This window comes from Sphingomonas astragali, from assembly GCF_051400615.1.
GTDB lineage: Bacteria > Pseudomonadota > Alphaproteobacteria > Sphingomonadales > Sphingomonadaceae > Sphingomonas.
The window spans coordinates 1,034,520-1,092,190 of the sequence record NZ_JBLFFH010000002.1; the positions used below are offsets into that span (position 1 = coordinate 1,034,520).

The following is a 57,671-nucleotide window of genomic DNA, read 5'->3' on the forward strand; positions in this document are numbered from 1 at the left end:
TGCGAAAGGCTCACCCATGAAACGCTATGCCTATGCATGGATCACCCTCGCCTTCTTCCTCGGTTCGCTCGCGCTGCACTGGTTCTTCGGCTGGCAGGCTTTCGTCGACGAGGCGACCCAGCACAGCCAGTCTCCCGAGGTTTCGAGCTATCTCAGCGAGATGCTGCGCGACACCTTCGAGAACTGGCAGTCGGAGTTCCTCCAGCTCCTGTGGCAGGTCGTCGGCCTCGCCTATTTCCTCTACGTCGGCTCGCCGTCGTCCAAGGAGAATGACGACCGCGTCGAAGCCAAGATCGACGCGCTGATCCGCCTCCAGGCCGGCGAGCGCGCCGACAGCATCATCGACACGATCGACGAGCGCTACCTGCGCCACCGGGGCCATTCCAAGCCGCACGGACATGGTCTCGACCCGGTCCCCACAGCCTGAAGGACGATCCGATGCTCGACCGTTTCTTCACCGATTTTGCGAGCAGGATCGCCGGCATCGCCGGCAGGCCGGTGGCGTTCGTGCTGGCCGTACTCATCATCGCTATCTGGGGCATCACCGGGCCTTTGTTCGGCTTCTCGGACACCTGGCAGCTGGTCGTGAACACAGCCACCACGATCGTCACCTTCCTGATGGTGTTCCTGATCCAGAATTCCCAGAATCGCGACGCGGCGGCGATTCAGGCGAAGCTGGACGAGATCATCCGCACGCTCGACGGCGCCCGCAACCGTTTCATCGGCATCGAACACAAGACGGACCTCGAGATCGAGGAGATCCGCAAGGCGCTGGAAAAGGAATGCGAGGACGAGGACGACCGGGTGAGCACCGAAGCCTCGATCGTCAAGTTCCGCTGGCGACGGTGACTTGGACCGAAAGGTCCGCAGAGTTCGATTCCCGTCATTCCCGCGAAGGCGGGAATGACGGAAGGAATAGGAACTTCCTACCTCCTCAATCCCCCGTCAGGATACGGTCCACCAACTGCTTCACCGTCGGGACGAAGCCGTTGGAATAGAAGGGATCGCGCTTGAAGTTATAGGCTCCGTGACCGGCGAACATCAGATTGTTCTCCACCGGACCGCCGTGCGCGATGTCCTGCAGCGTCTTCTGGATACAGAAGCTGCGCGGATCGGCGAGGCGTCCGGTCGAATTGGTCTCGGTATCCGCCCACGACGAGAACTGGCACTGGCTGAGGCAGCCCATGCAGTCGGCCTGGTCCTTGCGGATCTCCGCCTTCTCCTCGGGTGTCACGAACACCAGCGTGTTGTCCGGTGTCTTCAGCGCGTCGGTGAAGCCCGCGCCGTACCAGGCGCGCGCGCGCAGCAGATCGTTACGCGTCACCCAGAAGTTCCTGCCCTTGACGCCGACGTCGAGCTGGAAGGTGTGGTCGCCCGCCTCCTGCATCGAGAATGGGATCTGCCGCTCCGACCGCGCCTCGAGCCTGCGCAGGAAGGTGTTGCGCACCGCCGAGGAATAGAAGCCGGTCGGGGAGAAGCGGTGCAGCAGCACCTCGCCTTCCTCGATCTCCATCAGCTTCGCCTTCCACTCCTCTGGAATCGGGCTTTCCCTGGTGAGCAGCGGGCGGGTGCCGAACTGGAAGGCGATCTTGCCGAGCTCGGGATTGTCGATCCAGTCGTTCCAGTCCCTGAGATACCAGACGCCGCCCGCCATCACGATCGGCACGTCGTCGGACAAGCCGCCCTCGCGCATCGTCTCGCGCAGCGCCTTGACGCGGGGATAGGGATCCTCGGGCTTGAGCGGATCCTCGGCATTCGACAGGCCATTGTGCCCACCGGCGAGCCACGGGTCTTCATAAACCACCGCCGCCAGCCACTCCGCCGCCTTCGAATAGGCACGTTTCCACAATGCGCGGAAGGCGCGGCCGGAACTCACGATCGGCAGGTAGTTGACACCGTAGGAGGCGGCGATCTCCGAGAGCTTGTAGGGCATTCCCGCGCCGCAGGTGACGCCCGCCACCAGCCCGCGCGTCCGCTCGAGCACGCCGTGCAGCACGCGCTGCGCGCCACCCATCTCCCACAGCACGTTGATGTTGATCGCACCCGCCCCGCCGGCGATGTCCCAGGCGCGCTTGACCTGCTGCACCGCGCCCTCGATCGCATAGACGATCAGCTCCTCGTGCCGGTCGCGCCGGGTGAGCGCGTTATATACCTGCGGGATGATGCGCCCCTCGGGATCATAGCTGTCGGCGTTCACCGCCGACACTGTGCCGATGCCTCCTGCCGCCGCCCAGGCGCCCGCCGATGCGTGATTCGTTGCGGACACGCCCTTACCGCCCTCGACAATCGGCCAGACTTCGCGGCCGTTGTAGATGATCGGCGTCAGCCCCTTGAACAATAGTACCTCCGAAAAGCAATCCCGCCGAAGTTAGACGGACATCGGCGCCAACGCGAGCGAAATTCGCTCACCCGAACGCGCCGGGCCGTCCCACTGCGGTGCCGTACAGCTCGGCGTAGGCCGCGATCATCGCACCCTCATCGAACAACGCACGTGCGCGCGCCTGGTTCGCCCGACCGATATGGCGGCGCGAACTTGGCTCGTCGATCAGGAACTGGATGGCATCGCGTAGGTGGACCTCGAACCAGTCGTCGGGAATGAGCGGGCGGTTCTCCTCGGCGACCATCTCGCGGATGTCGCCTGCCGGAGGCGACGCAACCGGCAATCCCGCCGCCATCGCCTCCATTACCGCGATCGGCTGCTGCTCGCTTTTCGACGAGAGCGCGAAGACGTCGAACAGGCCGATATAGCGCGCCGGATTCGGCAGGAATCCCGGCAGCACCACCCGGTCCTCGAAGAACATCGCCTCGGCGGTATCGAGGATCTTCTGCCGCTCCGGCCCCTCCCCCACGATCACCAGCCGGATATTGCCGGCAAGGCCGCCGCAGGCGCGGACCAGCATCGGCAGGTCCTTGACCTCGCGCAGCCCGGCGACGGTGCCGATCACTACCTCCCCGGCCCTCCTCACGAAGCCGGGAATCGCCTTGGGATCGGGCTTGCGGGCATAGCCGGCGGTATCGATGCCGTTGGAGATGCGCCGGAGCCGCGCCGCCGGCTGTTTCCAGACGGTACGGGCGACCTCCTCCAGCCCTGACGACGGCACCACCAGCGCGTGCGCGGCGGGCAGAGCCAGCCGACGGTACATGTTGCGCACCGGATTGAGCCGCTTCGCCTCGTCCGCGCCGAAGCCATCTTCGTGATGGACCAGCGGAGGCAGGCCTTTCCCGAACACGCGGCGCGCCATCACCGCGTCGATCGCGCCCCAATTATAGGTCAGCACCAGATCGAACCGGCGCATGAACCGTGCCAGCGCCTCATAGCGTCCAACCGAGGGTTTGCCGGTCAGCGGCGGCGGATTCTGCGCGATCTCGTACCTGATGCCCTTCGCGATCGCCTCGCGCGCGCCGAGCTGGTCGGGTACGCCGGACACGATCGTGTGCCGCGCCCGGTCGCCGAACGCGTTCATCAGCCGCACCGCTCGGGCTTCCTTGCCACCGAGCGCGAAGCTCGAATGCAGGTGGAGGATGTGGACGGGCGGCCCGCTCAAATCTCGACCTGGCTCCCGAGCTCGACCACGCGATTGGTGGGCAGGCGGAAGAACTCCATCGCGCTTTCGGCGTTGCGCAGCATCCATGCGAACAGCTGCTCCCGCCACAGCGCCATCCCCGGCCGCGACGACGGCAGCAGCGTCTGCCGCGCGAGGAAGAAGCTGGTCTCCATCATCCGGAACTCGCCGCCCTGCATCTTGATCGCCTTGAGCGCGGCGGGGACGTCTGCCTCCTGCATGAAGCCGAAGAGCAGGATGAGGCGATAGAAGCCTTCCCCGAGGTCCTCCTGCTTCACGCGCCGGCTGTCGGCGACATAGGGCTCGTCGATGATCTTGACCGTCAGCAGCACCACCCGCTCGTGCAGCACCTTGTTGTGCTTGAGGTTGTGGAGCAGCGCGTGCGGCACGCCTTCGGGCGTCGAGGTCATGAACACCGCGGTGCCCGGCACCCGCGAGGCCGAATGGGCCGCGGACTGGATGAACACCCTGATCGGCATCGCGCTCTCGCGCAGCTTGTCGATCATCAGATGCCGCCCTTTCGCCCAAGTGGTGAGCAGGGTGAAGATGACCAGGCCGACCAGCAACGGGAACCAGCCGCCGTCCGGAATCTTGGTGAGATTCGAGGCGAAATAGGTGCCGTCGATCAACAGGAAGGTCATGATGGTGACGGTCGCCAGCACCTTGTTGACACGCCAGACGCGGAACATCAGCACCGCGAGCATACAGCTGGTGATGAACATCGTGCCGGTCACCGCGATGCCATAGGCGGCGGCAAGGTTGGTCGAGCTCTGGAAGGAGAACACGAGCAGCAACACCATCACCAGCAGCGCCCAGTTGATCCCCGGGATGTAGATCTGGCCGGCGGCCACCGCGCTCGTATGGGTGATCCGCATCCGCGGGATGAAGCCGAGCTGGATCGCCTGTTGCGTGACGGAGAAGGCGCCGGAGATCACCGCCTGACTGGCGATGACGGTCGCCATCGTCGCCAGCACGACCAGCGGCAGCCGCCATTCCTCCGGCGCGAGATTGAAGAAGGGATTCTCGACCGCCGCGGGATTGTTCATCAGCAGCGCCGCCTGGCCGAGGTAGTTGAGGATCAGCGCGGCGAACACGAAATACCAGGCGAAGACGATCGGCTTGCGTCCGAAATGCCCCATGTCGGCATAGAGCGCCTCGGCTCCCGTGACCGCGAGCACAACCGACCCCAGCGCGAGGAACGCCAGCACCGGATCGTGCGCGAAGAAATTGAAGGCATGGTGCGGCGACAGCGCCTGAAGCACTTCGGGCCGGTCGATGATATGGTAGATGCCGAGGCCCGCGAGGGTTACGAAATAGACCGCCATGATCGGGCCGAACAGCTTGCCGACCAAATCGGTCCCCCGCGCTTGCAGGAAGAACAGGAACACCAGGATCATCGTCGCAATCGGCAGCACGAACGGCGCGAACGAGCTCTGCACCACCGTGAGGCCCTCGACCGCCGACAGCACCGAGATCGCCGGCGTGATGATGCTGTCGCCGTAAAAAAGCGCGGTCGCGAACACACCGAGCATCACCAGTCCCGCCGACCAGCGCTTCGCCCCCGTCCGCCGCGTGATCAGCGCCAGCAGCGCCAGGCTACCCCCTTCACCCTTGTTGTCGGCGCGCATGATCACGAAGACGTATTTGACGGTGACGATCAGCATCATCGTCCAGAAGATGAGGCTGATCACACCGAAGATATGGAGATGGTCGACCGCCAGCTTATGGTGGCCGATGAAGGATTCCTTGAGCGCGTAGAGCGGGCTGGTGCCGATGTCGCCGAACACGACGCCGATCGCGCCGAGTACGAGCTTGGCCAAGCTGTCGCTGCGCTGGTGGTGCGCCGACGCCAATTCGTCGAGCGACGCCTCCTCGGCCGACGCCAACGGGGCTTCCGTCGACGTTGATGCTGACTGGTTCACGGGCGGAGAGTCTGTGCCCGGGGGAAATGCACGTGGGTCATCGGGGACCGCATACCTGCTGTTCTACGAATAGGCGCGGCGCCTAGCACTCCCCTGCCGCGCCCGCAACACGGCATTGCCGGGACGTGTCCCTCAGCCGAACAGCGCGTCGGCCTCGCTGCGGGTCGGCACCTGGCGGAGAACGAAGCTGCTGGCGATGGTGTTGACGCCGGGCAGGCGCCCCAGATGCTCGCGGTGGAGCCGCTCGTAATCGTCGAGGTCGCGGCAGATGATCTGCAGGCGATAGTCCTGGTGCCCCGACACCAGCGCGCAGGAAACGATGCCGTCGATCTCCGATACCGCCCGCTCGAACTGGGCGAGATCCTCCTCGACCTGGGTCGAGAGGGTGATGTCGACCAGCGCGGTGACGTGAAAGCCGAGTCGCTTGTGCCCGAGCCGCGCGCCGTAGCCGAGGATATGGCCGGACGCCTCCAGCGCCTGGATGCGCCGCGAACAGGCGGATTGGGACAGCCCCACCTGCGCCGCGACCTGGCTGACGCTCGCCCGCGCATCCTCGGCGAGGATCTTGAGGATGGCCGAGTCGATCCGGTCGGTCTGCATGAAATCCTTTGCTACGGCGGTTCTTTCCAGAAATCCATGCGTCTGGATACCGGTCGGACGGGCGATTTTGCACGGATTCCGCCCCCACTTTCCCGCTATGGGCGCGCCACATAGAATCGAGGAGATCGCACGATGCGCGTCGGGGTGCCCAAGGAGATCAAGAACCACGAATATCGCGTCGGCCTGACGCCGCCGTCGGTGGCGGAGCTGACCGCCGCCGGTCATGAGGTGATCGTCGAGACCAAAGCGGGTCTCGGCATCGACTTCGAGGATCAGGACTATGTCGACGTCGGCGCCCGCATCGTCGGGAGCGCCGCGGAGGTGTTCGCCGCCTCCGACATGATCGTGAAGGTCAAGGAGCCGCAGCCGCAGGAGATCGCGCTGCTCGAGCCGCGCCACACCCTCTTCACCTACCTCCACCTCGCCGCCGACAAGCCGCAGGCCGAGGGGCTGATGAAGTCGGGCGCGACCTGCATCGCCTATGAGACGGTGACGTCGAAGACCGGTGCCCTCCCCCTGCTCAAGCCGATGAGCGAGGTCGCCGGCCGCATGTCGGTGCAGGTCGGCGCGCATTATCTCGAGAAGGAACAGGGCGGCCGCGGCGTGCTGCTGGGCGGCGTGCCGGGCGTGGCGCCGGCGCGGGTCGCGATCCTCGGCGGCGGCGTCGCCGGCGTCAACGCCGCGCAGATGGCGGTCGGGATGCGCGCCGACGTCACCATCTACGACATCAACAACGACCGCCTGGCCGAGCTCGACATGTTCTTCTCGAGCCAGATCAAGACCGCCTATGCCAGCAAGGCCGCGATCGCCGCGGCGGTCAGGAACGCGCATCTCGTGATCGGCGCGGTGCTGGTGCCGGGCGCGGCGGCGCCGAAGCTGGTGACGCGCGACATGCTGAGGACCATGAAGCGCGGCAGCGTGCTGGTCGACATCGCGATCGACCAGGGCGGCTGCTTCGAGACCAGCCACGCCACCACCCATGAGGACCCGGTGTTCGAGGTCGACGGCGTGATCCACTATTGCGTCGCCAACATGCCGGGCGCGGTCGCGCGCACCTCGACCTTCGCGCTCAACAACGCGACGCTGCCGTTCGCGCTGAAGCTCGCCAACATGGGCGCCGAGGCGGCGATGAAGGCCGATCCGCACCTCGCGGCTGGCCTCAACGTCTACAAGGGCAAGATCACCTTCAAGGCCGTCGCCGACGACCTCGACCTGCCGTACGAGGCGTGGGCGGGCTGACGATCAGGGAGCCGGCGCCGCCGGCTCCCTCCTCGGCCAGATAGCGATCGAGCAGCCGCAGGCGAGTCCCGATCTCCTCGCGGTAGCTGGTCCCCGGCGGGCTCAGCCGATAGGCCCGCGCCCACCATTTGCGGGTCTCCGCGAACTGCTCCGCATCGAGATAGGCCACGCCGAGGAAGAAGGGCGGCCCGGGATGCTCGGGCGCCAGCCGCATCGCCTGATTGAAAGCGAAGCGCGACGGCGCCGATACGGTGCCGTCGTGCAGAGCATAGGCCTGTCCCAGCGCCGTCCACAGCGCGGCATTCTGCTTGGCGCTCGAGATGCCGCCGATGAGCAGGCTGACCGCGCTCCCCTTCGCACCCGAGCGCTGCAATGCGTCGGCCGCGACGAAATAGGGTTCGGCAAAGGTGAATCTGCCGAACATCTTGAGCCGGAGCTCGCTCATCACCGGTTCGACCACGCCCGGCACCTTCGACGCTTCGGTCGGCCGGCCGGGCAGCATCGGCCTGCCCTGGAGCGCATAGCCGGTCGCCCCCAGCATCAGCGCCGCGCCCGCGAACGACCACAGCATCCGCGGCAATCCAAGCCGCCACAACAGCGCCGCGGCGCCGGCGCCGATCAGCGCGAGGAACAGCCAGCCCATCAGCCGCGCCTCCGCCGCCGGAAGCTCGCCCGCGCCACCAGCGCACCGAGCACGATCAGCACCACCGGCGCCAGCCACAGCGGCGCGGTGAGCGGGCTCATCGGCGGATCATAGGTCACATAATCCCCATAGCGCGCGATCAGCCACTCGCGGATCGCCTCGGGCTTCTCGCCCGCCGCGATCCGCTCGCGCACCAGCGAGCGCATGTCGGCCGCCATGTCGGCATCGCTGTCGGCGATCGACTGGCCCTGGCAGACGAGGCAGCGCAGCGTCTCCATCAGCGTCTTGGCCTTGGCCTCCTGCGCCGGGTCGGAAAGCTGGGTATTGGCGTATCGAGCGGCAGGAAGAGCGGTTTGCGCCAGCGCGGGAACGGCCATCGCCGTCAGCCACAATCCCATCGTCACCCCGGCCTTGTGGCGGGGTCCACGGCGCCGCGCACCCATCGGCTCCGGCCCTTGCCGCCCGGCGGATGCCGGAACAAGTCCGGCACCACGGATGCGTGGCCCCGTCACCGCACCTTCCTCACCGCATCGAGGATTTCGGGCACCTCTTCCGGCCGAATGTCGCCGATATGCTGGGAGACGACCACGCCATTGCCGTCGATCACGAAGGTCTCGGGCACCCCCGACGATCCGAGCGCCAGCTGCACCTGGCTCGTCCTGTCGTCGCCGATCCGCTCGTAGGGATCGCCATAGCGACCAAGGAACCGCGCCACGTTGGCCCGCGTATCGCGTACCGCCACCGCGTCGATCTTCACGCCGGCCTGCTTCAGCGCCATGAGCTGCGGCGCCTCGGCGATGCAGGGCACGCACCAGCTCGCGAACACGTTGAGCAGCCGCGGCTCGCCACGCTTGAAATCGCGGGTTGCAAGCCCCGGCTTGCCCGCCTGGTTGGCCGGCAGCGCGAACTCGGGGAGCGGCTTGCCGACCATCGCCGATTTGACGGTGCGATCGGCAGGCTTGAGCAGCTGGCCCGCCACCACCCACAGGATCACCGCGAACACTGCGAACGGCGCCCAGATCAGCCACCGCTTCACGCGTAGGCCTCCCTCAGCGCGCTCCGCCGTTCACGCCGCACGCGGCCGATCAGCGACAGCGCGCCGCCGAGCGCGATCATCCCGCCGCCGAGCCAGATCAGCGTGACGAGCGGCTTCCACCATAGTCGGACCTGCCAGCGCCCATCGCCGTTGTTTTGCCCCAGCACGGCATAGAGCTGTCCGTCGACCCGGGTCGCGATCGCCGCCTCGCTGGTCGTGGTCGGCGGGTTGGCGAAGAAACGCTGCTGCGGGCGCAGCACGAAGGGCGTGCCCTCCTGCCCCCGCGTCACCGTCAGGCGCCCCTCCAGCGCCGACCAATTGGGCCCGATCGCCGGCGCGATGCCGTCGAGCGTCACCCGGAACGGTCCGATCTCGATCGGCGCGCCGATCCGTGCCGCCACCAGCCGCTCCTGGGTGAAGGCGCTGTCGCTCGCCATGCCGGCCAGGCTCACCGCGACGCCGAGATGCGCGACCACCATACCCCAGGTGAACAGCGGCGTGCGGCGAAGGTCGCGCTTCCACAGCGGCGCCACGCTCGCCACCGCCAGCCCCGCCGCCAGCGCCAGGCCGGCGAACGGCAGCACGCCGATCGGATGCGCGGCATCGGCGGCGAACACCACCAATGCGACTCCGGTGAACAGAGTGACGGCGATCGGCGCCGTCATCCGCCCGAGCAACGCGTCCCAGTCGTCGCGCCGCCACCGGATCAACGGCCCGGCCGCCAACGCCACCACCAGCAGCAGCGCGACCGGCCCCACCGCCTTGTCGAAGAAGGGCTTGCCGACCGACAGCTGCACGCCGAACCCCGCCGCGACGATCGGATAGAGCGTCCCGATCAGCACCACGCCCAGGATCACGCTCAGCAGCAGGTTGTTGAGGACGAGCCCGCCCTCACGGCTCAGCAGCTCGAAGGTGTTGCCGGCCTTCACCGTGCCCACCCGCAGCGCGAACAGCAGCAGCGCCCCGCCGATGTAGATCGCCAGCAGCGCGAGGATGAAGCTGCCGCGCTCGGGATCGACCGCGAATGCATGGACGCTGGTGAGGATGCCCGAGCGTACCAGGAATGTCCCGATCATCGACATCGAGAAGGCGACCACCGCCAGCATCACCGTCCAGGCCCTGAGGCCGTCGCGCGTCGCCAGCACCGTCACCGAATGGAGCAGCGCGGTCGCCGCCAGCCACGGCATCAGCGAGGCGTTCTCGACCGGGTCCCAGAACCACCAGCCGCCCCAGCCGAGCTCGTAATAGGCCCAATAGCTGCCGGCGGTGATGCCGATCGTCAGGAAGATCCACGCTCCCAGCACCCACGGCCGCATCGCCCGCGCGAATGCCGGACCGACGTCGCCGGTCAGCAGCGCCCCCACCGCGAAGGAGAAGGCGACGGACAGCCCGACATAGCCGAAGTAGAGCGTCGGCGGATGGAAGGCGAGGCCGGGGTCCTGCAGCAGCGGATTGAGCCCCGCGCCGTCGAGCGGCGCCGGATCGATCCGCGCGAAGGGATTGGATGCGATCAGCAGGAACCCGAAGAAACCGAGCGCGATCGCCGCCTGCGCCCCCAGCGTCGCTACCAACGTCCGCTCCGGCAGCCGGTGCTCGAGCACCGCGATCGCCGCCCCGGCGATGCCGAGCACGGTCACCCATAGCAGCATCGACCCTTCGTGGTTCCCCCACGCGCCGGCGAACTTGTAGAGCCAGGGCTTGGCCGAATGGCTGTTCTCGACGACCAGCAGCACCGACATGTCGGAGCGCAGGAATACCGCGATCAGGCAGGCGAAGGCGATGCAGGTCAGTATACCGCCGACGATGGCGACCGGGCGGACGGCCGCAAGAATTTGCAAATAGCCCTCTCCCCGAGAGGGAGAGGGGGAAAGGCGCAGCCCCATCCCCACCAGCAGAAGCTGCATCAGCGCCATCGCCGCGGCGAACCACAGCGCGGCGAGGCCCGCCTCCGCGATCACGGCTGGAGCGACTTCGACTTGTGCATCGCGCCTGCGACCTCTGGCGGCATGTAGCGTTCGTCATGCTTGGCGAGCAGGTTCGTCGCCCTGAACGATCCGTCGGCGAGGAAGCTGCCCTCGGCGACCACGCCTGACCCCTCGCGGAACAGGTCCGGCGCGATTCCCGCGAAGCGCACCGGAACCTTCGCCACCCCGTCCGTGACGACGAAGGTCTGGGTGACTCCGTCCGGTGCCCGCTTCAGCGAGCCCTTCTCGACCATTCCGCCGAGCCGCACCGCCTTGCCCACCGGCACGCCCTTGGCGACATCGCCCGGCGCATAGAAGAACGCCGCCTGATCCCTGAGCGCCGACAGCGCCAGCAATCCTGCCGCGATCACGGCGACGACGGCGAGCAGGACGAGCGTCAGGCGCTGGTGCTTGGCCTTCATGAGCGCCTGAGCTGCTCCGCCGCCTTCTCCGCCCGGCGCATCGCCCGCCAGCTCGCGAAGGCTGCCACGGCCGACGCGACCAGCGTCAGCGCATAGGCGGCGGTGATGAAGGCCCAATGGTTCACGCCGCCGCCATCCGCCGCATCCGCGCCTCGACGCGGGTCGTTGCGATCATCGCCCGCATCCGCATCAGCACCACGCCCACGAAGAACAGGGTGAAGCCCGACAGGGTGAAGCCGAGCGGCCACAGCATCGATCCGTCGATGCTCGAACCGGTGAGGCCGATGCTCTGCCCCTGGTGCAGCGTGTTCCACCACACCACCGAATAGCGGATGATCGGCAGCAGCACGCTGCCCGCGATCCCGAACAGCGCCGGGATGCGCCCGTCGCCGCCGCGCTCGGCATCGGCGCGGCTCAGCGCCATGTACGCGCAATAGACGAAGAACAGCAGCAGCATCGAGGTCAGCCGCCCGTCCCACTGCCACCACGTCCCCCAGGTCGGCCGCCCCCAGATCGACCCGGTGGCGAGGCACAGGAAGGCGAACAGCGCCCCCGGCAGCGCCGCGGCGCGCGCCGCGATGCTCGCCAGCGGATGCCGCCACACCAGATAGACGATGCTGGAAACCGCGATCGCGCTCCATCCGCCGAGGCCGAGCCACGCGGTCGGCACATGGACGTAGAGGATGCGCACGCTTTCGCCCTGGAGATAATCAGGCGGCGTCTGCGTGAGGCCGGCCCAGGCACCGAACGCGATCAGCACGACGCCCGCCCAGAACAGCGGCGCCGTCAGCGGCCGGGCAATGCGCAGGAAGCGCGCGGGGTTGGCAAGGGCGTGGATCGCAGGCACGGACGCGTGTCTAGGGGCTTTGCGGCACCATTTCCACTGTCGTCATCCGGAAGTGCGGCCTCATTCGATCCTCCCCCGCCAGCGGGAGGATTCTATCTTTCCTAATAGGATTTCGCGTGCTTCACCCTACTTGGCCGCCGCGACGCGCGGTCGGGGCAAAGTGAAGCAAAGTGAACGAATGCTACGCGACTCCCTACACTTTAGCGCCGGCGGCACGGCCCTTCGGAAGAGCGCGGGCTCCTGCCTGTCATCCCCGCCCGATCAGCCGCCGCGCGATCGAGTCGGCCACGTCGCTCGTCGGCTGACCGGTACGGTCGGCTTCGTCCCACACCTCGATCAGCCGGTCCGGAATGCGGGCGATGCGGGCCTCCACCTCGGCACGGTCGCCCTGCCCCAGATATTCGAGCCCGACGTTGATGATGCCGCCCGCGTTGATGACATAGTCCGGCGCATAGAGGATGCCGCGCGCCGCCAGCCGGGCGCCGTCTTCCGGCGTCGCGAGCTGGTTGTTGGCGCCGCCCGCCACCGCCTTGCAGTCGAGCGCCGCGATCGACGCTTCGGTCAGGATCGCGCCCAGCGCGTTGGGGCTGACGATGTCGCAGGGCACCGCCAGCACCTCGTCGGCCGGCACGGCCTCTGCACCGATCTCCGCCGCCAGCGCCCCGGCCCGCTCGACATTGACGTCGGCGATGGTGAGCCGCGCCCCATCCGCCGCCAGCAGCCGCGCGAGGCCGCCCCCGACGCTGCCGACGCCCTGGATCGCGACATGCACGTCCTTCATGCCTTCGGCGCCGAGCGCGCGCTTGGCGGCGGCGTTGATGCCGAGATAGATGCCCATCGCGGTGAACGGCCCCGGATCGCCGCCCGCGCTGCCCGCCGCGACCGGCAGGCCGGAGACATGCTTGGTCCGCGTCGCGATCACCTTCATCCGCGCCTCGGACATGCCGACATCCTCGGCGGTGACGTAGCGACCGCCGAGCGACTCGACCGCGTCGCCGAACGCCTCGAGCTGTGCCGTGGCGATCTCCGTCCCGGGCGCGCTCGCCAGCACCACGCCCTTGCCGCCGCCCATCGGCAGCCCGGCCATGGCATTCTTGTAGCTCATGCCCCTGGAGAGCCGCAGCGCGTCGGTCAGCGCCTGCTGACTGTCGGCATAATGCCAGAAGCGTACGCCGCCCGCCGCCGGGCCGAGCGCGGTCGAATGCACCGCGATGATCGCGTGCATTCCGGACTTGGGGTCCGCGAACAGATGGACGCCCTCGTGATCGTCGTAATCGGGAAGGTCCCAAGCCGAGCTCAATGCCGCCTCCGCGCTCAATCGAAAATTGCTCGCGCGGGCAATATTGTTTTAGCAGCCGGGGTGCCAGCCCAAAATGCGGTGATGTCGAAAATGGGGCGATCGACGGGACTTGAACCCGCGACCCTCGGTACCACAAACCGATGCTCTAACCAACTGAGCTACGATCGCCGTGAAGCCGCGCGCTTAGCCGGGGTTTGGCCGGCAATCAAGGCGGCGGGGGCTGGAATCCGCGAACGGGCTTTGGCAGGGTCCGTCGCATGGCCAGCCGCGCGTCCGATGCCCATGTCCAGCCCGCCCCCGGATCGGGCTTTCCCGCTGAGCCCGTGATCGAATCGATCATGGCACATCCCGGCGTGCAGCGCGTGCCGAGCCCCAAGCTGACGCTGTTCATGCTCCGCGACTTCCTGGAGCCCGCGCTCCGCGCGAACATCATCGCGCAGATCGACGCCAACCGGCAGCCGTCGACCGTCGCCGACGATAACGGCGACGCCGCCTATCGCACCAGCGAGACCTGCCATCTGTCCGACCATGATCCCGCCGTGGCCGAGATCGACCGGCGCATCGCCGCGCTGACCGGACTCGACCTCCGCCACGGCGAGTCGATGCAAGGCCAGCGCTATGCGGTCGGCCAGGAATTCAGGGCGCATACCGATTATTTCGATCCGCATGGGCTCGACTTCCAGACCCATTGCGCGGTGCCCGGCCAGCGCACCTGGACGGTGATGATCTATTTGAACGACGTCGAGGCCGGCGGCGCCACCCGCTTCAAGGCGATCGACAAGATCGTCCAGCCGGAAGCGGGCAAGCTGCTCGCCTGGAACAACCTGCGTCCCGACGGCCGCGTCAATCCCTCGACGCTCCACCACGGCATGAAGGTGCGGGCGGGCACCAAATATGTCATCACCAAATGGTTCCGCGAACGCCACTGGCCGCGCTGAGCCCTGGGTGAAAGGAAAACGGCGGCGGACTCCCGTCCGACCGCCGCCTTTCCATGATCCGCCGGGGCGGCGGGATCAGAACGTCGTACTCAGCCCGATCGAGAAGACGCGGCCGAGGTTGTAGGTGTTGACGTCGACGCGCTTGCCGTCCGCGAAGGTCTGATATTCCTGATAGCGCGTCTTGGTCAGGTTGCGTGCCTCGAACTTGAGCTCGAACTCGCCGCCCAGCACATGGAACCCCTGCCGCGCGACCACGTCCAGGCGGATGCCCGGCTTCTCGACCAGGTCGGGCAGGCGCGTGCCGCCGCCGGCGGCCACCGGACCACGGTTGGTGACGCGCTCGCTCGCATAGTTGAACAGCACGGTGAGCTGCGAAAGCGACGCGGTATCCTCGATGCCGAGCTGGACGTTGACGAGGTGATCCGACTGGCCGACCAGCGGCGCGCCGTCGTCGAACAGCAGGTTGGCCGGGATCATCACCGGGTTGCCGTTGAGCGGCTGGATCGGGCTCGGCACCAGCGTGTCGTCGGCGGTGATCTTCGAATGCGTATAGGTATAGTTGGCGATGAACAGCAGGCGCCGCGTCGCGAAGAAGGGATCGCTGAAGATATTATCGAGGCGGAAATATTTCTGGACCTCCACCTCGCCGCCATAGAGCTGGGCCTCCGGCGCATTCGAGAAGCCGGTCTGAAGATTGTCGGAGCCCGACGGGAAGAAGGCCACCGCCTCGATCGGGTTGTCGATCTTCTTGTAGAAGCCGGCCAGCGTGATCCGCTGATCGCGCGCGAAGAACCATTCGTACCGCGCCTCGGCGTTCCACAGCTGCGAATCGACCAGCAGCGGATTGCCGAAGAACTGACGATTGCTCTCGTAGTCCTGATAGATCTGCGGCGCCAGCTCGCGGAACTGCGGACGCGCGATCGTCTTGGAGCCGTGCAGGCGAAGCTGTTGGTCCGCGGCGAAATTCCAGGTCAGCGTGACCGCCGGCAGCCAATAGTCGTTGTCGAGCACGCGGTTGAACGTCCCCGTGCTCACCTCTTCCTTGCCGGTCTCGTAGCGGACGCCGGCCGTCGCGCGCAGGCCGTCGGTGATCTCGCCCTCGACCTGGGCATAGCCGGCGTGGATGCGCAGCTTGGCATCATATTCCGCCGCACCGAGCGAGGTCGACGTGTTCTGCAGGATGATGCCGTAGGTCTGGATGTTGTAATCCGAGAGCAGATAGTCGGGCCGCTCCTGCGCCACGGCCAGATTCAGCGCATTGCCGCCCGGCAGCCTGTACTCGAAGGTGTAGCGCGACGAGTCGCGACTCGTGTCCGAATAGTAATAGCCCGCGGACAGGGTGATCGGCCGATCGGTCGGCAATTTATAGGCGAAATCCGCCTGCCCCGACCACAGGGTCTCGTCGAGATCGCTGAAGTTGACCGTCGCACTCTGCAAACCGGAGAGCTGGTTGATATAGTCGTTCACCAGCGTGCTGTATTGATAGTCGAACTCGCGCTCATAGGGTGACTTGCGCTTGGTGTTGGCATAGCTCCCGCGCAGATCGACCGAAAGGTCGCTGAACTTGAATTCGCCGACCAGCTGGCTGTCGATGAGCTGGCGCTCGAACCAATTGGTGTTCTGCTGGATGAAGGGTTGGATATCCCCCGGCAACACACCGACGTTGCTCGTGCTGCCGGCTCCCAGGATCGCCTGCTTCAGCGTGTCGTGGATGTAGAGGTTGGTGAAGCGGATCTTCTGTTCGCCGAATTCCGCGCCGAAGCCGAGCAGGCCGTTGGCGATGATCCGGTTGTCCGTCGTCACCGTGCGGAAATCGCGGGTCAGGTTGCCGCTCGGCGCGTCGCTGACCTGCTGGATCGCGTCGCGGGTCCGCCAGCTATTGGAAAGGCCGCCCGCCCCGATCACGCCGAAACGCACGCTGCCGACGTCAAAGGACGTCCCGAAGCTCATCTCTCCCGTCCAGTTCGGCGGGATATGATAATTTTCCTCGACCAGCGTCGTCGGCGCGTTGGAAAGGCCGATGAGCTGCGCGGGATCGGTCACGGACGTGCCGGAGGCACCCGCCCGCTTGATGAAGCCCGGCACGGTGCGCTCGCCGTCGTCGTAGCCGAACACGTCGGCACCGCCGCCGTCATAGACATAGCCGAGCTCGCTGGTGGTCACGGTATCGAATGCCACCGAGCCGCCGAGCTTGAGGAAGCTGTTCTCCGGAACCGCCCGCGTCGTGAGGTTGATCACGCCGCCGCCGAACTCGCCGGGGTAGTTCACCGAATAGCTCTTCTGCACCAGCGACGAGGCGATGATGTTGGTCGGAAAGATGTCGAGCGGCACCACGCGGCGCAGCGGCTCGGGGCTCGGCAGCGGCGAGCCGTTGAGCATCGACGAGGAATAGCGGTCGCCGAGGCCGCGCACGAACACGAAGCCGTTGCCGACCACCGACAGACCGGTCACGCGCTGCAGCGCACCCGCGATGTCGCCCTCGCCGGTACGGGCGATGTCCGCGCTCGACAGCACCGACACCACTTGCGGCGTCGCTCGGACAGTATTCGGGATATTGCGGCCGACGACGACGATATCGGCCTCGGATTCAGCGCCCGGAGTAGAGGTTTCGACCTGCTCCTGCTGAGGCTGATCCTGGGTTTCCGCCGGGGTGGTCGGTTCGGTGACCTGGCCGGCCGGTGGATTGGCCTGGGGCGTGCCGGCCGATCCCGTGGTCTGGGCGAAGGCGGCGGGCGCTACGAGCATGGTGCTCGCGAGCAAGAGACTGCCGTAGGCGATGGTCTTCATGTGCGGTTCCGGTGCGAGAGGCAGAACGATGCGGTGGGGGGCGGCCCCAAGCTCATCGTGCCGCCCCCCTCACGCACATTTATGACGACGGCAGGCCGGTGCAGGCGCCGCTGGTCGAACCGAAGTTCGCGCGGTTCGAGTTGCAGGTCCACCCCTGGAACCAGGTGTCGTTGGGACCGCTGACCGCGCCGATGTACGACGTCTGGACCAGGAAACCGGTCTGCGACGGGTTGAGCGAAGCCGCATTGAACGGCGTTACTGCAGTCGCGCCGGTCCCCGGATAGAAGGTGTTGGTCAGCGCGTTCGCCGCGGTCCCGTCGGCGACATTGTTGCTGCCTGCGGTCACCAGCGCGGCCTGTTCGGCGTTGGTGACGGTGATGCCGTTCTGCGCCGATTCCGCCGACAGCGCGCTGCAGGCGAAATAGATCGAGTTGAACACCGGCGGTCCGAGATCCTGGAGCGAGGTATTGGCCGGCCGGATCGTCGACTTGTCGGAGCTGCTCGTCTCGCCGGCGACGACGTTGAGGCAGGCGCTCGGGCTGGTGATGATGCCGTTGACCCAGGTCACGTCGGCGCCGCCACGGATGCGCACCGCCGCGTTGGTCCCGCTCGTCGTCGAGATGAAGGTGAAGTTGGCGAGGCGATAGTTGGTGCGCGGGAGCGCATCCTCGCTGCCGTTCGAGTCGACTTCCGACGAATAATTGTCGGTCTGCGTATTGTTCGGCTTCTGGATCTGCAGGACGAACTGGACCAGGCCCTGCCAACCCACATCGACGTCGAGCCCGTCGTCGTCGGCGCCGGTGAACACCAGATAGCGCATGTTGGCGCGGCCGCCGAAGACCTCGATGCCGTCATCCGACGAATTGTGGATCTGGACGTGGTCGATCGTCGTGCCCGAACCGACGCCGGCCAGCGTCAGGCCCTGCAGCTCGACGTTTTGCGCGATCGGCGTACCCGAATAGCGGATCTGGACGTAACGCATGACGCCAGAGGTGTCGGTCGGCGTGGCGCCGCCGAACAGCACGTTGCCGGTGCCCTCGACGATGTTCTCGCAGTTCACCGCGCCGCCGGCGATGCCCAGCAGGTTACAGTTCGAGATCGGCGCCCGGCCGGCGAGAATGACGCCGCCCCACAGGCCCTGCGAATCATCGGTGGCGCTGCCGGCCAGATTCTGCTGCGCGGTGAAGACGATCGGCTGGGTCTCGGTGCCCTCCGCCGAGATGCGCGAGCCACGGTTGACCATCAGGAAGTCGTTGTCGGCGTTGGTCGTGTTCGCATAGACGAGCACGCCCGGCTCGATCGTCAGCAGGCCGGTCTGGCTGCTGAGGTTGCCCGCACCGCCGACATCGACACCGACGTCGACGCGACCGTTGATCTCATAGGCGACGCCCGCCAGCCTGGGCAGGTTGAGCGTGCCGGTGATCAGCGCCGGCAGACGGCACGAGCGATAATTGCCGACCACGCCGACATTGTTGGTGCCCGTCGGGCAATCCGCCGCCGGGCCGCCCGTCGGCGTGGGCGTCGGGGTCGGCGTGGGTGTCGGAGTCGGCGAAGGACTGGGCGTGACGATGCCGCCTTCGCCGGGCGAAGCGACGCTGGACGCGCCGTCGCAGGCCGAAAGGGCCGCACCGGCAACGCCGGTCAAAAGGATAAGGCCGAGGCGCTGGAAGCTTCGCATGAGGGTCTCCGTGTCCGATCCGACGGTTGTGCTGAAAGGGCCTGTTTTGCCCGGGATCGACTCGGTTCCCCCCGGCCGACCTTGCTGCCGTCGCTAGGCGGCATGTGTGACGGAGCGATGCCAGTTCGGCGACGCTTCGGAGACTCTACAATGACCGTTCAGTGCAATTTTAGCGTCATTTCAACGACGAATAGATGACGTTTCGATGACATTCTTGCATTAACGCAATGAGTCGAAAGGCTTTCCGCCCTTCGGCACCGACGACTCTTTCCCGTTGCTAGACCGGATCGCGTCCGCCGCGAACAGGCCTGCTCGTTGCCCGACGCGATCCGCTCGGACGACGACGATCAGGGGGAAGCGGAGAACGCTTCTTTCCAAACAGCACCGTATCTGGAACTGGCGAACCTTTCGGACGAAGAGGCAGGTCATGCTGGAAGTCTGTATTGACGAAGCGGCCGGTGTCGCGGCGGCGGTCGACGGCGGCGCCGATCGGATCGAGCTGTGCGCCGCGCTGGCGCTAGGCGGGCTCACCCCGCCTGCCTCGCTGATCCGTCATGCGGCCGGGGCGCCGATCCCGGTCCATCTGCTCGCCCGCCCGCGGGAGGGGGATTTCCGCTACCGGGCCGATGAGGCGGCACTGGTCGCCGCCGATATCGACGCCGCGGCGGAGGCGGGGCTGGCCGGCGTGGTGATCGGCGCCAGTGCGCCCGATGGCAGGCTCGACGCGCCGCTGCTCGCCCGATGGATGGCTCATGCCCGCGCCGCCGCTGCCAGGCGCGCCCGGTCGCTCTCGCTCACGCTGCACCGCGCCTTCGACCTCGCTCCCGATCTGCCCGCGGCGCTGGAAACGGCGATCGAGCTCGGCTTCGACCGGATTCTCACCTCCGGCGGCGCGCCGCGTGCCGCCGAGGCGCTGCCCATGCTGGCGTCGCTGGTCCGCCAGGCGGGAGAGCGGATCATCATCCTTGCGGGAAGCGGTATCGACGCGGCGACCCTTCCGTCGATCCTCGAGACCGGCGTCAGGGAAGTCCACGCCTCCTGTCGGAGCCCGACCGGCGCGGCCGGAGAGACGGAGCAGCGGTTCGGCTTCCAGGCCGGGCCACGTCTGCGCACCGATCGGAGCAAGGTCGAGGCGCTGCGTGGCCTGCTTGACCGGGCCGCGCCCCGCTGAGCCTCAGCGCGGGAGCACGTCCACCGGTCCGAGGAGGCCGGACTCGGTCCCAGCCGCCGCATCGACCATCAGCACGATCGATCGCGGCCCTGCCCCAGACGGCAGTTCGGCGTGCAGCGCGGCCGGTGCGGCATCGCCCTTGTCGGCGAGTTTGCGCCCGTCGACCCACAGCTCGGCACGGCCGCCGATGCTCGCGAACCGGATCACGCCGCCCTCCGCCGCCACGCGTTTCCAGGGCGTGAACCGGCTGCGATAGACGCGCCAGCCGGGCCGGGCGTCGGCGCGCGTCGGCGTGCCGTTGCGGACGAAGGCCCAGCTGTTGTTGTCGGCATCGGCGGGTGCGAGCGTGGGCTGGGGCCGCGCCGGCAGCAGCGGCGAGCGGCGCCAATCGCGGATCGCCATGACGGGCGGCGTCACCGGTACCTGCGGACGCGGCGCGATGTCGGCGCGGTCGAGCACCAGCGTCGCGGGCTTCAATCCCTCGGCCGTAGCGGTGATCCGGATCCGGCCCCGTCCCTTGCCGGCTCGGACGATGATCTGCGCGAGGCCGTTGAACAGCGAGCGGCTGCCCCCATGCTCGGGCTCATGGCTGTTGGGATCGCCGTTGCCGACCCCGATGATCGTGCCGCCGTCGACGGCGAAGCGCGTCATCAGGTTCGAGGTCGGCACGTGACGGCCTTGTCCGTCGACGGCGTCGATCGTGATCGGCTGTGCATCCTCGTCATCGCCCGCCATCACCGTGCGCGCAGGCGTCAGGCGCAGCGCGACCGGCGGTCCCGCCGTCTCGTACGCGATGCGCGCGACCGGCTTGCCGCCGCGCATCGCGACCGCCCCGATCCGGCCGGGCTCATAGGGTACCTGCCACTCGTTGCCCATGATCCGGTCCGCCGTCTGCACCCCGAGCTCGCGGCCGTTGAGGCTCAGCGCGATCGTGTCGGCGTTGGCGATGGCGAACACCCGGATCGCCTGCCCCTCGCGGCCCGGCCAGGTCCAGTGCGGCGCCAGGAACAGCACCGGCCGATCGTCGATCCAGTGCGCGCTATGGATGCCGAATGCGGTCTTGGGAAAGCCGCAGAGGTCGAGGATGCCGAAGAAGCTCGAAATCGTCGGCCACTCATAGGGCGTCGGCTCGCCATGATAGTCGAAGCCGGTCCAGACGAAACCGCCCGCGACGAACGGCCGCTCGGCGATCTTCCTCCAGCTGCCCCGGTGCGTGTCGCCCCACGACGCGGCCTCGTCGTCGTAAGAGGTGATCACATGCCGCGCCGGATCGCTGGCATAGGCGCCGCGCGTCTCGAACGCGCTCGTATCCTCCGAGCTGGTGACCGGCTTCGCCGGGTTCAGCCGGTGGAACTTGTCATAGTCGTTCTGATAATAGTTGAATCCCATCACGTCGACCACGGTCGAGACGTTGGCGGGATCATAGAACGATCCGTTCATCGCCGCGGTGATCGGGCGGCTGTCGTCGAGCCGGCGCACCGCGGCGGCCATGCGGCGGACCATCTCCACCCCCGCCTCGGTGCCCTGCATCGGCTCCTCGTTGAACACCGACCACAGGATCACGCTCGGATGGTTGCGGTCGCGCCGCACCAGCCATTCGAGCTGCGCGAGATAGTCGGGCGACGGGTTGAAGTTGCGGTTCTCGTCCATGACGAGGAAGCCCATCCGGTCGCACCAGTCGAGCAGCTCGGCATTGGGCGCGTTGTGCGACATGCGGATCGCGTTGCAGCCCATCGCCTTCAGCCGCTCGAGCCGCCACGCGAGCAGCGCATCCGGCACCGCCACGCCGACGCCGGCATGATCCTGATGGAGACAGACGCCTTTGAGCTTGACCGGCCGGTCGTTGACGAACAGGCCCTTGTCGGCATCGAAGCGGATCATGCGAAAGCCGATCGCGGTGCGGCGCTCGTCGACCGCCCTGCCCTCGCGCAGCACCCGCGCGCGGAGCGTGTAGAGCGTCGGCTCCTCGACCGACCAGAGCCGGGGCGTCCCGGCAGCGAGACGGAGCAGGGCGTCGGCACGGTCGAGCACCGGCACGCTCGCCTCGACCCGCTGCACGGCGACGGACCGGCCGTCGGGATCGATCAGCTCAGCCTCGACCTCGACCCGTACCGGCGCGCGCTCGATGTTGCCGAGCGTGACGGTGACCGGCACGTGCCAGCTGCCGTCCCCGTCCCGTCGCGGATCGCAATGCACCCCGTCCGACACGATCGCCACCGGCGCGCGCCGCACCAGCCAGACATGGCGATAGAGGCCGGCGCCCTCGTACCACCAGCCTTCCCTGGCATCGGCATCGACGCGGACGGCGATGACGTTCGTCTCGTCCCCGAAGCGTGCGAACGGAGTCAGGTCGACATAGACGCTGTTGTAGCCGGACCAGTTGTGCGCGACGACGCTGCCGTTGACCCAGATCGTCGCGTTCGTGGCGATCCCGCCGAAATGCAGCTCGATCGTCTTGCCGCGCTCGGCGGGATCGAGCCGGAGCGTGCGGCGATACCAGCCGATCCCGCGCGGGCGATAGCCCTGCGACACATTGGCGGTCTCAACGAACGGCTGGGATGCGGCCCAGTCGTGCGGCAGCCGCACCTCCCGCCAGTCGCTGTCGTCATAGGCGATCGCGGCCGCGCCCGGCGCATTACCCGCCTTGACGCTGAGATAGGTCGCGTTGTGGCCGACCGGCTCGGGCGTCGGGATGTCGCCCTCGTGAAAGCGCCAGCCGAGTTCGATCAGGGTGCGCGAGGGGTCCGTCTCCGGCAGGCGGGGGGGCAGAGAGCGGACCGGCGGCGGCATCGGGAAGCCATCGTCCACCCGCTGCCGCGGCGCGGCGAACGCCGGCCGGACCGCGAGCAGCGCGCCCGTTCCTGCGCTGCCGAGAAGGAGTTGGCGGCGATCCATCGGCTACTCCGTTCGAGCGGCAGCAAGCCGCGTCAGATGTCGCTCAGCTCCGCCACGAAATCATAGGCGTCGCCGCGGTAATAGGAGCGCGTGAACTCGGCGGCACGGCCGTCGCGCAGGAAGGCGCGGCGCTCGATCAGCAGCCCGGCGTGGCCCGGATCGACGCCCAGCATCTTGGCATGTTCGCCGCCGAACGGCACCGCGCGCAGCCGCTGGAGCGCGCGGACGGGTCGGTTGCCGGCCTGCTCGAGCGCGGCATAGAGCGAGTTGCCGACCACGTCGACCGACGAGAGGCAGTAGCCGGGTATGGTCGAGAATTCGAGCGCCATCGGCTCGTCGTCGGCATGGCGGATGCGGGCGAAGCGGAGCACCGGTGCTCCGGGCGACAGGCCCAGCGCCATTGCCTCCTCGGGATTGACCTGCCCCGGCGCGCGCGAGATCCAGCTGCTGCTCGCCCTGCGGCCGCGCGCGGCCATGTCCTCGGTGAAGGACGACAGCTTGGAAAAGCTCTTCTCGACGCGCTCGGCGACGAAGGTGCCGGCGCCGCGGCGGCGGGTCAGCAGCCCCTCCTCCACCAGCCCGCCGATCGCCTTGCGCACGGTGATGCGCGACACGTCGTATTCGAGCGCCAGATCGCGCTCCGGCGGGATAGCGTCGCCCTGCTTCAGCAGCTTGCCGCCGATCGCGTCGCGGATGAGCTGCTGGAGCTGGAGATACAGCGGCGAGGGATTGTCGTCCCGGAAGCGTCCGATCTGATCCGAAAATGCCATGCGTTCCCCCTGCCGAGACCTGTCGTCCCACGCCGTCGGCTGGTATCCCACGGCTCCACGCGGAGCAACCAGTCTGGGCTCAGGTCTAGATTGGTACGATCTTTCGGCCACCGGTCCGGATGCAGTCAAGATATTTCAAAGGATTTCTGCGCCCGACCGGATCGTTGCGCCGTCGCTATTGTCGGATAGGATATATATTGGTTACATCGATCGCGCGTCGCCGAGCCGGCACAGCAGGGAGAAACGATGATGCGGACGAACTCCAAGTGGCTTTGCTGGACGGGACTGATGCTCGCGGTGCCGGGATACGCGCAATCTCCCTCCCAGCTGCCGCTCACGCCGCTGCCGAGTTCGGTGCAGCCGGGCCAGGGCAGCTTCACCGTCGCGGACGGCGCGACCGTCGCCGTCCCCGCGGATGATACCGCAGCCGCGACCGCGGCGCGCATCCTCGAGGCCCATGTCAAGGTCGAGCGGGGCATCACGCTCGCCGACGGCGCCGGCACGGCTGCGATCAGCTTCACGCGCGACCCCAGCATCCAGGGCGACGAGGCCTACCGGCTCGAGATCGACACGAAGGGCATCCGCATCGCCGCTTCGGGCGACCGCGGCCTGCTCTACGGCGCGATGACGCTCGCCCAGCTGCTCAGCCCCGACCGCGACTTCGGCAAGCCGGTCGAGGTCCCCGCACTGACCGTCACCGACAAGCCGCGCTTCGGCTGGCGCGGGCTGATGATCGACCCGGCCCGCCATTTCCAGCCGATCGAGTTCCTCTATTCCGTCGTCGACCAGATGGTGTCGGTGAAGCTCAACACCTTGCACCTCCACCTGACCGACGACCAGGGCTGGCGCTTCGAGGTGAAGCGCTATCCCAAGCTGACCGAGATCGGCGCCTGGCGCACCAGCCCCTCGACGGGCGGCCCGGCACCGACCGGGAAGGTCGGCGGCTTCTACACCCAGGAACAGCTGAAGGCGCTGGTCGCCTATGCCGCCGAGCGCGGCATCACGATCGTGCCCGAGATCGACTTGCCCGGCCACGCCCAGGCACTGGTCGCCGCCTATCCCGAGCTCGGCGTGTTCGGCGACCGGCCGCCGGTGTCGCACGACTGGGGCGTCAACCCCTATCTGATCAACCCCGGCCCCAAGGGCGTTCAGTTCGTCAAGGACGTGCTCGACGAGCTGATGACGGTGTTCCCCGGCACCTATATCCACCTCGGCGGCGACGAGGCGGTCAAGGACCAGTGGCAACGCTCGCCCGAGGTGCAGGCGCAGATCAAGGCACTCGGCCTCAAGGACGAGAACCAGCTCCAGAGCTGGCTGATCGACGAGTTCGGCAAGTATCTCGCGAGCAAGGGCCGGCGGCTGATCGGCTGGGACGAGATCCTGGAAGGCGGGCTGCCGGCCTCCGCCTCGGTGATGTCGTGGCGCGGCGAGAAGGGCGCGGTCGAGGCCGCCAACCAGAACCACGACGTGGTGCTGAGCCCCGCGCCGACGCTCTATCTCGACAGCCTGCAGAGCCGCCGCGCCGACGAGCCGCCTGGCCGGATCGCGATCCAGACGCTCGAGGACGTCTACACATACGAGCCGATGCCGGCCGGCATCGATGCGGAGAAGGCCAAGCATGTGCTCGGCGCCCAGGCCAATGCCTGGAGCGAGTATCTGGTGACACCCTATCAGGTCCAGCACATGCTCTTCCCGCGTGCGGCGGCGCTCGCCGAGATCACTTGGTCGGACAAGGACAAGCGTGACTTTGCCGGCTTCATCGCCCGGCTCGATCCGCAGGTGCAGCGCTGGCGCCGCTCGGGCGTCGAGGTGGCGGACAGCGCCTTCGCCGTCGGTTTCGAGGTGCAGGGCAGCCGCGGCGACGCGTTGCGGGCGAACAAGGTCACCGTCGCTCTCTCGACCCAGGCGGCCTACGGCACGATCCGCTACACGCTCGACGGCAAGGCGCCGACCGCCAAGTCGCGCGCCTACAAGGCGCCGCTGACACTGAAGCCCGGCGCGACGATCCGTGCCGCCGCCTTCGACGCCAGCGGCAATCCCACCGCCACACCGCGCAGCTTCGATACCACTCGCGCCGCGCTGCTGACCCGCACCAGCTCCGACCTCATAGCCTGCCCGCGCGGCAGCCTCGGCCTCAGGGTACCGCTCACCTCCGAGGCGACCGACAACGCGCCCGCCTTCAACATCAACCTGTTCGACACCTGCAGCGCCTATCCGGCCGCGCCGCTCGACGTCGCCAAGGGCTTCACCGTCGAGGTCGCACGCCTGGCGCGCCACTATGGCCTCGCGCACGAGGCTTCGGCACTGCGCGAGCATTACAACGTCACGCCCCATGGCGAGCTGGTGATGCAGGCGCGCTGCTTCGCCGCAGCCAAGGACAAGGCCATCAAGCCGGTCGTGCTCGCCACCTTCCCGCTGCCCGATCCCGAGCGGTCGCCGACCCGATTCAGCTTCAGCGGCACGCTGCCGGCGATGGCAGGCGACGAGGATCTGTGCCTCCAGTTCACCTCGTCGCTGTTGGATCCCTATTACGCCGTGGAGCGCATGACGCTGACGGAGACCGCCAAGTGAAGGCACGGCTCGCGCTTCTGCCGCTGCTGTTCGCCGCACTGCCCGCCTGGGCTGCCCCCAAGGAGACGATCTCGCTCGACGGCGCCTGGGAAGCCCGGATCGATCCCGCCGACGCCGAGGCCGCCAAGGCGCATCCGCGCGAAACCACCTGGTTCCCGGCCAAGGTGCCGGGCAGCGTCCAGCAGGACCTGATCGCGGCCAGGCGCGTCCCCGATCCGTTCAAGGGAATCAACGAGGCACCGATCCAATGGGCTGGCCTCACCAGCTGGCAGTTCCGCCGCACGATCGAGGTGACGCCGGCCATGCTGGCGCGCGATCATGTCGAGCTCGTGTTCGACGGCCTCGACACCTTCGCGACGGTATCGGTGAACGGCCAGGTGCTGCTCAAGGCCGACAATGCTCACCGCCGCTGGCGCGTCGATGCCAAGGCGGCGCTGAAGCCGGGCCGCAACGAGCTGGTGGTGACGATCGCCTCGCCGATCAGGACGCTGCAGCCGATGGTGCTCGCCGAGCCCGATCCCCTGCCCGGCGAATATGATTCCGCGTTCGGCGACGAGCCCAAGGGCAAGCAGACCTCGCCCTATATCCGCAAGCCCAAGTATCATTACAGCTGGGACTGGGGCCCGCGGCTGGTGAACGTCGGCGTGTGGCGCGCGGTCAAGCTCGAAGCCTGGGACGAGGCGCGGATCGAGGCGCTGACGATCGAGCAGGAGGCGCTGAACGACGCCGAGGCACGGCTGGTGGCGCGCTATCGCATCGTCGCCGGGCGCGACGCGACGGTGACGCTCGATACCCGGGTCATCGCGCCCGACGGCACGTCCCAGAGCGTGACGCGCACAGTGAAAGTCGCCGCAGGCGACAATGAAGTCAGCGTCCCCCTCAGCGTCGCCGCGCCGCAGCGCTGGTGGCCGGTCGGCTATGGCGCGCAGCCGCTCTACAAGGTCGCCGGTGCGCTCGGCGAGGACGACCGCGTCGAGCACCGCATCGGCCTGCGAACCGTCGAGCTCATCCGCAAGGACGGCAGCTTCGGCTTCCGGATCAACGGCGTGCCGATCTTCGCCAAGGGCGCCAACCTGATCCCGTTCGACAATTTCCCGTCGCGCGTGACCACGGCGCAGATGCGCGACATCCTCCAGAGCGCGCGCGACGCCAACATGAACATGCTGCGCGTCTGGGGCGGCGGCTATTATCTCGACGACGCCTTCTACGCGATGGCGGACGAGCTGGGCGTGATGGTCTGGCAGGACTTCATGTTCGGCGGATCGATCACCCCGCCCGACGCCAAATTCCGCGACAATGTCCGCATCGAGGCGGAGCAGCAGGTCGAACGTCTCCAGGCGCATCCCTCGATCGTGCTGTGGGCGGGCAACAACGAGGTGCTGTCGGGCTGGGAGAACTGGTCGGACCGCAAGGCGTTCAAGCGCCGCGTCGGCGCGGACGAGCAGGAGCGGATCGGCGTCGGCATGGCGGTGCTGTTCGATCGCGTGCTGCGGGGTGCGGTGCTGACGCGCTCGCCGGGCACGCCCTATTGGCCGGGCTCGCCGTCGACCGACTATGAGGGGCCGACCGACACCGACAAGGACGGCGACCGCCATTTCTGGGACGTGTGGTCGGGATCGAAGCCGGTCGAGCGCTACCTCGACAGCTGCCCGCGCTTCATGTCCGAATATGGCTTCCAGGCGATGCCCGACCTATCGACCATCCGCGAGTTCGCCGGAAACGGGCCGCTCACGCTCGACAGCCCGGTGCTCAAGGCGCACCAGAAGTTCCTGGCCGGCGAAGGCAACGCCCGGCTCCAGCTCTACCTCGACCAGCGGCTGCGCCCGGCGAAGGACTTCGCCGACCTCGTCTACCTGACCCAGGTCAATCAGATGCAGGCGATCGACATGGCGGCGCGCCATCACCGCGGCTGCCGACCGGTGACAATGGGATCGCTCTACTGGCAGATCAACGACACATGGCCGGCGATCTCCTGGTCCAGCATCGATTACTACGGCCGGTGGAAGCTGCTCCACTACGCCGCCCGCCGCTTCTTCGCTCCGCAGGCGGTTGTCGCCGAGCATCGCGACGGGAAGACGCGGATCGCCCTCGTCTCCGACGCGACTGCGCCGGTCCGGGCGCGCTGGCAGGTGCGCGCGTTCGACATGGCCGGAAAACCGCTCGGCGAGCGAGGCGGCGACGTGACGCTCGACCCGCTCTCGGCGAAGGACGTAGCAAACCTTACCGATACGGAGCTGTTCGCCGGCGCCGATCCGAAGGCGAGCTATGCGGTCGCCGAGCTGCAGGTCGACGGCCGCAGCGTCTCGCGCACCATCGTCGAGCGCGCCGTGCCCAAGGACATGGCCTATCCCGCTCCAGGCCTCACCGCCCGCTGGGACGGCAAGCGCGTGACGATCACCGCCAAGGCGCTCGCCCGCGCGGTGATGCTCGACTTCGGCGCGCTCGCAGCCCAGCCGAGCGACGATGGCCTCGACCTGCTGCCGGGCGAGAGCGTGACGATCGACGTTCGCTCGAAGGCCCCCGCCGCGGCGCTCAAGCGCGCCCTCACCCTCCGCACGTTGGGACCCCAGGCATGATCCCGCTCCTGCTTCTCGCCGCCGCGGCCGCCGATGATCCGGTCGCCCAGTCGATCGCCACCATGACCGTCGAGGAAAAGGCCGCCCAGCTCCAGAGCACCGCGCCCGCCGACAGGGATGCCGGCCTCCCCGCGTACGACTGGTGGAACGAAGGGCTGCACGGCCTCGCGCGCAACGGCCATGCGACGGTATTTCCCCAGGCGATCGCCCTGGCGGCGACCTGGGACGTCGACCTCATGCGCAGGGTCGGCGACGTCGTCGCGACCGAGGCGCGCGCCAAGTTCAACGCCCGCCCGACCGGCGCCGACCGCCGCATCTATGAAGGGCTGACGATCTGGTCGCCCAACATCAACATCTTCCGCGATCCGCGCTGGGGCCGCGGCCAGGAAACCTATGGCGAGGACCCGTACCTCACCGGCCACCTGGGCGTCGCCTTCATCCAGGGACTGCAGGGGCCCGATCCGGATCACCCCAAGGTGATCGCCACGCCCAAGCATTTCGCGGTCCACAGCGGCCCCGAGGCGGGTCGCGACGGCTTCGACGTCGACCCGAGCCCGCAGGACCTGGAAGCGACCTATTTCCCCGCCTTCCGCCTCGCGATCACCGAGGGCAAGGCGCGCTCGCTGATGTGCGCCTACAACTCGATCCACGGCACCCCCGCCTGCGCCTCCTCACCGCTGCTCAACGACCGGCTGCGCAAGGATTGGGGGTTCACCGGCTTCACCGTCTCGGACTGCGACGCGGTCGCAAACATCCACATGTTCCACCATTACCGTCTCGACGCCGCGGGGGCGGCGGCAGCGGCGATCAAGGGCGGCAACGACCTCAACTGCGGGAGCGCCTATGCCGCGCTCCCGCAGGCGGTCGCCAAGGGTCTGGTGAGCGAGGCCGAGATCGACACCGCCCTCACCCGCGCGCTCGATGCCCGCCGCGCGCTCGGCATCGCCTTCGGCGGCGACAGTCCGTGGAGCCGGATCAAGCCGGCCGAAGTCGCCACGCCCACGCACCGCGCCTTGGCGCTCGACGCAGCGCGCAAGTCGATCGTCCTCCTCAAGAACGACGCCGGCCGCCTGCCCCTCGAACCCGGCAGCCGCATCGCGGTGATCGGCGCCGACGCCGACGACCTCGGCGTGCTCGAGGCCAATTACCACGGCACCGCGATCGATCCGGTGACGCCGCTGGAGGGCATCCGCCGCCAGTTCGGTGCCGACAAGGTACGCTATGCCCAGGGCTCCGTCCTCACCGACGGCGCACCAGTGGTGATGCCCGAGACCGCCTTCACCGCAGACGGCAAGCCCGGCCTCAAGGCCGAATATTTCGCGAGCCCGACCGTCACCGGCACGCCCGTCGCGGTGCGTCAGGACCGGCGGATCGATTTCAACTACACGCGCAGCGCTCCCCTGCCGCAGCTCGATCCCAAGGGCTTCGCGGTACGCTGGTCGGGCGAGCTCGTGCCGCCGGGGCCGGGCCGCTACACGCTCGCGATCGACATCCCCGCCTGCTGGAAGGATTGCACCACCCACGATGCCGTCCGGCTGTGGATCGACGGCAAGCCGCTGCACGCCGGCCCGCTCGGCAAGGCGCGGGTCGAGATCCCCTTCACCAGCGACGGCAACCGCCACGCCTTCCGCCTGGAGCTCGACCATCATGGCGAGGACGAGGGGCTGCGGCTGATGTGGCTTCCCCCCGCCGAGCCGCTGCTCCGGCAGGCATTGGCAGCCGCCCGGGATTCGGACGTGGTGGTGGCGGTGCTCGGCCTCTCGCCCGACCTCGAGGGCGAAGCGCTCCAGGTCAGCGTGCCCGGCTTCGTCGGCGGCGACCGTACCGACATCGCCCTCCCCCAGGCCCAGCAGCGGCTGCTGGCGGCGTTGCGCGAAACCGGCAAGCCGGCCGTCCTCGTCCTGACCAGCGGCAGCGCGGTTGCGGTCGATCCGGCGCTGGCCGACGCGATCCTCGCCGCCTGGTATCCGGGCGAATCGGGCGGCACAGCGATCGCCGAGACGCTGGCGGGGCTCAACAATCCCTCGGGCCGCCTGCCGGTGACCTTCTACAGGAGCGTCTCCGACCTGCCGGCCTTCATCGATTACGGCATGAAGGAGCGGACCTACCGCTACTTCACGGGGACGCCGCTCTGGGGCTTCGGCCATGGCCTCAGCTACACCAGCTTCGCCTATGACGCGGCGACGGCGAAGGCCGGCAGCACGGCGGCCCCGGTCGAAGCGAGCGTCCGCCTCCGCAACAGCGGCGGCCGCGTCGGCGAGGAAGTCATCCAAGCCTATCTGGCACCCCCCGCGGCAAAGGCCGGCAGCCTCACCGCGCCCGTGCTCCAGCGCCAGCTGGTCGGATTCCGCCGCGTCGCGCTGACACCCGGCAAGACCGCGACCGTCCGCTTCACGATCGACCCCCGCAGCCTCAGCACGGTCGATCGCGACGGCACCCGCCGCGTGCTGCCCGGCCGCTATCGGCTGTGGCTCGGCGGCGGCCAGCCGCAGGAAGGCGCGGGCCGATGGACCGAATTCACCCTCACCGGCCAGCCGGAGACGTTGCCCAAATGACCGAAATCTCGCGCCGTTCGCTGATCGCTACCGGCCTTGCTGCAAGCACGTTCGCCGTCGCACCGACGCTCGCGGCTCAGCGTGCCGCCGCACCAGAGCCTTACGGCGCGGTGCCGACCCCGCGCCAGTGGCGATGGCACGGGCGCGAGCAATACGCCTTCGTCCATTTCTCGATCAACACCTTCACCGACAAGGAATGGGGCTATGGCGACGAAAGCCCCACGCTGTTCGACCCGACCGACTTCGACGCCGACCAGATCGCCGCCGCCGCCAAGGCCGCGGAGCTGCGCGGGCTGATCCTCACCGCCAAGCATCACGACGGCTTCTGCCTGTGGCCGACGACGCTGACCGAGCATTGCATCCGCAACAGCCCCTACAGGGGCGGCAAGGGCGACATCGTGCGCGAGATGGCCGACGCCTGCCGCCGCGCCGGTCTGCCCTTCGGCCTCTATCTCTCCCCCTGGGACCGTAACCACGCCGAGTATGGCCGCCCCGCCTATGTCGAATATTATCGCGCGCAGCTGACCGAGCTCTGCACGCACTACGGCGAGCTGTTCGAGGTGTGGTTCGACGGCGCCAACGGCGGCGACGGCTATTACGGCGGCGCGCGCGAGACGCGGAAGATCGATGCGCCACGCTATTATGACTGGCCCTCGATCATCGCGCTGGTCCACCGGCTCCAGCCCAACGCCTGCACCTTCGACCCGCTCGGCGCCGACATCCGCTGGGTCGGCAACGAGGACGGCGTCGCCGGCGATCCGTGCTGGCCGACCATGCCCAACGCGCCCTACGACCAGAAGAACGGCAATGCCGGCGTGCGTGGCGGTGCGATCTGGTGGCCGGCCGAGACCGACGTCTCGATCCGCCCCGGCTGGTTCTACCACGCCGACGAGGATTCCAAGGTGAAGAGTCCCGAGCGGCTGATCCGCCTCTACGACGAGTCCGTTGGCCGCGGCACCAATCTCAACCTCAACATCCCGCCCGACCGGCGCGGCCGGATCCCCGACCAGGACGTGAAGATCCTGAAATCCTTCGGTGACGCGATCCGCGCCACCTTCGCGCGCGACCTCGCCAAGGGCGCCATCCCCCATGCCAGCCACAGCCGCGGCCCGGACTTCGAACCCGCCCGCGTGCTCGACGGCGATCGCGAGACCTATTGGTCGACGCCCGATGGCGTGACCACCTCGGAGCTGATGCTCGATCTCCGACCCGGCACGGAGTTCGATGTCGTGCGCCTGCGCGAGTATCTGCCGTTGGGCGTACGCGTCACACGCTTCGCGATCGACGCCGAGATCAACGGCGCCTGGCGCACGCTGGCCGAGCACGAGTGCATCTCCGCTCAGCGCATCGTCCGCCTGCCCGCTCCCATCGCGCCGCGCCGTGTCCGCCTGCGTATCATCGAGGCGCCGACCTGCCCGGCGATCAGCGAGTTCGCGCTGTTCCGCGCGGTCGCGCCGGTTCCGGTCCCGCCGATCGTCTCGTCCGATCCCAGCGTGCTCGACACGAGCGGCTGGGCGATCGTCGAGGCGAGCGCGCCCAACGCCGCGCGCCTGCTCGACAATGATGCGGCGACGATCTGGTTGCTTCCCGCGCCCACGCCGGGCAACCCGGACCGGGTGACGCTCGACCTGGGCAAGCCCGTCGAACTCGCCGGTTTCAGTCTCACCCCCTCGCGGCAGGTGATGATCGACGCGGCGCCGCCGAAAAATTATGTCGTTGAGACGAGCGAAGATGGGACCAATTGGAAGCCAGCGGCGGCCGGCGAATTCTCCAACATCGCCTATGCACTCTCTACGCAGCGGATCGCCTTCGCCGTCCCCCGGCAGGCGCGCTACCTTCGTCTGGCCTTCGCCGAGACCGCCGTTGCGGCGCAGAGATTGGCGATCGCGGGAATCGGCGGATTCACCGCCAGGCCATAGCGCGCGCAGTCAGAGAACGGCGGCGTTCAGACGATATCGAACCGCTCATATTGGCGAAGCCGGAATGGCGGCCGGGCGGATCCCTGGCGATTCGCCTTGGCGAGGCGACGGTCCGACTCGCCGCTGCAAAGCCCAGCCATTCCGGAACAATACAAGGGAGACTCAGTGAATGAGCACGATAAAACCAATTTGTTTTTTGGTATTGAATTGATTTTTCATCTATGACAATCTCATTGCACGGGCGCGACAGAATGATAACGCTCCCATTCATTGGGGAAGACATCGATGAGCACGTCGCGGCGCGGCGCTTTGGCGATGGGATTGGGGGGCGCCGCCTTGGCCGGCCTGTCCCGGGCCGCGGTGGCGCAGGCTCAAGCCCGTGCGCTCTTCGTATCGACTTGGGATTTCGGCGCGGCCGCCAACGCCGCGGCCCATGCGCGGTGGAAAGCGGGCGGGTCGCTGCTCGACGCGATCGAGGCCGGCGCACAGGTTCCCGAGGCTGATCCCACCAACCATTCCGTGGGTCTGGGCGGCTATCCCGACCGCGATGGCCAGGTGACGCTCGACGCGATCATCATGGACGACCGCGGCAATGTCGGCGCGGTCGCCGCGCTCGAGGATATCCTCCATCCGATCTCGGTCGCCCGGCGCGTGATGGAGAAGACGCCGCACACGATGCTGGTCGGCGAAGGCGCGCGCCTGTTCGCGATCGAGCAGGGCTTCACCGCCACCCGCCTGCTCACGCCCGAGGCCGAGGCGGCGTGGCGCGAATGGCTCAAGACCGCGAAATACAAGCCGATCGTCAACATCGAGAACCAGCGCGGCTCGGCGCTCGATCACGATACGCTCGGCATCCTCGCCTGCGCGCCCGACGGGCGGCTGGCAGGCGGTTGCACCACCTCGGGCATGGCGTTCAAGCTGCACGGCCGGGTCGGCGACTCGCCCCAGTCGGGTTGCGGCCTGCTGGTCGAGGCCGGCGTCGGCGCCGCGACCTCGACCGGCGTCGGCGAGGAAGTGACGCGGATCGCCGGCTCCGCGCGGGTGGTGGCGTCGATGCGCGCCGGGCTGTCGCCGACCGCGGCCTGCCGCGAGGCCATCCAGCACATCGCCCGGCTGCGCGGCAATGCGGTTCGGGATGCGCAGGTCGCCTTTCTGGCGATCGACCATCGCGGCGCGGTCGGCGCCTACGCGCTCCAGCCGGGCTTCACCTACGCCGTCACCGACGCGACCGGCGCCACCAAAGTCCATCCCGCCGACAGCCTCAACGGCGCGGCGGGGGCGAAATGACGATCGCCCACAACACAAGGGTCAAAGGGGACAAAGGATGAAACATCTCAACGCGCTGCTGCTGGCTTCGACCTGTATCGCCGGCATCTCGGCACTGCCCGCGCTGGCTCAGGATACCCTTGGCCAGACCGAGGTCGCCTCGAACGACACCGCGGCCGATCGCGAGATCGTCGTCACCGGCTCGCGCATCAACCGCCCCAACACCACCGCGGCCGCGCCGATCCAGTCGGTCACCGCCGATTCGATCCGCGCCCAGGCCGCGGTGAACATCGAGGAAGTGATGAACCGGCTGCCCCAGATCGCGCCGGACAGCCAGCAGAACTATCAGGATTCGGACGGCCGCCAGCGCCTCAAGCTGCGCAACCTCGGCTTCGAGCGCACGCTGGTGCTGGTCGACGGCAAGCGCCTGGGCACGATGAACGGCCAGGACGTCAACATGATCCCGACCTCGCTGATCGAGCGGGTCGACGTGCTGACCGGCGGCGCCTCCGCCGTCTACGGCTCGGACGCGGTCGCCGGCGTCGTCAACTTCATCACGAAGCCCGATTTCGAGGGCGTCCAGCTCAACGCCAACTACAATTTCTACGCGCACGAGAACAAGCCGGGCCTCGTCTCCGACGTCGCGAGCCAGTACGGCTTCATCCAGCCCGCCAGGGGGAACGCCTTCGACGGCGGCCGCGTCGACCTGTCGCTGACGGCCGGCAAGAAGCTGTTCGACGACCGCTTCCGCATCTCCGCCTACGTCAATTACCGTCAGGGGGACCTGGTCCCCTACATGTCGCGCGAGACCTCGGGCTGCCAGCTGACGCAGGCGGTCAAGGACGGCCCGCTCGGCTGCACCGTCTCCACCTATACCCAGTCGGGCTATGTCTCGCCGCGCACCGGCGCGAACAACGGCGCGCAATATATCAACAATCCCGACGGAACGCGGACCTTCGTGCCCTATTCGGACGCGGTCGCAGCCAATCCTTATGACGGCTATTCCTTCCAGCGGCGGAACAAGCGCTGGAACGCCGGCGGCTTCACCTCCTTCGAGATCTCGGACGCGGTCGAGCTCTACGCCAATGTGATGTGGTTCCGCGATCGTTCGGCAAACCCCTATCCGGCCCGGGTGCTGAGCTCGACCGCCTATGGCGACGGCAGCACCCCATATCAGGTGAACTGCGACAATCCGTTCCTCTCCGCGGCGCAGGCGTCCACGATCTGCGCCGCCGCCGCGGGCACCAGCACGATGGTACCGATCGAGGTCCGCTACCGCTTTACCGGCGCCCCCGCGCTGGACGATCTCTATCTGAACAAGGGCACGCGCATCTCGGCCGGCGTGCGCGGCGAGTTCGCGAAGGGCTGGAGCTACGACGTCGGCGGCGTCTATGCGCGCAACCGTCAGGACTGGTCCTGGGCGATGCCCGACTTCGAGCGCGTCAACAACGCGCTGAACGTCGTCAACGTCAACGGCACGCCCGCCTGCGCCTCGGGCGCCGCCGACGGCTGCCTGCCGTTCGATCCGTTCAGCGCCAATTCCCCGTACAACAACAGCGCACTGTTCGACTATCTCGTCGAGGGGAGCTACGCCAACCAGACCACCGTCAACACGCTCTACAACGTCGTCGCGACGGTTCAGGGCGATCTCGGCACCTACGGGATCAAGAGCCCCTGGGCCGAACAGGGTCTGGCGGTTGCGTTCGGCGCCGAGTTCCGCGAGGACCAGCTGAAGGGCTATGCCGACGACCTCTGGCGCGAACGCTACGGCGGCACCGATCAGAGCCTCAGCCAGCACGCCTGGGAAGGCAATGTCGAGCTCCAGGCACCGATCGTCGAGCATAAGCCGTTCGCCGATCTGCTGCAGTTCAACGGCGCGTTCCGCCTGTCGAAGTACAGCAGCAACCCCGACACCTTCTCGACCTGGAAGGCGGAGGCGATCTGGTCGCCGGTCCGGGACATCACCTTCCGCGGCTCGATCAACCGCGCCCAGCGCGCGCCGACCGTGGTCGAGGCTTTCCAAGGCAGCAACATCAGCTACGACCGGATCACCACGGCGTACAACGACATCTGCGCGCCGACGATCACCGGTTACACCACCGGTCCGAACGGTCAGCAGGTGCCGATCTACGGCGCCCCGCAAGCCTCGCAGGAGGTGTGCCGCGCCACCGGCCTTGCCGACAGCCTCTACGGCAGCCCGACCCTGCTCTGCCCGACCGACATCGGCTGCACCGTCCGCCGGGGCGGCTTCACCGTCAATCCGGAGACGGCCTATACCAAGACGTTCGGCGTGCTGCTGCGTCCACGCTTCCTGCCGGGCCTGACCTTCTCGGTCGACCGCTTCCTGATCGATCTTAACGACTCGATCGGCTACAACGATTACGACTATTTCTCGAACGGCTGCCTTGCCACCGGTCAGGAATTCTTCTGCAGCATGTTCGTGCGCAATGCGGACGGCACGCTGTCGAGCAATCCGGGCGGCAATCCGGCCACCGGCTTCATCCGGGGCGGCACGACCAACTACTATAAGAGCAAGTCGCACGGCTGGGATTTCCAGGCCCAGTACAACCTCGGCCTCGGCGCCGCCGGTCGGCTGGACTTCGACTTCTCGGGCTCGCTGACCACCCTCGCCGGCGGCCAGGATTCGCCGATCCTGCCGAAGTATAATTGCGCTGGCTATTACGGCGGCGGCTGCGGTCAGCTGATCCCGAAGTGGACGCACAACCTGCGCGCGACCTACACCACCGCGGACCAGTTCTTCAGCGCCTCGCTCAACTGGCGCCACCTGGGGCCGCTGACCAACGTCAGCAACTCGGGCGACCCGAATCTCGGCTGGACCCCGGAGGGCGAGCGGACGACCTTCTACCGGATCGGCGCCTACGACTATTTCGACCTGGCGCTGAACTTCCGCGTCCAGAAGAGCTTCTCGTTCCGGATCGCGGCCAACAACATCCTCGACAAGACGCCGCCGATCCTGCCGAACTCGTACAGCTACGGCCTGTCGCGCAACAACACGCTGTCGGCGCGGTACGACTCGCTCGGCCGTCAGATCGCGGTCGGCGCCACCATCAACTTCTGACCCTTCGCTTCCTCCCTGCTGGGCCCGCCTCTTCGGAGGCGGGCTTTTTTTGGGGCTATCCCTTCTCTCCCGCGGGAGAGGGCTGCGCAGCGGAGCGGATCGCCTGGCTGTGGCTAACCCCCTGTCTGTCCGCATTGAAGCAGTGTCAGTGCTCCTGCGAAAGCAGGAGCTTAGGCCGCAAGCGACACGGCGATGACCCAAGGCTCCTGCCTTCGCAGGAGCACAAATTCTATTTCATTCCGCGCGATTCTAGCGGCGCAAATTGTCCTGCAAGCGTCTGTGCGCTCGGCCCGACGATCAGGTGGAGCCGATCGCTCTTTGCGACCGCCCGTACTCCGGCAGCCCTGAGCGCCTCGACATCGACCGCATCGCTGTCGGCAACGTCCAGGATCAGCCGCGTACCCTTGGCCGACACCGAACGTATGCCTGCCAGTTGCAGCGCCTTGGCGATCGCCGCGGCGTCGGGTGCCGTTGCGCGTGCGGGCGCCGGAGCTGCGGCAAGGGCATCGCGTATCTCACCTGCGACCTGATCGGCGATCGGACCCAGGATCACCTGCAGCCCACCATCGCTCAGCCGCACGATGCCGCGCGCGCCGAGCGCCTTGAGCGCGGCATCGTCCGCCGCGGCCGGGTCCGCGACGACCAGCCGCAGGCGCGTGGTGCAGGCTCCGACCGAGCGGATGTTGGAGCCTCCTCCCAGCGCCGCCACCATGTCCGCGCCGCGCCCCTGCCCGGTCGAGGCGGATGAGAGCACGGCCGTCTCCGCCTCACGCCCCGGGGTCTTGAGGTCGAAGCGGCGGATGCACCAGCTGAAGGTGAAATAATAGACCGCGAAATAGGCCGCGCCGACCGGCAGCAGCAGCAGCGGCCGGGTCGAGAGCCCATAGTTCAGGACATAGTCGAACAAGCCCGCCGAGAAGCCGAAGCCGAGCTTCACCCCCAGCAGATTCATCACCGCCATCGACACGCCGGTGAGCACGGCATGGACGAGATAGAGCAGCGGTGCCAGGAAGATGAAGCTGAACTCGATCGGCTCGGTCACCCCCGTCAGGAACGAGGTGAGCGCCAGGCTGAGCAGCAGGCCGCCGACCGCCTTGCGCCGCTCCGGCAGCGCATTGCGGTACATGGCGAGGCAGGCGGCGGGGAGGCCGAACATCATCACCGGGAAAAACCCGGCCATGAACGCCCCGGCGCTGGGATCGCCCGCGAAGAAGCGCTTGAGATCGCCCGTCGCGCCGTGGAAGTCGCCGAGCAGGAACCAGGCGACGTTGTTGATGATGTGGTGAAGCCCGGTGATCAGCAGCAGCCGGTTGAGCACGCCGAACAGGAACAGCCCGACCGGCCCCGCGCCGAGCACCCAGCGGCTCAGACTGTCGACCCCGCTCTCGAACCAGGGAAAGCCGAGCCCGAACAGCAGCGCGCCGATGAGCCCTGCGAAGCCTGCCGCGATCGGCACGAAGCGGCGGCCGCCGAAGAAGGCGAGATAGTCGGGCAGCGTGATCGCATAGAAACGGTTGTAGAGCACGCCCGCCACGATCCCGGCGGAAAGGCCGGCCGGCACGCTCAGCTTGGCGATCTCCTTGGCGCGCCACGCGGCTTGCTCCACCGCGGCGGCGGAGACGAGGTCGGGCGGAAGCGTGAGCAGCGTCTTGGCGCCCTCGACCGCGACGAGATAGGCCACCACCCCTGCAAGCGCGGCCGCGCCGTGGTTCTCGCGCGCCAGCCCCACCGCGACGCCGGCGGCGAACAGCAGCCCCAGGTTCGAGAAGATCGCGTCGCCCGCCGCGGTGACGAAGGCGATGTCGAGCACGTCGGGCTGGCCAAGGCGGAGCAGCAGCGCCGCGATCGGCAGCACCGCGATCGGCAGCATCAGCGCCCGCCCGAGCGGCTGGAGCCGGGCCAGTGCCGCGGATAGGTCGAGCTTCATCATACCGTCTCCCGCGCGATCGCGCGCACGTCATCTGCCGACTCCGCCTCGCACGCCCGTCCGGCGAGCGCCACGCAGCGTTCCATCGTCAGCTCGCGCACCACCACCTTCAGCCGCGGGATCGCGGCCGGCGTGGCGGAAAGCTCGGTGACGCCGAGCCCGATCAGAATCGGCGCCGCCAGCGGATCGGACGCAAGCCCGCCGCACACCCCGGCCCAGCGCCCCGCCTCGCGCGCGCCCTTCCCCACCTCGCGGATCAGCCGCAGCACGGCGGGATGCAGCGCATCGAGCCGCGGCGAGACGCCGGCGTTGCCGCGATCGGCGGCGAGCGCATATTGGGTGAGATCATTGGTGCCGATCGAAAGGAAGGCCGCTTCCCGGGCAATCTGACCCGCAAGCATCGCGGCGGCAGGCGTCTCGATCATCACGCCGAGTGGCGGCGCAGCGGCGCCCAGCTCGGCCGCGATCTCGTCCAGCATCGCGCGGGCAGCGCGATAGTCCCCGAGATCGGCGACCATCGGCAGCATGATCCGGCATTGCTCACCCGGTACCCCGCGCAAGATCGCGCGATACTGGAGCCGCATGAGGTCGGGCCGCACCAGGCTCAACCGCACCCCGCGCACGCCGAGCGCCGGATTCTCCTCGGCCGGCATCGGGAGATAGGGCACCGGCTTGTCGCCCCCGATGTCGAGCGTGCGCACGATCAACGGACGTTCGCCGAGCGTGGCGGCGATGCGGGCATAACAGTCCCGCTGTTCCTCCTCGTCGGGCGCGGTATCGCGGTCGAGGAACAGGAATTCGGTCCGGAGCAGGCCGCATCCCTCCGCGCCCGCGCTCACGGCGGCGGCGGCATCGGCGACCGATCCGAGGTTGGCGAAGATCTCGATGCGCGTGCCGTCGGCCATGCGGCCTTCGCCATGAGCCACCGCCAGCTCGGCCGCGCGGCGCTCGCGCACGCGCGCCAGCCGCTCGCTCGCAGCGGCGAGCGCCGACGCATCGGGATCGGCGGCGATCGTGGCGGCATCGGCGTCGAGGATCACGGTCGTGCCCTCGGCGATGTCGAGCACCGCGGGACCCGCCGCGACGATCATCGGGATGCCGGCCGAGGCGGCGAGGATCGCGACATGCGCGGTCGGGCCACCTGCCGAGGTGCAGATGCCGGCGACCCGGCTCCTGTCGAGCGCAAGGAACTGCGAGGGTAGCAGGTCCTCGGCGATCAGGATCGCATCGGGCGGGAGCGTCGGGACGACCGCTCCGCTTTCCCCCGTCAGCACCCCGATCACCTGCCGCTCGAGATCGGCGAGGTCGGCGACGCGCTCCATCAGCAACGGGTCGCCGGTCGCACGGATCGCGTCGGCCGCCTGCCGGCTCGCCACCCGCCAGGCGAAGGCGGCGCTGCGGCCCTCCGTGATTGCCTGCTCCGCCGCCGCGCCGAGCTCCGGGTCTGCGAGCAGCGCGCGATGCGCCTCGGTGACCGCGGCGGCGGTGCCGGAGCCGCCCGCGAGTCTGTCCGACACCTGCCTCAGCGCCTCGGCGAGCGCCCCGCGTTCATGCGCGATGCCGCTGCCGACCGCTGGTACCTCGACGTCCGCCGAGCGGAGCTGCACCGCCTGTCCGATCGCGAGTCCCGGCGAGGCGCAGACCGGCTGACCCGGCGGTGCGGGCGCCGCCGCGACGACTGGCTCCGCAGCCTCTTCCTCGGCGATCCGATCGAGCAGGGCGGCGACCGTGTCGACCGCTGCACGCGCATCCGCACCGGTGGCAGTGAGCGTGATGGTCTCGCCAAGCGTTGCACCGAGGCCGAGCAGCGCAACCGTGCTGCGTGCGTTGGCGACATGCTTGCCGCGCCGGATCTCCACCGTCGCGACGAAGGGCTTGAGCGCGGCGGCTATCCGCGCGGCGGGGCGGGCATGGATGCCGTGCGGTGCCGCCACGCGCAGCTCGCGCTCGCAGCGTTCGTCCGTTGCCGGCGCCGCCCCTGCCGCCAGCGGCGATCCGCCGGTGACGCGGGCAACGATCTCTCCCGCGGCTACCTCGCGGCCCGGCCGGTCGACGATGAGCGCATAGCCTTCATTCGCCACCACCATCGGCGTGATGAGCGCCTTGGCGGCCTCGCCCACCGCATCGAGATCGAACGCGATCAGCGGGTCGCCGGCGCGAACGGAGACGCCGGCGGCAACCTTGGGCGCGAAACCCTTCCCCGCCAGCGCAACCGTTTCCAGGCCGATGTGGAGCAGCAGCTCCGCGCCATTCTCCAGCCGCAGCGTCACGGCGTGGGCACTCGCCGGGATCGACAGCACCGTGCCGGCGGCCGGCGCACGAAGCAGGCCCTCGATCGGATCGATCGCAAAACCGTCGCCCATCATGCGCTCGGCGAACACGGGGTCCGGCACCTCGTCGAGCGGCGCCAGCCAGCCGGCGAACGGCGCGAGCAGGGCGATACCTTCTCCCGCCCCCGTCACGCGATCGGCTCCGGCATTGCTCGGCATCGGCAGGCGATCAGGAAGATTGGGAGCGGCATGGACATCAACTTACGCTGCTTTCGCGGACAAAAAGAAGGGCGGCGGAAGGAGGATGCTCCTTTCGCCGCCCCGGGATGTGTTTCAGCTCGAACCCATGGATCAGAAATTGACGTTGACCGTCGCGAGCAGCTTGCGTCCGGTACGATAGACGCTGCGCGGCAGGCGAGGCGTGTTGGCGTAGCCGTAATATTCGCTGTCGGTCAGGTTCATGCCCGCGAGCGTCAGCCCCACGTTCGGCGTGAAATTATAGGTCGCCGAGACGTCGACATTGGCGGTGTCGCGCACGTACATCTCGTCGCCACGATCGATGCCGGTGAAGTATTTCGACCGCCACGTGTAGGTGCCGCGGATCGCCACCGGGCCGCTTTCGAAGAACGGGCTTAGGCTCACCTGGTGCCGTGAGTTGTACGGCAGGTCCTGCCCGTCCTGCCCCTCGCCGTCGGAGAAGGTGTAGTTGGCGAGCACGCCGAAGCCGAGCGGCAGGTTCTGCTGGTAGGCGACGGCGAAGCCTTTCACCTCGGCCGAGCCCGCATTGAACGGCCGGCTGATCTGATAGGTGGTCACCCGGTCCAGATTGGTGTTGTAATGCTCCTCGGGCGCGGTCTGCCGCAGGATGTAGTTGCTGATATCCTTGTAGAAGACCTCGGCCGACAGGATCGCGCGCGGCGCGAAATACCATTCGAGCGACGCGTTGAAATTGTTGGATTTATAGGGCTTGAGATTGGGATTGCCGCCCTCGCCCGTGAGGATCTGGTCAGACAGCCAGAAGCTGTTGGTGAGGTCGGCATAGTTCGGCCGCGCGACCACCTGCGCGGCGGCGAAGCGGAACAGCAGGTTCCGCCGCACGTCCGCCACGATATTCACGCTGGGCAGGACATTGTCGTAGCTGCGCTCGGTGCTCTGCCAGGCCCAGTCGGCCTCGGCCGTGCAGAGCGCGCCGGGGTTGCAGACATAGCCCGCGCTGGTGAAGCCGGTGTGGACGTAGCGCACGCCGAAGTTGCCGCGCAGCCCGTCCATATCGAAGTTCGCCTGGGCGTAGAGCGCGTGGATGTTCTCCTTCACCTCCCAGTTGCCCGAGGCGAACTCGGGCGCGGCGAACGGCGACGGCGTCGGCAGCGTCCGGCCTTCGAGGAAGCTCACCATCGACGGGCCGCTGATGATGAAGCGGTTCTCCATCTGGTCGTTCACGCCGCTGATGCCCGACAGGTAATTGTCGTCCACCTGACGCGGGTCGAACTGCGAGGCCGGCGCCGACAGGCCGGTGAGCGCGATGCCGGCATAGGCCTGCGCGGTCTCGTGATGGCGGTATTTGTAGCCGACCTGGATCCGCTTGATCGGGCCGTCGAGATCGAGGCCGAAGTCGGTCTGGGCGTAACGCTCCTTGTCCGACGTCGGCTTGGCGACGACGTTGCCGCTCCAGCCCGGATCGGTCACGAACGCCGCGGGGTTGCCGAGCACGTCGGTCGTGTAGCTGATCGACCCGGGCCGCCCGGGCGCGCCGCCGATGTCCACGGTGTAATCGGCCTTGTTCAGGAACTCGAGGAACACCTGCCGCTTGGTGCCGCCGTCGGCGTCGGAGATGCCGCCTTCGACGTTCACGTCCCAGTTGCCGCCGTCCCAGCCGGCCTTGGCGTGATAGGTGTCCGAGTGCATCTCGGCTTCGCGATACTGGACGTCGAGCACGCTCAGCCCGTCATTGAGCGTCGCGCTGGTGACGATGCCGTCCTTCACCTCGATCCCGGTCAACGCGCCCGCGCTGTTCCAGGTGTTGCCCGCGAAGCTGTACATCGACTGGTTGAGGTTGTCGTAGGTCGCGTCGATCTTGAGCCAGTTGAACTCGAGCGTGAGCTCGTCGACCGGCTTCCACTGCGCGGTCGCCGAATAGGTGAGGCGCTCGCGGCCCTGCTCGAAATAGGACGTGCCGAACGCGTTGGGCGACACCGCATCCCGATTGGCGGTCAGCGTCTCCGCGCAGGCGCCGGTGCAGTTGCCGGTGTAGATCCTGCCCTCCACCGGATCGGTGGCGGGCATCGCGAGCGAGCTGGTGTTCGCGTCGTTCTCGCCGTTCCAGAAATCGGCGGTGATCGACCCATAGGCTTCGACGCCGTCACGGCGCAGCCGGTCCTTGCTGCGCTGGAAGGCGGCGAGGATGCCGAAGGTGCCGGATTCGTTGCGCCAGCTGACCAGCGCCGAGCCCTGGATGTCGCCTTTGTCCGAACGGTCGTTGTAGAGATAGCTGAGCGAGCCCGCGATGGTGAGCGGCTTCAACTCCAGCGGCTTGCGCGTCACTACGTTGACCGTGCCGCCGATCGAGCCCTCGTCGATGCGCGGCTCGGGCGACTTGTAGACGTCGACCCGGCCGACGAGCTGCGGCGCGAGCAGCGCATAGTTGAAGGTGCGGCCCGGCGAATCGAGGATGAACCAGTCGGCCGACGCCACCGTCTGGCCGTTGAGCAAGGTGCGGTTGAGCGCCGGATCGGTGCCGAGGATCGACACTTTCTCGCCCTGGCCGAACTGGCGGTCGACGGTGACGCCCGGCACCAGCGTCAGCGCCTCGGCGACATTGGTGTTGGGGAACCTGCCGACATCCTCGGCACTGACCGAATCGACGATCGCATCGGCATTGCGCTTGGTGTCGAGCGCGGCCGCCAGCGAAGCGCGGTAGCCGGTGACGACGATGTCCTCTCCCGCCTCCTCGGCAGCCTGCGGCGCGGCGTCGGTCGTCTGCGCGTTAGCGGCACCCGATAGCAGCGCGAGGCCGCTGGCGGTGCCGATCAACAAAGCCCTGAACCTCATCTCCCATCCCCTTTGCAGCTCTATCTATGGTATGCTTTGCTCTTGTACCACTTGCATACCAATAACCGGACCATCCGCCAGCAACCGCACGGCGTCAAGTAGGATTCTTTGCAGCAATGTTACGGTGAAAGCTATTTTGCAGCTGAAAATGGTATTGCATTGGTTCCATTGTTGCGCGACAAGCCTCGACAGCTGTCGAATGGTGGAATCCGATGCCGCTTCCGGCCCAGGGAATTGAATCGCCTGACGAAAATCGGCGGAGGCCGCGCGTTGCCCAGGCCCGCCCGTCGGGGATCGAACCTCGCGCGCCGCGGCCTTATATCGGGCGGCGCGGCTTCCGTGATGGCGGCTGCGTGATCAACGCGACGCCGGGCTCGTACCGCGGCGACGTCCCATGATTTCACCTGATGACTTCGTTGCCGCACTCAACATCCGGGCCTGAACAGATGACAGACGCACAACCGACCCGCATGTTCGCGGAGGCCGCCGAATCCGCCGACACGGTCGCGCGCCAGCTCGCGGCGAATGCCGAGGCGGTGGCGGCGCTCGCGGAGACGCTCCGGGCCGAGCGCCCGCGCGGCGTGGTGACCTTCGCGCGCGGCAGCTCCGACCATGCCGCCACTTTCGCCAAATATCTGATCGAGACGCGGCTCGGCCTCGTCACCACCTCGGCTGCACCGTCGGTCGCCTCGGTCTATGGTGCGGCGCCGGACTATTCGGGAATGCTGGCGATCGGCATCTCCCAGTCGGGCAAGAGCCCCGACATCCTCGCCGCCATGCGTACCGCCAAGCAGGGCGGCGCGCGCACGCTGGCGCTGGTCAACGTGACCGATTCGCCGCTGGCCGCCGAGGCCGACACCTGCCTGCCGCTGCACGCCGGACCGGAACTGAGCGTGGCCGCCACCAAATCCTACATCACCGCGCTCGCCGGCCTCCTCCATCTGGTCGCGCGCTGGAGCCGTGATGACATCCTGCTGGAGGCAGTGAAGGAATCACCCGCCCTGCTGCGCAAAGCCTGGGCGAGCGACTGGACGCCGCTGGTCGACCGGCTGGCCGAGGCACGCGGCCTCTATGCGATCGGGCGCGGCCTCGGCTTCGGCATCGCGCAGGAGGCGGCGCTCAAGTTCAAGGAGACCTGCGGCCTCCATGCCGAGGCGTTCAGCGCGGCCGAGGTCCGCCATGGACCGATGGCGCTGGTGGGTCCCGGCTTTCCGCTGCTGGTGTTCCGCCAGGGCGACGCGACCGTCGACGGCGTCGACGAGCTGGTCGCCGACGTCGTCGGGCGCGGCGGCGAGGTGCTGGTGAGCGGTGGCGAGGTGGCGGGCGCGATCCAGCTTCCGCACGTCGACGCCCACCCCGCGATCGAGCCGATGCTGCAGATCCAGGCCTTCTACCGCGCCGCCAATGCGCTGTCGCTGCGGCGCGGCTTCGATCCCGATCACCCGCCGCGCCTCGCCAAGGTGACCGAGACCATCTGATGCGGCAGGCCATCATTCCCGATCGCGTGCTTCTCGGCGACGCGTGGCTCGAAGGCACCGCCGTGGTGATCGAGGACGTCCGCATCGCTGCGACAGCGCCTGCGGCCGAGCTGCCTGCCGACATTCCGCGCGAGGCGGTGTCCGGCTCGCTCGTCCCCGGCTTCATCGATACCCAGGTCAACGGCGGCGGCGGCGTGCTGTTCAACGACGCGCCGACCGTCGAGGGCATCGCCGCGATCGCCGCCGCACACCGGCGCTTCGGCACCACCGGCCTGCTGCCGACGCTGATCAGCGACGACCTCGACGTGATCCGCCGCGCCGTCGCCGCGGTGGATGCCGCGATCGAGGCGGGCGTGCCCGGGGTGCTCGGCATCCATATCGAAGGTCCCTTCCTCAACGTCGAACGCAAGGGCATCCATGACGCCGGAAAGATCCGCGCGCTCGACGAGGAAGGCTTCGCCGTGCTGACCTCGCCGAAGCGCGGCCGCACGCTGGTGACGCTCGCGCCGGAGCGGACCACGCCCGCGATGGTGCGCCGACTGGTGGACGCGGGCGTGATCGTCGCCGCCGGCCACAGCAATGGCACCTACGAGGACGTGAACGCGGCGGCCGACGCTGGGCTCACCGGCATCACCCATCTGTTCAACGCCATGTCCCCGCTGGGGTCGCGCCGGCCGGGCGTGGTCGGCGCGGCGCTGGAGCGTAATGAGCTGACCTGCGGCATCATCGTCGACGGCCACCACGTCAGCCCCGCGACGCTGCGCCTCGCGCTGCGCTGCAAGCCGCGCGACAGGGTGATGCTGGTCACCGACGCGATGCCGTCGGTCGGCTCCGACGCGGCCGAGTTCCTGCTGCAGGGCCGCCGCATTCTGGTGCAGGGCGACCTCCTCACCGACGAGGCGGGAACGCTCGCCGGCTCCAGCCTCGACATGGCGGGCGCGGTGCGCAATGCGGTGGCGATGCTCGGGCTCACCTTGCCCGAAGCGGTCGCGATGGCCAGCACGGTGCCGGCGGCGTTCCTCGGCCTGAAGCATGTGACCGGCCGGATCGCGCCGGGCCTGCGTGCCGATCTGGTCCTGCTGGACGATGATCTCCACACGGCGGCGACGTGGATCGGCGGCGTCCGCGATGCGCCTGCTCCGTCGACGAGCAGCCGGAGGGAAGCGCTCATATCTCGATAGTGGGACCGGTAAAGGCGGAACTCAAAAAACGGGAGCAGATAGCCAATCGCTTCCCACCTGCCGTTCGAGCGGGCAAGCCACCCCGCTTACCGCCGGCAATCCGCACACGGCCGCACGCCCGCCCTCGCGATCGCCGCACGCGCCTCGGCCGGCCAGTCGCGGCCGGGTAGCAGCACGTCGCCGCGCGCCACATTCCCGATCTCGTCCAGCCAGCCGCCGGTCGTCTCCGAGCTGTGCCAGTTGCCGGCGGCGATGTTGTCGGTCGAGATGCGCGCACCGGTGACATAGATCGTCAGGATCGCAGCGTTGTCCTTGCAATCCTGGCTGACGGTCGCGACGACGTTGTCCTCGATTGCGAGGTCACGGTTCACGAGCGCCGGATCGTCGGGATGGAATCCATTATCGCTGAAACCGGTGAATCTCACGGCGGTCAGCCAGAATGGATTCCCGCCTTCGTTGAGCCAGGCCGCCTGGCTGGTCCCCTCATTGTCATAGGAGAGGAAACCGTACCCGCCGCCCGGCACCACCAGCACCGCAGAACCGTTCGGCCGCGCGGGTCGCCGCACCACCAGCACCGGACGATCGATGCCGGTGACCCAACGGTCGGGCTCGGCGGTATCGCGCGACTGGTCGTCGATCTTGCGGACGATGCGCACATCGGTCCTACCCGGCGGATCGCCAGGCCACAGATCGACCACTTCGTCGCCGGGCTGGATCTGGGCGAACGCCGCGCCGGGCATGGACGCCAGCGCCGCTGCGGCGCCCAGCATCATGCGGCGGGTCAGCCGCGTCTCGATCTGTCCTTCCATTCCCCTCCGCAGCGGACCCACCCGCCGAATGGCGTGTCGGGCAGCTTAGCCACCGCTCGCGGGGAGATCAATTTTCCGCTGCGGCGGATCGATATTTGGGAATTTGGCCCTTCCCTCTTTCGTCACCCCGGCCTTGTGCCGGGGTCCACCGGGAGGCAAGTGCTGGACAAGAGACTCGAGCTTCGCCGGTGAGGCTTAGTGGACCCCGGCACAAGCCGGGGTGACGGTGAGAAGCTAGCCGGCAACTAACGCACGAAGCTGAGCGTCGAGACGTGCATCAGCTTGGCGACCGGCTTCCCCGCCACCGTTCCCGCCTTAGTTTCCCCGTGCGTGACGCCCAGGATATAGCGGCCGGCGCCCATGTCGGGCACGTCGACGCGGCCGTCGCCATCCGCCTTGAACGCCTTCTGCCAGCGCCCCGGCGTGATCACGTTGACGGTGGCGCCGGGAAGTGGCTTGCCGCGGAAGCGGACGGTGAACCGGTCTGCACCGGCGCTGACCGGCACCAGCTCGAGATCGAGCCTGGCCTCCGTCTCGCTGCGGCCGGCACGGGCGTAGAAAATCGCACCCTGCTGCACGCCGTCCGAAGCCCATGGCTCGAAGACATCGTCGTCGCGGACGCGCACGTCCCCCGCGCCGCTAGGCACCGCCTCGAGATGATCGGTGCGGCGGGTGGTGGAGATCGGCCGGGCAGGATCGGTGAGGAAGACCAACGGCGCCTTGAGCCGATGGAATTCCGGGTCGCCACCGTCCGGAACCGGCTGGGCCGGTTCGCCGAGATAGATGCGCGCGGGGCCGGTCGCATCACGCTCTATCCACACCTCATGCGCGGCGGCGGGCGCCGCAACGGCGACGGCGGCAAGCAGGCACAGCAGTTTGCGCATCATATCTCTCCAATCATGATCGGTGACGGGCACGGCGGCTCACGCGCCAGCAGAGCCAGGCGACGACGACCCAGGCGCCGATGCTCAGATGGCCGCACCAGATGATCGCGCCGCGGGCCGGACCGAGCGCGAGCATGTCGGCCAGCAACGACGCCACCAGCAGTAGCCCGCCGACCGCGCGCGCGGCCCGGGCGTCGCGCGGGTCGAGCCTGCGGCCGATCATGTCCTGCTGGTGCCGGCTCATCGACGCGGCGACCGCGGCGAAGCCCGCCAGCGCGAGCAGGACGGCGAGAAGCTGGATCATGCCGCCGCCATCGCCTCGGCGACCGCCGGCTCGCTGCGGCGGGCCCGTGCCGATCGGATGCGGCCGGCCTTGCGCGCCGCCCAGCCGAAGCCGGCGGCGAGCACCAGCATCACGCCGTCGAAGCCGACGAACAGCCAGTCGCCTGCGGCAAGGCTGGCGACGAGGTTGCGCGGCGTCGTCAGCGCGTTCACCACCGGCACCGCGGCGAACAGCAGCGCCGCCGCCGACAGCCCTTCCACCCACGCCTGCCGCGCGGGCCGCACGATCGCCCACGCCAGCATCGTGCCCCAGGCGATGAACAGGCAATGGATCTCCCAGTCGGCGCGCCCGTCCATGCGCAGCGGCAGCAGCCGGTTGGCGAGGAAATAGATGGCAAGCCCGGCGCTCAGCCCCGCGATCGCCGCCACGTTGAGCCGCTCGACCAGCCGGAAGCCGAGATGCGGCCGTTCGGGATCGGCAAGGCGCGCGCGCCGCTTGACCGTCCACAGCACCAGCCCGCTGCCGACCATGATCGTCCCGCCGACGCCCGACAGGAAATAGAGCCAGCGCAGCCCCCACTCGGCGAAGCGGCCGGTATGCAGCCCGATCATCACGCTCTCGGTCGCGAGCGCCGCGCCCTTGGGTGCGCCAGCGCCGACCTGGCGGCCGGTCGTGCCTTCGAGGATCACCGCCTCGCCGCGCGCCCCGATCGCGGCCTCCGGTGCGCGGGTCAGCGTGACCTTCGCGGTCGCGTCGCCCGGATTGGTCACGCGGGCGAAGCCGACGCTGGCGCCATGCCACTCCGCCGACGCCAGCCGCATCATCGGCCCGACCGGCGCAAGCGGCACCGCCCTGCCGCTGCGCTTCACCGCCGCCGGCTCGGCGAAGACCGCATCGTAGAACTTGGCCTCATCCGAATAATTGGCGGCGATGCCCCAGGGCATGTAGAGCGTCGCCAGCGTGACCAGCCCGGTGAAGGTGATCATCAGGTGGAACGGCAGCGCGATCACCGCCGTAACGTTATGCGCGTCGAGCCAGCTGCGCTGTCCCTTGCCGAAGCGCAGCATGAAGAAGTCGGCGAAGATCTTCTTGTGCGTGACGATGCCCGACAGGATCGCGACGAGCATGAACATCGCCGCGACGCCGACCAGGTAGCGCGCCCAGATCACCGGCATGTAATGAAGGTCGAAATGGAAGCGGTAGAGGAAATAGCCGCCCTGCGTCTCCCGCGCCGCGATCCGGTTGCCGCCGCCGTCGAGCGTCGCGCTGGTGTCGCCGCGACGGCTGCGCTGTTCGCCGCCGGGCTGCCAGAACACCTTGGTGGTCGCACTGCGGCTGTTGGGTGGGGTGATGAACCACGCCCTTGCGTCGGGCGCGACGGTCTGGAGATAGCGCACCGCCCCTTCGGTCGCGGCGACGGGATCGACGGGGCCGGTGATCTCCGGCTCCATCCAGCGCGTGATCTCGTCCTGAAAATAGGCCGCGGTGCCGGTCGCGAACATCGCGAACAATAGCCAGCCGAGCAGCAGCCCCGCCCAGGTATGCAGCCAGGCCATCGACTGGCGAAGGCTCTCCTTCACAGCCGCCCTCCCGTCGCGAGCGAGAACCACAGCAATGCGCCGAGGACCGCGCTCACGGCGATCATTCCGAGCCAGAGCCGAGCGAGCGAGCGGATCGCGAAGGCGATCAGCACGAGGGCGGCGAACAATGCGAAGGAGATCAGCGTCGCGGCGACGCTCGCTTCGTGACGCGGCCCCGGCAGCACGCGTGCGAGCCAGGCGGTGGCGAGCGAGGTCAGCAGATAATTGATCGGCATTGCCGCCACGGCACGCGCGGCGACATTCCAGCGGCTCGGTTTGCGGCGCGGGATCGCGTTCGTCGCCATGCCTTGGACCTGCTTTCCCCGTTCCGATTCGCCCCGCCGTATCGCTAATGAGAATGGATCGCAATACAGTTCTGTGGGCAATCCCACGAAACCGGCAGTCGTATCCACCATTTGGTGGACGCGGATCACGGCAGACTCCGGCAACGACTCGATCGCACTATATTCGCGTCCAGGGAGATGAGCCGATGCGTCAGTATCTCGAGGCCGTTGCGATCATCGCCGTATTGATGTCCGGTACGGCGGCAATCGCCGGGGAAGCGGATTGGCGGAGTTCGCCCGTCGGAGGCGGCGGCGGCACGCCGGTTGCGGTCCGATGTCCCGCGGGCAGCTACCTGGTCGGCGTCCAGGCGCGCATCGGCGACGACATGGATGCGATCGGCCCGATCTGCGCGCGGGCGCTGACGACCGGCGAGGCCAATCCCGCCGGGCGGCCCGGATCGCTGGGGGGGACGGGAGGAACGCCGCGCGAATTCACCTGTCCGCCGTCGGCGCCCTTCGTCCGCCGGGCGACTATCCTGGCCGACGGTGCCCGGACGATCGTCGCCAACGGCATAGAGGTTCGCTGCGGACCGCTGACGGGACCGATGCCGCGAACCGTCAACGGCTACAATCAAGCGTTCTTCGCCGGTCCAACCTATTTTTCGAACTCGATCCTGCCGGGGACCACCCCCTCGAAGTCATTGAGCTCCTCGGTCGAATGCCCGTCGCACATGGCACCGGTCGGCCTGCACGGGCGCGCCGGCGCGGTGGTGGATGCGCTTGGCTTCATCTGCGGCGAAATCGCGCTCGTGAAGCCCAGGCCGATCGGCAAGCTGCGGCCGGCGGGGAAGCCTCCGCTGGTCGGCGCGAGTCCCGGCCTGACGCGGGAGGAAGCGATCCGCGCGCCGGCCGCGAAATCGCTGGGCAAAGTACGCCGCACCCCGCCGCCCGCCGTCCAGGACCCGGCGGTCTGCCAGCGCGCCCGCAGCGCGCGCGGCCGCGTCAACGCGGCGACGCAGGCGGCGCTCGATACGCAATGCCGCAACGCCGGCGGCAATCCCAATTAGGGTGTGTCGACGTTCAATGGCCGGCGCGACCCTTGCAATGTAGGATTTCACCTGCTTGCCTCGCAGGGCCGGCGCTGCCGCGGCGCCGGCCCGCTCTTTGATTCCGTTCATCTTGCCCATGCCGCTCCTGTGCCGCGTTCGTGGCGCTCCGGTGCCGCGCAGGTGCCGCGTCCATGGCGCGTGGGCGTTGCGTTCATGCCGCTTCAGCGCCGCCTTCGCGACGCTTCGCCGACGTCTCGGCTCACAAAGACCCACGCCGAGTCAATTTGGTCAACATTTCGCCCCGCTCCGATCGTTGCGAACACGCCTGCGTCGGCGAAAGCCGGATAGGGAACGGGGCAGAGACCGGTCCGAGGGTCGATCCGCTTTAGATCGACATCTCGATCGTGCAGCTGACGCCTTCGGGCGGAAACTCGATCCGGGCGTTGCCGCGCTCGCTGCGCAGCGCCCTCTCCAGCATACGCGAGCCGAAGCCGGCACGGGTGGGCGGTGCGACGGGCGGCCCGTCGAACTCGCGCCAGCGCAGCCGGAGGCAGGTGTCGCCGTCGCCTTCGACGAGGTCCCAGCCGAGGTCGATCCTGCCGTTCTCGTCGGACAGCGCGCCATATTTGACGGCATTGGTGCCGAGCTCGTGCAGCGCCATCGCGATGAGCAGCGCCTTGGCCGCCGGAAGACGCACGCCCGGCCCGGAAAAGACGATGCGCGTCCGGTTGCGGTCGAGGAAGGGCTGGAGCGCCCGTTCCACCGCCTCGCCCACCGAGATCGTATCCCAATTCTTCTGCGTGAGCAGGTCGTGCGCCTCCGACAAGGCGCGCAACCGCGCGATGAATGCGTCACGCTCCGCCGCGGGCGTGCTGCGGAAGGTCTGGGTGGCGATCGCCTGGACCATCGCGAGCGTATTCTTGACGCGGTGCCGGATCTCGTTGAGCAGCAGCTCCATCGCCGCTTCGGCGCGCTTGCGCTGCTCGATCTCGACCTTGGCCGCCTCGTGGAGCCGGGCATTGTCCATCGCCACCGCCGCCTGCACGGCGATCGCCGCCACCAGCGCTTCGGTATCCTCGTCGAACATGCCCGGCTGGTCATGACCGAAGAACAGCCCGCCATGTACCTCGCCCGAGGAGGAGACCACCGGCACCGCGAGATAGCTGACGACGGGAAGATGCCCCTCCGGCATCCCGTGGTGGGGCGGATTGCGACCGTAGCGCGGGTCCTTGCGGATGTCGTCGGAGCGGATGATGCCGTGCCCGCGGAAGGTGGGATCGAACACCGGCGTGTTGCGCGGCATGGCGAAGCGCTCGAACGCCTCGCGCGAGACGCCCGACAGCGCGTAGAGGAGATAGCTCTCCCCCTCGTCGTTGGCGACATTGTAGAAGAAGGCGCCGAAGCGGGCGCCGCTGAGCTCGGTGGCGATGTCGGTCACCGACTGCACCACCCGGTCGAGGTCGAGATTGCGCGAGACGATGGCGGTGGCGCGGTTGAGCGCCTCCAGCCGCCGCGCCTGCCTGGCGAGCATTGCCTCGGCGCGCTTGCGCTCGGAGATGTCGCGGGCGATCTTCGACGCCCCGATGATCCTGCCGTCGCCCCGCTTGATCGGCGATACCGTCAGCGAGACGTCGACCAGGCTGCCGTCCTTGCGCCGGCGGCGGGTCTCGAAATGATCGATCCGCTCGCCGCTGCGGATGCGCTCCAGGATGTGCTGTTCCTCATGATGCCGCTCGGGCGGGATGATCTTCAGGATCGGCTGGCCGATCATTTCCTCCGCGGTATAGCCGAACAGCCGCTCCGCGCCCTGGTTCCAGCTCGCGACGATGCCGTTCAGGTCCTTGCTGACGATCGCATCGTCGGACGAGGTGACGATCGCGGCGAGGTGGAGCGCCGCCTCTTCGGCATTCCGGCGTTCGCTGATGTCGACCAGGATGTTGACCGCGCCGACGAGTTCGCCCGCGTCGTCGAAGAGCGGGGTGGGATAGGGGATGAAGGGAAAGCGGCTGCCGTCGGGCCGTTCGGCGATCGCCTCCTTTCCGCGGATCGGCTTTCCGGTCTTGAGAGTCTCGGCCATCGGGCATTCGTCGTGCGCCATCGGCGTGCCGTCGGACCAGTAGAGCCGCCACGAGCCGCACCACCAATCCTCGCCGAGACGCGGGCGGCGCCCCCATAGCTCTGCAGCCGCTTCGTTGTAGAAGGTGATGCGGCCGTCCGCATCGGTGACGTACAGGGCGGCCGGCAATGCCTGAAGAATCTGGCGGAAGCGCTCGTCGCCATGTTCGAGACCGGCTTCGCCGATCAGTCGGGCCGCAGTTTCCGCCGTACGCCCACCGGGACCGTGTAGCGCCTCCCCGCCGTTGCGGCTCATCCTCGACGATCCTCACCCCGACGCGGCATCACAGACGCTTCCATGAAACAGACGCTTGCATGAACTGCACCTCCCGCAAGGAAACCCTTGGACGACAAGAGCGTTCCTTGACGAGTCGATGCAGCATCGCCGCAAAAGGCGCGAGAAACAATGACCGAGCAGGGAGGCCCCCGTCGCCGGCCGAGGTCCGGGCCAGAGTCCGGAGCATGTGCCTTGGATGACGGGGATGGCCAACGATGCGTTGCTCTCATCGTCGAGGACGAATGGCTGATCAGGATGGAGCTCGCCGATGCGCTGACCTCGGCAGGGGTGGACGTATTCGAGGCGAGCGCCGGCGAGGATGCGCTTGCCTATCTCGACGGTGGTCGTCCGATCCACATCCTGATCACCGACATTCGCCTGGTCGGCGCGCTCACCGGCTGGGAGGTTGCGGAGGCCTTCCGCAGCGCGCGCCCCGGCATCGGCGTCATCTATGCCTCCGCCAATCCGCCGCAGGAAGCGCGGCAGGTTCCCGGCAGCGTCTTCTTCGCCAAGCCCGCGCCGACGCGGCAGATCGTGCAGGCGTGCTATCGGCTCTGCGCGGTGGCCCGCCCGCCCTCCGGCAGCGACTGATCCCGGTCAGACGTGCCGCTTGCCGAGCTTGCGCGCGAGCGTGCGGCGATGCATCCCCAGGCGGCGAGCGGTTTCCGAGATGTTGAAGCCGGTCTCGGCGAGGGTCTGGTGGATGCGCTCCCATTCCAGCGTCTTGATCGAGGTCGGCCGCGCCTCCAGGCTGGCGTCGGGATCGCCCTCGACCCTGGCGAAGGCGGCCTCGATCTCGTCGGTGTTGGCTGGCTTGGTCAGATAGTTGGTGGCGCCGAGCTTGATCGCCTCCACGGCGGTCGCGATGCTGGCATAGCCGGTCAGCACGACGATGCGCATGTCGGGATCGAAGGCGTGGAGCGTCTGGATGCCGGTGAGCCCCGATGCGCCTTCGAGGCGGAGGTCGACCACCGCATAGCCCGGTGCGAAGCCGGCGAGCAGCGCGTCCAGCTCCCCCGGCGCGCTCGCGGTCCGCACCTCATAGCCGCGGCGCTCGAACGAGCGGCGGAGGGTCCGGGCGAACGCCTCGTCGTCCTCCAGGATCAGCAGGCGGTCGGTCATTGCTCCGTCTCCACGGCGAGCGAGGCGAGCGGGATGGTGAGCGTCACCGTCGCCCCGCTTTCATCACGGTTGCGCGCCGTCACCGTCCCGCCGAGCTTGCGCAGCACGTTCACCGCCAGGAACAGGCCGAGCCCGTGGCCGCGCTTGCCCTTGCTCGACTGATAGGGCTTGCCCAGCGTCTCCAGCATCTCGACCGGGAAACCGGTGCCGTCGTCCTCCAGCGTCAGCACCATCGCCTCGCGCGAGCGCTCGGCGGTGAGCGTGATCGCGGTGGCCGAGGCTTCGAGCGCGTTGTCGAGCACGTTGGCGATCACCTGCGCCAGCGCGCGATCGCCGATGATCGGCAGATCCGGGCCGAGCAGGTCGGTGAAGCGCAGCATGTCCGGATGCAGGGCGTCCCAGCTCGCCGCCACCTCCCGGATGAAGCTGCGCAGTGTGGTGCGCACCGGCGCGTCGCCCAGCACCTCGCCGGAGGCGAGCAGGATGCCCTTCACGATCTCCTTGCAGCGCGCGACCTCGCCCTGCATGTCGGCGACCTCCTCGGCCAGCCGCGGATCGGCGGCGACCGGCGGCGCGGTCTTCCAATCGGCGAGGATCACCGCGAGCGACGACAGCGGCGTGCCGAGCTCGTGCGCCGCGCCCGAGGCGAGCAGGCCCATGCGCACGACATGGTCCTCCTCCGCGGCGCGCTGGCGCATCTCGGCGAGATAGGCGTCGCGGCTCCTGAGGTTGCGGTTGATGCGCGCCAGGAACAGCACCAGCAGCACCGCCGACAGGACGAAGTTGCCCCAATAGGCGGCGACATAGGGCATCGGCAGCCGGATCGCCAGCGCGGGCGGCAGCGGCAGCGGCGGCGCGGTGGCGGCGACGAATGCGAACAGCGCAGCGGCGATGACGACCAGCGCCCAGCTCGACCATGCCTCCAGCAGCAGCGCGCCGAGCACGATCTGGAGCAGGTAGAGCGAGACGAACGGATTGGCCGCGCCACCGCTCAGGTAAAGCTGCACCGACAGCGCCGCGACGTCGAACAGCAGCGACAGGAAGATGGTGCGGTTACCGGTCTCGCGCCGCCGCAATGCGCCGAGCGTCACCAGGTTGAGCAACACCAGCGCGGCGAGCACCGCGATCATGCCGGCGAGCGGCAGGCGGATGCCGAAGACGAAATGCGCGACCGCGATGGTGACCGCCTGCCCCGCCACCGCCAGCCAGCGCAGGTGGGTGAGCAGCAGCAGGTTGCGCCGGCCGGCGGCGTCGGCGCCGCGGGCGGGCGGCCGGTCCGCGGCGTTCGAGGGCCATGCGATCATGGCCGGAACGCTAAACACGGTGCGGCCGCCATGCCAGCCGGACGAGCGCGGCGATCAGCAGCGCGGCCATGGCGAACCAGGTGATAGCATAGACGAGGTGGTTGTTGGGAAAGCGCACAACGGTCAGCCCGCCGCGCGGCCAGCCGGGACTCGACGCGACGTCTGCATCGACGAAATACGGGGCGATCGTGCCGAGGTGCTTCGCCGCGGCGATGGCGGGGACGTCGCGCGAATACCAGCGCGCCGTCGCCGGATCATTGGCGCGCAGGAAACCGCCGCCCGGCTCGCTGACGCGCAGCAGGCCGGCCACGTCGACGGC

Annotated in this window: 43 protein-coding genes and 1 tRNA gene (1 of these 44 only partly in view); 15 read left to right on the forward strand and 29 right to left on the reverse strand. The window is 68.2% G+C overall.

The genetic code is table 11. The features are described from left to right. Positions 1-16: 16 nt before the first annotated feature. Together ACMGER_RS13095 and ACMGER_RS13100 are read left to right on the forward strand one after the other, a co-directional pair. Positions 17-427 carry a DUF6766 family protein gene (locus ACMGER_RS13095; protein ID WP_436812575.1) on the forward strand — a complete coding sequence of 137 codons (411 nt, stop codon included), beginning with the start codon at positions 17-19 and terminating at the stop codon, positions 425-427. Between the two features lie 11 nt (positions 428-438). Continuing rightward, a complete protein-coding gene (locus ACMGER_RS13100; protein WP_436812576.1) occupies positions 439-849 on the forward strand; it encodes a low affinity iron permease family protein in 411 nt (136 codons plus the stop codon). An 85-nt stretch (positions 850-934) separates the two neighbouring features. Here the strand turns inward: ACMGER_RS13100 and ACMGER_RS13105 are convergent, their stop codons facing one another. The 4 genes from ACMGER_RS13105 to ACMGER_RS13120 all read right to left on the reverse strand — a co-directional run bounded on the left by ACMGER_RS13105 (position 935) and on the right by ACMGER_RS13120 (position 6,085). After that, the gene (locus ACMGER_RS13105; protein ID WP_436812577.1) at positions 935-2,338 is read right to left on the reverse strand and encodes an NAD(P)H-dependent flavin oxidoreductase; all 1,404 of its coding nucleotides are present in this window, start codon (positions 2,336-2,338) and stop codon (positions 935-937) included. 67 nt (positions 2,339-2,405) lie between these two features. Next, positions 2,406-3,545 (reverse strand): glycosyltransferase, encoded by a 1,140-nt coding sequence (locus tag ACMGER_RS13110; RefSeq protein WP_436812578.1) that lies wholly within the window; start codon positions 3,543-3,545, stop codon positions 2,406-2,408. Next, positions 3,542-5,449 (reverse strand): potassium transporter Kup, encoded by a 1,908-nt coding sequence (locus ACMGER_RS13115; protein WP_436812579.1) that lies wholly within the window; start codon positions 5,447-5,449, stop codon positions 3,542-3,544. The genes ACMGER_RS13110 and ACMGER_RS13115 overlap by 4 nt, the downstream gene beginning before the upstream one ends. Before the next feature lie 168 nt (positions 5,450-5,617). Then, positions 5,618-6,085 carry an Lrp/AsnC family transcriptional regulator gene (locus tag ACMGER_RS13120; RefSeq protein WP_436812580.1) on the reverse strand — a complete coding sequence of 156 codons (468 nt, stop codon included), beginning with the start codon at positions 6,083-6,085 and terminating at the stop codon, positions 5,618-5,620. A gap of 132 nt (positions 6,086-6,217) precedes the next feature. On the opposite strand from ACMGER_RS13120, the gene ald reads away from it, so the two are divergent. Then, positions 6,218-7,324: an alanine dehydrogenase gene (gene ald, locus ACMGER_RS13125; protein WP_436812581.1), complete on the forward strand. Its 1,107-nt coding sequence runs from the start codon at positions 6,218-6,220 to the stop codon at positions 7,322-7,324. Here ald and ACMGER_RS13130 read toward each other — a convergent pair. The 9 genes from ACMGER_RS13130 to ACMGER_RS13170 form a co-directional block, all read right to left on the reverse strand. Next, complete coding sequence (locus ACMGER_RS13130; protein WP_436812582.1) at positions 7,272-7,967, reverse strand: tetratricopeptide repeat protein; 696 nt, start codon at positions 7,965-7,967, stop codon at positions 7,272-7,274. The two genes, ald and ACMGER_RS13130, sit on opposite strands and share 53 nt — an antisense overlap. Continuing rightward, positions 7,967-8,365 carry a cytochrome c-type biogenesis protein gene (locus ACMGER_RS13135; protein ID WP_436812881.1) on the reverse strand — a complete coding sequence of 133 codons (399 nt, stop codon included), beginning with the start codon at positions 8,363-8,365 and terminating at the stop codon, positions 7,967-7,969. Before ACMGER_RS13135 ends, ACMGER_RS13130 begins: the two co-directional genes overlap by 1 nt. Positions 8,366-8,475: 110 nt before the next feature. After that, positions 8,476-9,003: a DsbE family thiol:disulfide interchange protein gene (locus ACMGER_RS13140; protein WP_436812583.1), complete on the reverse strand. Its 528-nt coding sequence runs from the start codon at positions 9,001-9,003 to the stop codon at positions 8,476-8,478. Continuing rightward, complete coding sequence (locus ACMGER_RS13145; protein WP_436812584.1) at positions 9,000-10,961, reverse strand: heme lyase CcmF/NrfE family subunit; 1,962 nt, start codon at positions 10,959-10,961, stop codon at positions 9,000-9,002. The genes ACMGER_RS13140 and ACMGER_RS13145 overlap by 4 nt, the downstream gene beginning before the upstream one ends. Continuing rightward, positions 10,958-11,389, reverse strand: coding sequence for a cytochrome c maturation protein CcmE (gene ccmE / locus ACMGER_RS13150; protein ID WP_436812585.1), 432 nt, complete (start codon positions 11,387-11,389; stop codon positions 10,958-10,960). Before ccmE ends, ACMGER_RS13145 begins: the two co-directional genes overlap by 4 nt. Further along, a complete protein-coding gene (ccmD, locus tag ACMGER_RS13155) occupies positions 11,386-11,514 on the reverse strand; it encodes a heme exporter protein CcmD (RefSeq protein WP_436812586.1) in 129 nt (42 codons plus the stop codon). The genes ccmE and ccmD overlap by 4 nt, the downstream gene beginning before the upstream one ends. After that, positions 11,511-12,236 carry a heme ABC transporter permease CcmC gene (ccmC, locus tag ACMGER_RS13160; RefSeq protein ID WP_436812587.1) on the reverse strand — a complete coding sequence of 242 codons (726 nt, stop codon included), beginning with the start codon at positions 12,234-12,236 and terminating at the stop codon, positions 11,511-11,513. Before ccmC ends, ccmD begins: the two co-directional genes overlap by 4 nt. Before the next feature lie 247 nt (positions 12,237-12,483). After that, positions 12,484-13,536, reverse strand: a complete 1,053-nt coding sequence (locus ACMGER_RS13165; RefSeq protein WP_436812588.1) for a Glu/Leu/Phe/Val family dehydrogenase — start codon at positions 13,534-13,536, stop codon at positions 12,484-12,486. Positions 13,537-13,627: 91 nt separating this feature from the next. After that, positions 13,628-13,704, reverse strand: a tRNA-His gene (locus ACMGER_RS13170). 89 nt (positions 13,705-13,793) lie between these two features. Between ACMGER_RS13170 and ACMGER_RS13175 the strand changes: the two genes are divergently transcribed. After that, positions 13,794-14,474, forward strand: coding sequence for a prolyl hydroxylase family protein (locus ACMGER_RS13175; RefSeq protein ID WP_436812589.1), 681 nt, complete (start codon positions 13,794-13,796; stop codon positions 14,472-14,474). Between the two features lie 75 nt (positions 14,475-14,549). On the opposite strand, the gene ACMGER_RS13180 is transcribed toward ACMGER_RS13175, so the two are convergent. Both ACMGER_RS13180 and ACMGER_RS13185 read right to left on the reverse strand, forming a co-directional pair. Continuing rightward, positions 14,550-17,261, reverse strand: coding sequence for a TonB-dependent receptor domain-containing protein (locus tag ACMGER_RS13180; RefSeq protein WP_436812590.1), 2,712 nt, complete (start codon positions 17,259-17,261; stop codon positions 14,550-14,552). Between the two features lie 79 nt (positions 17,262-17,340). Next, a complete protein-coding gene (locus ACMGER_RS13185; RefSeq protein WP_436812591.1) occupies positions 17,341-18,939 on the reverse strand; it encodes a beta-helix domain-containing protein in 1,599 nt (532 codons plus the stop codon). A gap of 427 nt (positions 18,940-19,366) precedes the next feature. On the opposite strand from ACMGER_RS13185, the gene ACMGER_RS13190 reads away from it, so the two are divergent. Continuing rightward, positions 19,367-20,110, forward strand: a complete 744-nt coding sequence (locus ACMGER_RS13190) for a copper homeostasis protein CutC (protein WP_436812592.1) — start codon at positions 19,367-19,369, stop codon at positions 20,108-20,110. Positions 20,111-20,113: 3 nt separating this feature from the next. Here ACMGER_RS13190 and galA read toward each other — a convergent pair whose 3' ends face one another. Next, positions 20,114-23,005, reverse strand: coding sequence for a beta-galactosidase GalA (gene galA / locus ACMGER_RS13195; RefSeq protein ID WP_436812593.1), 2,892 nt, complete (start codon positions 23,003-23,005; stop codon positions 20,114-20,116). A gap of 32 nt (positions 23,006-23,037) precedes the next feature. Continuing rightward, positions 23,038-23,775 (reverse strand): GntR family transcriptional regulator, encoded by a 738-nt coding sequence (locus ACMGER_RS13200; protein WP_436812594.1) that lies wholly within the window; start codon positions 23,773-23,775, stop codon positions 23,038-23,040. A gap of 246 nt (positions 23,776-24,021) precedes the next feature. On the opposite strand from ACMGER_RS13200, the gene ACMGER_RS13205 reads away from it, so the two are divergent. The 6 genes from ACMGER_RS13205 to ACMGER_RS13230 all read left to right on the forward strand — a co-directional run bounded on the left by ACMGER_RS13205 (position 24,022) and on the right by ACMGER_RS13230 (position 37,741). Beyond that, positions 24,022-26,346 carry a beta-N-acetylhexosaminidase gene (locus ACMGER_RS13205; protein ID WP_436812595.1) on the forward strand — a complete coding sequence of 775 codons (2,325 nt, stop codon included), beginning with the start codon at positions 24,022-24,024 and terminating at the stop codon, positions 26,344-26,346. Further along, a complete protein-coding gene (locus tag ACMGER_RS13210; RefSeq protein WP_436812596.1) occupies positions 26,343-28,922 on the forward strand; it encodes a beta-mannosidase in 2,580 nt (859 codons plus the stop codon). Before ACMGER_RS13205 ends, ACMGER_RS13210 begins: the two co-directional genes overlap by 4 nt. Further along, positions 28,919-31,477 (forward strand): glycoside hydrolase family 3 C-terminal domain-containing protein, encoded by a 2,559-nt coding sequence (locus tag ACMGER_RS13215; protein ID WP_436812597.1) that lies wholly within the window; start codon positions 28,919-28,921, stop codon positions 31,475-31,477. The genes ACMGER_RS13210 and ACMGER_RS13215 overlap by 4 nt, the downstream gene beginning before the upstream one ends. Beyond that, the gene (locus ACMGER_RS13220; RefSeq protein WP_436812598.1) at positions 31,474-33,396 is read left to right on the forward strand and encodes an alpha-L-fucosidase; all 1,923 of its coding nucleotides are present in this window, start codon (positions 31,474-31,476) and stop codon (positions 33,394-33,396) included. The genes ACMGER_RS13215 and ACMGER_RS13220 overlap by 4 nt, the downstream gene beginning before the upstream one ends. 285 nt (positions 33,397-33,681) lie before the next feature. After that, the gene (locus ACMGER_RS13225; RefSeq protein ID WP_436812599.1) at positions 33,682-34,683 is read left to right on the forward strand and encodes a glycosylasparaginase; all 1,002 of its coding nucleotides are present in this window, start codon (positions 33,682-33,684) and stop codon (positions 34,681-34,683) included. A gap of 37 nt (positions 34,684-34,720) precedes the next feature. Continuing rightward, on the forward strand, positions 34,721-37,741 hold the full coding sequence (locus ACMGER_RS13230; protein WP_436812600.1) for a TonB-dependent receptor domain-containing protein: 3,021 nt from the start codon (positions 34,721-34,723) through the stop codon (positions 37,739-37,741). A 229-nt stretch (positions 37,742-37,970) separates the two neighbouring features. On the opposite strand, the gene nagE is transcribed toward ACMGER_RS13230, so the two are convergent. The 3 genes from nagE to ACMGER_RS13245 all read right to left on the reverse strand — a co-directional run bounded on the left by nagE (position 37,971) and on the right by ACMGER_RS13245 (position 44,986). Then, the gene (gene nagE / locus ACMGER_RS13235) at positions 37,971-39,668 is read right to left on the reverse strand and encodes an N-acetylglucosamine-specific PTS transporter subunit IIBC (protein WP_436812601.1); all 1,698 of its coding nucleotides are present in this window, start codon (positions 39,666-39,668) and stop codon (positions 37,971-37,973) included. Further along, a complete protein-coding gene (ptsP, locus tag ACMGER_RS13240) occupies positions 39,668-42,130 on the reverse strand; it encodes a phosphoenolpyruvate--protein phosphotransferase (RefSeq protein WP_436812602.1) in 2,463 nt (820 codons plus the stop codon). Before ptsP ends, nagE begins: the two co-directional genes overlap by 1 nt. 159 nt (positions 42,131-42,289) lie before the next feature. Next, positions 42,290-44,986, reverse strand: coding sequence for a TonB-dependent receptor (locus tag ACMGER_RS13245; protein ID WP_436812603.1), 2,697 nt, complete (start codon positions 44,984-44,986; stop codon positions 42,290-42,292). A 446-nt stretch (positions 44,987-45,432) separates the two neighbouring features. Here ACMGER_RS13245 and ACMGER_RS13250 point away from each other — a divergent pair, with 446 nt between their 5' ends. Both ACMGER_RS13250 and nagA read left to right on the forward strand, forming a co-directional pair. Then, a complete protein-coding gene (locus ACMGER_RS13250) occupies positions 45,433-46,464 on the forward strand; it encodes an SIS domain-containing protein (protein ID WP_436812604.1) in 1,032 nt (343 codons plus the stop codon). Beyond that, complete coding sequence (gene nagA / locus ACMGER_RS13255; protein ID WP_436812605.1) at positions 46,464-47,645, forward strand: N-acetylglucosamine-6-phosphate deacetylase; 1,182 nt, start codon at positions 46,464-46,466, stop codon at positions 47,643-47,645. The genes ACMGER_RS13250 and nagA overlap by 1 nt, the downstream gene beginning before the upstream one ends. 86 nt (positions 47,646-47,731) lie before the next feature. Here nagA and ACMGER_RS13260 read toward each other — a convergent pair whose 3' ends face one another. The 5 genes from ACMGER_RS13260 to ACMGER_RS13280 all read right to left on the reverse strand — a co-directional run bounded on the left by ACMGER_RS13260 (position 47,732) and on the right by ACMGER_RS13280 (position 51,635). Then, positions 47,732-48,454, reverse strand: coding sequence for a hypothetical protein (locus tag ACMGER_RS13260; protein WP_436812606.1), 723 nt, complete (start codon positions 48,452-48,454; stop codon positions 47,732-47,734). A 245-nt stretch (positions 48,455-48,699) separates the two neighbouring features. Continuing rightward, positions 48,700-49,338, reverse strand: coding sequence for a DUF4198 domain-containing protein (locus ACMGER_RS13265; protein WP_436812607.1), 639 nt, complete (start codon positions 49,336-49,338; stop codon positions 48,700-48,702). Positions 49,339-49,351: 13 nt separating this feature from the next. Then, the gene (locus ACMGER_RS13270) at positions 49,352-49,642 is read right to left on the reverse strand and encodes a DUF3325 domain-containing protein (protein ID WP_436812608.1); all 291 of its coding nucleotides are present in this window, start codon (positions 49,640-49,642) and stop codon (positions 49,352-49,354) included. After that, positions 49,639-51,201, reverse strand: coding sequence for a PepSY-associated TM helix domain-containing protein (locus ACMGER_RS13275; RefSeq protein ID WP_436812609.1), 1,563 nt, complete (start codon positions 51,199-51,201; stop codon positions 49,639-49,641). The genes ACMGER_RS13270 and ACMGER_RS13275 overlap by 4 nt, the downstream gene beginning before the upstream one ends. After that, positions 51,198-51,635, reverse strand: a complete 438-nt coding sequence (locus tag ACMGER_RS13280; RefSeq protein ID WP_436812610.1) for a hypothetical protein — start codon at positions 51,633-51,635, stop codon at positions 51,198-51,200. The genes ACMGER_RS13275 and ACMGER_RS13280 overlap by 4 nt, the downstream gene beginning before the upstream one ends. Before the next feature lie 56 nt (positions 51,636-51,691). Between ACMGER_RS13280 and ACMGER_RS13285 the strand changes: the two genes are divergently transcribed. Next, the gene (locus ACMGER_RS13285; RefSeq protein WP_436812611.1) at positions 51,692-52,552 is read left to right on the forward strand and encodes a hypothetical protein; all 861 of its coding nucleotides are present in this window, start codon (positions 51,692-51,694) and stop codon (positions 52,550-52,552) included. Between the two features lie 367 nt (positions 52,553-52,919). Here ACMGER_RS13285 and ACMGER_RS13290 read toward each other — a convergent pair whose 3' ends face one another. Next, complete coding sequence (locus ACMGER_RS13290; protein WP_436812612.1) at positions 52,920-54,905, reverse strand: sensor histidine kinase; 1,986 nt, start codon at positions 54,903-54,905, stop codon at positions 52,920-52,922. A gap of 213 nt (positions 54,906-55,118) precedes the next feature. On the opposite strand from ACMGER_RS13290, the gene ACMGER_RS13295 reads away from it, so the two are divergent. After that, the gene (locus tag ACMGER_RS13295) at positions 55,119-55,517 is read left to right on the forward strand and encodes a response regulator (RefSeq protein WP_436812613.1); all 399 of its coding nucleotides are present in this window, start codon (positions 55,119-55,121) and stop codon (positions 55,515-55,517) included. Between the two features lie 6 nt (positions 55,518-55,523). Here the strand turns inward: ACMGER_RS13295 and ACMGER_RS13300 are convergent, their stop codons facing one another. The 3 genes in view from ACMGER_RS13300 to ACMGER_RS13310 are tightly spaced (at most 10 nt apart) and all read right to left on the reverse strand, a layout consistent with a single transcriptional unit that may run on beyond the window. After that, positions 55,524-56,048: a response regulator transcription factor gene (locus ACMGER_RS13300; protein ID WP_436812614.1), complete on the reverse strand. Its 525-nt coding sequence runs from the start codon at positions 56,046-56,048 to the stop codon at positions 55,524-55,526. Further along, a complete protein-coding gene (locus ACMGER_RS13305; RefSeq protein WP_436812615.1) occupies positions 56,045-57,352 on the reverse strand; it encodes an ATP-binding protein in 1,308 nt (435 codons plus the stop codon). The genes ACMGER_RS13300 and ACMGER_RS13305 overlap by 4 nt, the downstream gene beginning before the upstream one ends. Before the next feature lie 10 nt (positions 57,353-57,362). Beyond that, a protein-coding gene (locus ACMGER_RS13310; protein ID WP_436812616.1) for an SURF1 family protein crosses the window boundary here: on the reverse strand, positions 57,363-57,671 show its 3' portion. The gene runs 390 nt beyond the window's last position; only the last 309 of its 699 coding nucleotides appear in the window; its start codon lies beyond the right edge, outside the window — the gene reads right to left on this strand; its stop codon occupies positions 57,363-57,365.

Excerpts from the sequence above, each read along its gene's own strand:
- ACMGER_RS13190 (WP_436812592.1), top strand. The coding sequence starts at position 19,367 with ATGCTGGAAGTCTGTATTGACGAAGCGGCCGGTGTCGCGGCGGCGGTC.
- ACMGER_RS13175 (WP_436812589.1), top strand. The coding sequence starts at position 13,794 with ATGGCCAGCCGCGCGTCCGATGCCCATGTCCAGCCCGCCCCCGGATCG.
- ACMGER_RS13215 (WP_436812597.1), top strand. The coding sequence starts at position 28,919 with ATGATCCCGCTCCTGCTTCTCGCCGCCGCGGCCGCCGATGATCCGGTC.
- ccmE (WP_436812585.1), bottom strand. The coding sequence starts at position 11,389 with ATGAAGGCCAAGCACCAGCGCCTGACGCTCGTCCTGCTCGCCGTCGTC.
- ACMGER_RS13205 (WP_436812595.1), top strand. The coding sequence starts at position 24,022 with ATGATGCGGACGAACTCCAAGTGGCTTTGCTGGACGGGACTGATGCTC.
- ACMGER_RS13305 (WP_436812615.1), bottom strand. The coding sequence starts at position 57,352 with ATGATCGCATGGCCCTCGAACGCCGCGGACCGGCCGCCCGCCCGCGGC.
- ACMGER_RS13290 (WP_436812612.1), bottom strand. The coding sequence starts at position 54,905 with ATGAGCCGCAACGGCGGGGAGGCGCTACACGGTCCCGGTGGGCGTACG.
- ACMGER_RS13260 (WP_436812606.1), bottom strand. The coding sequence starts at position 48,454 with ATGGAAGGACAGATCGAGACGCGGCTGACCCGCCGCATGATGCTGGGC.
- ACMGER_RS13245 (WP_436812603.1), bottom strand. The coding sequence starts at position 44,986 with ATGAGGTTCAGGGCTTTGTTGATCGGCACCGCCAGCGGCCTCGCGCTG.
- ACMGER_RS13095 (WP_436812575.1), top strand. The coding sequence starts at position 17 with ATGAAACGCTATGCCTATGCATGGATCACCCTCGCCTTCTTCCTCGGT.
- nagE (WP_436812601.1), bottom strand. The coding sequence starts at position 39,668 with ATGAAGCTCGACCTATCCGCGGCACTGGCCCGGCTCCAGCCGCTCGGG.
- ACMGER_RS13285 (WP_436812611.1), top strand. The coding sequence starts at position 51,692 with ATGCGTCAGTATCTCGAGGCCGTTGCGATCATCGCCGTATTGATGTCC.
- ACMGER_RS13130 (WP_436812582.1), bottom strand. The coding sequence starts at position 7,967 with ATGGGCTGGCTGTTCCTCGCGCTGATCGGCGCCGGCGCCGCGGCGCTG.
- ACMGER_RS13300 (WP_436812614.1), bottom strand. The coding sequence starts at position 56,048 with ATGACCGACCGCCTGCTGATCCTGGAGGACGACGAGGCGTTCGCCCGG.
- ald (WP_436812581.1), top strand. The coding sequence starts at position 6,218 with ATGCGCGTCGGGGTGCCCAAGGAGATCAAGAACCACGAATATCGCGTC.
- ACMGER_RS13250 (WP_436812604.1), top strand. The coding sequence starts at position 45,433 with ATGACAGACGCACAACCGACCCGCATGTTCGCGGAGGCCGCCGAATCC.
- ACMGER_RS13180 (WP_436812590.1), bottom strand. The coding sequence starts at position 17,261 with ATGAAGACCATCGCCTACGGCAGTCTCTTGCTCGCGAGCACCATGCTC.
- ACMGER_RS13265 (WP_436812607.1), bottom strand. The coding sequence starts at position 49,338 with ATGCGCAAACTGCTGTGCCTGCTTGCCGCCGTCGCCGTTGCGGCGCCC.
- ACMGER_RS13225 (WP_436812599.1), top strand. The coding sequence starts at position 33,682 with ATGAGCACGTCGCGGCGCGGCGCTTTGGCGATGGGATTGGGGGGCGCC.
- ACMGER_RS13270 (WP_436812608.1), bottom strand. The coding sequence starts at position 49,642 with ATGATCCAGCTTCTCGCCGTCCTGCTCGCGCTGGCGGGCTTCGCCGCG.
- ACMGER_RS13230 (WP_436812600.1), top strand. The coding sequence starts at position 34,721 with ATGAAACATCTCAACGCGCTGCTGCTGGCTTCGACCTGTATCGCCGGC.
- ACMGER_RS13185 (WP_436812591.1), bottom strand. The coding sequence starts at position 18,939 with ATGCGAAGCTTCCAGCGCCTCGGCCTTATCCTTTTGACCGGCGTTGCC.
- nagA (WP_436812605.1), top strand. The coding sequence starts at position 46,464 with ATGCGGCAGGCCATCATTCCCGATCGCGTGCTTCTCGGCGACGCGTGG.
- galA (WP_436812593.1), bottom strand. The coding sequence starts at position 23,005 with ATGGATCGCCGCCAACTCCTTCTCGGCAGCGCAGGAACGGGCGCGCTG.
- ACMGER_RS13220 (WP_436812598.1), top strand. The coding sequence starts at position 31,474 with ATGACCGAAATCTCGCGCCGTTCGCTGATCGCTACCGGCCTTGCTGCA.
- ACMGER_RS13200 (WP_436812594.1), bottom strand. The coding sequence starts at position 23,775 with ATGGCATTTTCGGATCAGATCGGACGCTTCCGGGACGACAATCCCTCG.
- ACMGER_RS13135 (WP_436812881.1), bottom strand. The coding sequence starts at position 8,365 with ATGGGATTGTGGCTGACGGCGATGGCCGTTCCCGCGCTGGCGCAAACC.
- ACMGER_RS13120 (WP_436812580.1), bottom strand. The coding sequence starts at position 6,085 with ATGCAGACCGACCGGATCGACTCGGCCATCCTCAAGATCCTCGCCGAG.
- ACMGER_RS13100 (WP_436812576.1), top strand. The coding sequence starts at position 439 with ATGCTCGACCGTTTCTTCACCGATTTTGCGAGCAGGATCGCCGGCATC.